General features: G+C 49.6%; 56 protein-coding genes and 1 pseudogene (2 of these 57 cut by a window edge). 26 read left to right on the top strand and 31 right to left on the bottom strand.

Annotated elements, in window-relative coordinates:
* Positions 1-1,952, bottom strand: the 5' portion of a protein-coding gene (locus WN16_RS15295) for a chromate transporter (protein ID WP_000467150.1). Its footprint begins 1,162 nt before the window's first position; the window shows 1,952 of its 3,114 coding nt (coding positions 1-1,952); its start codon is at positions 1,950-1,952; the stop codon falls past the left edge of the window.
* An 800-nt stretch (positions 1,953-2,752) separates the two neighbouring features.
* Between WN16_RS15295 and WN16_RS15290 the strand changes: the two genes are divergently transcribed.
* The 6 genes and pseudogenes from WN16_RS15290 (at position 2,753) to WN16_RS15265 (ending at position 9,033) form a co-directional block, all read left to right on the top strand.
* Positions 2,753-3,484 (top strand): hypothetical protein, encoded by a 732-nt coding sequence (locus WN16_RS15290; protein WP_000417618.1) that lies wholly within the window; start codon positions 2,753-2,755, stop codon positions 3,482-3,484.
* A gap of 167 nt (positions 3,485-3,651) precedes the next feature.
* Positions 3,652-4,134: pseudogene (locus tag WN16_RS15285) on the top strand (restriction endonuclease); the annotation flags it as partial.
* A gap of 220 nt (positions 4,135-4,354) precedes the next feature.
* Positions 4,355-5,530: an SAVED domain-containing protein gene (locus WN16_RS15280; protein WP_000992191.1), complete on the top strand. Its 1,176-nt coding sequence runs from the start codon at positions 4,355-4,357 to the stop codon at positions 5,528-5,530.
* Positions 5,527-6,774: a nucleotidyltransferase gene (locus tag WN16_RS15275; protein WP_000064266.1), complete on the top strand. Its 1,248-nt coding sequence runs from the start codon at positions 5,527-5,529 to the stop codon at positions 6,772-6,774. The genes WN16_RS15280 and WN16_RS15275 overlap by 4 nt, the downstream gene beginning before the upstream one ends.
* A gap of 1 nt (position 6,775) precedes the next feature.
* Positions 6,776-8,539, top strand: a complete 1,764-nt coding sequence (locus tag WN16_RS15270) for a ThiF family adenylyltransferase (protein ID WP_014640894.1) — start codon at positions 6,776-6,778, stop codon at positions 8,537-8,539.
* A complete protein-coding gene (locus tag WN16_RS15265) occupies positions 8,536-9,033 on the top strand; it encodes a Mov34/MPN/PAD-1 family protein (protein WP_063159055.1) in 498 nt (165 codons plus the stop codon). The genes WN16_RS15270 and WN16_RS15265 overlap by 4 nt, the downstream gene beginning before the upstream one ends.
* A 13-nt stretch (positions 9,034-9,046) precedes the next feature.
* On the opposite strand, the gene WN16_RS15260 is transcribed toward WN16_RS15265, so the two are convergent.
* From WN16_RS15260 to WN16_RS15250, 3 genes are all read right to left on the bottom strand, one after another.
* Positions 9,047-9,589, bottom strand: a complete 543-nt coding sequence (locus WN16_RS15260; RefSeq protein WP_000994210.1) for a 3'-5' exonuclease — start codon at positions 9,587-9,589, stop codon at positions 9,047-9,049.
* Positions 9,590-9,877: 288 nt separating this feature from the next.
* Entirely contained in the window at positions 9,878-10,174 is a 297-nt protein-coding gene (locus WN16_RS15255; protein WP_000379665.1) for a helix-turn-helix transcriptional regulator, read from the bottom strand.
* 305 nt (positions 10,175-10,479) lie between these two features.
* Positions 10,480-11,040, bottom strand: coding sequence for a hypothetical protein (locus tag WN16_RS15250; protein WP_001088742.1), 561 nt, complete (start codon positions 11,038-11,040; stop codon positions 10,480-10,482).
* Between the two features lie 97 nt (positions 11,041-11,137).
* Here WN16_RS15250 and WN16_RS15245 point away from each other — a divergent pair, with 97 nt between their 5' ends.
* Entirely contained in the window at positions 11,138-11,470 is a 333-nt protein-coding gene (locus WN16_RS15245) for a helix-turn-helix transcriptional regulator (protein ID WP_001446018.1), read from the top strand.
* 202 nt (positions 11,471-11,672) lie between these two features.
* Here the strand turns inward: WN16_RS15245 and WN16_RS15235 are convergent, their stop codons facing one another.
* From WN16_RS15235 to WN16_RS15210, 5 genes are all read right to left on the bottom strand, one after another.
* On the bottom strand, positions 11,673-12,107 hold the full coding sequence (locus WN16_RS15235; protein WP_001214166.1) for a hypothetical protein: 435 nt from the start codon (positions 12,105-12,107) through the stop codon (positions 11,673-11,675).
* The gene (locus WN16_RS15230; protein WP_103790817.1) at positions 12,107-14,473 is read right to left on the bottom strand and encodes a hypothetical protein; all 2,367 of its coding nucleotides are present in this window, start codon (positions 14,471-14,473) and stop codon (positions 12,107-12,109) included. Before WN16_RS15230 ends, WN16_RS15235 begins: the two co-directional genes overlap by 1 nt.
* Complete coding sequence (locus WN16_RS15225) at positions 14,470-16,020, bottom strand: site-specific integrase (protein WP_103790816.1); 1,551 nt, start codon at positions 16,018-16,020, stop codon at positions 14,470-14,472. The genes WN16_RS15230 and WN16_RS15225 overlap by 4 nt, the downstream gene beginning before the upstream one ends.
* A complete protein-coding gene (locus WN16_RS24445; RefSeq protein ID WP_242670819.1) occupies positions 16,004-17,404 on the bottom strand; it encodes a site-specific integrase in 1,401 nt (466 codons plus the stop codon). Before WN16_RS24445 ends, WN16_RS15225 begins: the two co-directional genes overlap by 17 nt.
* Positions 17,405-17,638: 234 nt before the next feature.
* Positions 17,639-18,172: a GNAT family N-acetyltransferase gene (locus WN16_RS15210; protein ID WP_088169100.1), complete on the bottom strand. Its 534-nt coding sequence runs from the start codon at positions 18,170-18,172 to the stop codon at positions 17,639-17,641.
* A 110-nt stretch (positions 18,173-18,282) separates the two neighbouring features.
* On the opposite strand from WN16_RS15210, the gene tam reads away from it, so the two are divergent.
* Positions 18,283-19,041, top strand: coding sequence for a trans-aconitate 2-methyltransferase (gene tam / locus WN16_RS15205; protein WP_044699814.1), 759 nt, complete (start codon positions 18,283-18,285; stop codon positions 19,039-19,041).
* Positions 19,042-19,173: 132 nt separating this feature from the next.
* Complete coding sequence (locus tag WN16_RS15200; protein ID WP_003032441.1) at positions 19,174-19,551, top strand: GFA family protein; 378 nt, start codon at positions 19,174-19,176, stop codon at positions 19,549-19,551.
* Here the strand turns inward: WN16_RS15200 and WN16_RS15195 are convergent.
* From WN16_RS15195 to sad, 7 genes are all read right to left on the bottom strand, one after another.
* Entirely contained in the window at positions 19,548-20,462 is a 915-nt protein-coding gene (locus WN16_RS15195) for a bestrophin family protein (RefSeq protein WP_044699817.1), read from the bottom strand. The two genes, WN16_RS15200 and WN16_RS15195, sit on opposite strands and share 4 nt — an antisense overlap.
* Positions 20,463-20,677: 215 nt before the next feature.
* Positions 20,678-22,129 carry a tagaturonate reductase gene (locus tag WN16_RS15190; RefSeq protein ID WP_044699819.1) on the bottom strand — a complete coding sequence of 484 codons (1,452 nt, stop codon included), beginning with the start codon at positions 22,127-22,129 and terminating at the stop codon, positions 20,678-20,680.
* 106 nt (positions 22,130-22,235) lie between these two features.
* On the bottom strand, positions 22,236-22,763 hold the full coding sequence (locus WN16_RS15185; protein WP_044699821.1) for a GNAT family N-acetyltransferase: 528 nt from the start codon (positions 22,761-22,763) through the stop codon (positions 22,236-22,238).
* Between the two features lie 81 nt (positions 22,764-22,844).
* Positions 22,845-23,204 (bottom strand): DUF4186 domain-containing protein, encoded by a 360-nt coding sequence (locus WN16_RS15180; protein WP_003836300.1) that lies wholly within the window; start codon positions 23,202-23,204, stop codon positions 22,845-22,847.
* Positions 23,204-24,130, bottom strand: a complete 927-nt coding sequence (gene glsB / locus WN16_RS15175; protein WP_003032436.1) for a glutaminase B — start codon at positions 24,128-24,130, stop codon at positions 23,204-23,206. Before glsB ends, WN16_RS15180 begins: the two co-directional genes overlap by 1 nt.
* A 62-nt stretch (positions 24,131-24,192) precedes the next feature.
* Positions 24,193-25,770 carry a methyl-accepting chemotaxis protein gene (locus WN16_RS15170; RefSeq protein ID WP_044699822.1) on the bottom strand — a complete coding sequence of 526 codons (1,578 nt, stop codon included), beginning with the start codon at positions 25,768-25,770 and terminating at the stop codon, positions 24,193-24,195.
* A 103-nt stretch (positions 25,771-25,873) separates the two neighbouring features.
* Positions 25,874-27,262: a succinate-semialdehyde dehydrogenase gene (sad, locus tag WN16_RS15165; protein ID WP_044699824.1), complete on the bottom strand. Its 1,389-nt coding sequence runs from the start codon at positions 27,260-27,262 to the stop codon at positions 25,874-25,876.
* Between the two features lie 103 nt (positions 27,263-27,365).
* Here sad and WN16_RS15160 point away from each other — a divergent pair, with 103 nt between their 5' ends.
* The gene (locus tag WN16_RS15160) at positions 27,366-28,241 is read left to right on the top strand and encodes a LysR family transcriptional regulator (protein ID WP_044699825.1); all 876 of its coding nucleotides are present in this window, start codon (positions 27,366-27,368) and stop codon (positions 28,239-28,241) included.
* Positions 28,242-28,463: 222 nt separating this feature from the next.
* A complete protein-coding gene (locus WN16_RS15155) occupies positions 28,464-29,660 on the top strand; it encodes a sugar transporter (protein ID WP_003032430.1) in 1,197 nt (398 codons plus the stop codon).
* 36 nt (positions 29,661-29,696) lie between these two features.
* Here the strand turns inward: WN16_RS15155 and WN16_RS15150 are convergent, their stop codons facing one another.
* The gene (locus tag WN16_RS15150; RefSeq protein WP_003032428.1) at positions 29,697-30,362 is read right to left on the bottom strand and encodes a MarC family NAAT transporter; all 666 of its coding nucleotides are present in this window, start codon (positions 30,360-30,362) and stop codon (positions 29,697-29,699) included.
* Between the two features lie 257 nt (positions 30,363-30,619).
* Here WN16_RS15150 and marR point away from each other — a divergent pair, with 257 nt between their 5' ends.
* The 3 genes from marR to marB are packed head-to-tail and all read left to right on the top strand — an operon-like array spanning position 30,620 to position 31,705.
* Positions 30,620-31,054: a multiple antibiotic resistance transcriptional regulator MarR gene (marR, locus tag WN16_RS15145; protein WP_003032426.1), complete on the top strand. Its 435-nt coding sequence runs from the start codon at positions 30,620-30,622 to the stop codon at positions 31,052-31,054.
* Positions 31,055-31,072: 18 nt separating this feature from the next.
* Complete coding sequence (gene marA, locus WN16_RS15140) at positions 31,073-31,456, top strand: MDR efflux pump AcrAB transcriptional activator MarA (protein WP_003032424.1); 384 nt, start codon at positions 31,073-31,075, stop codon at positions 31,454-31,456.
* Positions 31,457-31,486: 30 nt separating this feature from the next.
* Positions 31,487-31,705 (top strand): multiple antibiotic resistance protein MarB, encoded by a 219-nt coding sequence (marB, locus tag WN16_RS15135; protein WP_003032422.1) that lies wholly within the window; start codon positions 31,487-31,489, stop codon positions 31,703-31,705.
* A 30-nt stretch (positions 31,706-31,735) separates the two neighbouring features.
* Here marB and eamA read toward each other — a convergent pair whose 3' ends face one another.
* Positions 31,736-32,635, bottom strand: a complete 900-nt coding sequence (gene eamA, locus WN16_RS15130; protein ID WP_003032420.1) for an O-acetylserine/cysteine exporter — start codon at positions 32,633-32,635, stop codon at positions 31,736-31,738.
* Between the two features lie 198 nt (positions 32,636-32,833).
* On the opposite strand from eamA, the gene ydeE reads away from it, so the two are divergent.
* Entirely contained in the window at positions 32,834-34,021 is a 1,188-nt protein-coding gene (gene ydeE / locus WN16_RS15125; protein ID WP_044699830.1) for an efflux MFS transporter YdeE, read from the top strand.
* 43 nt (positions 34,022-34,064) lie between these two features.
* On the opposite strand, the gene urtE is transcribed toward ydeE, so the two are convergent.
* From urtE to urtA, 5 genes are read right to left on the bottom strand one after another with little or no spacing between them, the layout of a single operon-like run.
* Positions 34,065-34,763 (bottom strand): urea ABC transporter ATP-binding subunit UrtE, encoded by a 699-nt coding sequence (urtE, locus tag WN16_RS15120; protein WP_003032416.1) that lies wholly within the window; start codon positions 34,761-34,763, stop codon positions 34,065-34,067.
* Positions 34,764-34,772: 9 nt separating this feature from the next.
* Positions 34,773-35,570: an urea ABC transporter ATP-binding protein UrtD gene (gene urtD / locus WN16_RS15115; protein WP_032935768.1), complete on the bottom strand. Its 798-nt coding sequence runs from the start codon at positions 35,568-35,570 to the stop codon at positions 34,773-34,775.
* Positions 35,570-36,643, bottom strand: a complete 1,074-nt coding sequence (urtC, locus tag WN16_RS15110; RefSeq protein WP_044699833.1) for an urea ABC transporter permease subunit UrtC — start codon at positions 36,641-36,643, stop codon at positions 35,570-35,572. Before urtC ends, urtD begins: the two co-directional genes overlap by 1 nt.
* Positions 36,643-38,217, bottom strand: a complete 1,575-nt coding sequence (urtB, locus tag WN16_RS15105) for an urea ABC transporter permease subunit UrtB (protein WP_044699835.1) — start codon at positions 38,215-38,217, stop codon at positions 36,643-36,645. The genes urtC and urtB overlap by 1 nt, the downstream gene beginning before the upstream one ends.
* Positions 38,218-38,260: 43 nt before the next feature.
* Positions 38,261-39,532 (bottom strand): urea ABC transporter substrate-binding protein, encoded by a 1,272-nt coding sequence (urtA, locus tag WN16_RS15100; protein ID WP_003032408.1) that lies wholly within the window; start codon positions 39,530-39,532, stop codon positions 38,261-38,263.
* A 486-nt stretch (positions 39,533-40,018) separates the two neighbouring features.
* Here urtA and mgtS point away from each other — a divergent pair, with 486 nt between their 5' ends.
* The gene (mgtS, locus tag WN16_RS15095) at positions 40,019-40,114 is read left to right on the top strand and encodes a protein MgtS (protein WP_003032406.1); all 96 of its coding nucleotides are present in this window, start codon (positions 40,019-40,021) and stop codon (positions 40,112-40,114) included.
* A 283-nt stretch (positions 40,115-40,397) separates the two neighbouring features.
* Here the strand turns inward: mgtS and WN16_RS15085 are convergent, their stop codons facing one another.
* The 3 genes from WN16_RS15085 to dcp all read right to left on the bottom strand — a co-directional run bounded on the left by WN16_RS15085 (position 40,398) and on the right by dcp (position 44,071).
* Positions 40,398-41,324: a diguanylate cyclase gene (locus tag WN16_RS15085; protein ID WP_044699837.1), complete on the bottom strand. Its 927-nt coding sequence runs from the start codon at positions 41,322-41,324 to the stop codon at positions 40,398-40,400.
* A gap of 197 nt (positions 41,325-41,521) precedes the next feature.
* Complete coding sequence (locus tag WN16_RS15080) at positions 41,522-41,740, bottom strand: hypothetical protein (RefSeq protein WP_003836310.1); 219 nt, start codon at positions 41,738-41,740, stop codon at positions 41,522-41,524.
* Between the two features lie 288 nt (positions 41,741-42,028).
* Positions 42,029-44,071, bottom strand: a complete 2,043-nt coding sequence (dcp, locus tag WN16_RS15075; RefSeq protein WP_087878859.1) for a peptidyl-dipeptidase Dcp — start codon at positions 44,069-44,071, stop codon at positions 42,029-42,031.
* A gap of 140 nt (positions 44,072-44,211) precedes the next feature.
* Here dcp and ydfG point away from each other — a divergent pair, with 140 nt between their 5' ends.
* From ydfG to ydfZ, 3 genes are all read left to right on the top strand, one after another.
* Positions 44,212-44,958 carry a bifunctional NADP-dependent 3-hydroxy acid dehydrogenase/3-hydroxypropionate dehydrogenase YdfG gene (ydfG, locus tag WN16_RS15070; protein ID WP_003032398.1) on the top strand — a complete coding sequence of 249 codons (747 nt, stop codon included), beginning with the start codon at positions 44,212-44,214 and terminating at the stop codon, positions 44,956-44,958.
* 86 nt (positions 44,959-45,044) lie between these two features.
* Positions 45,045-45,731, top strand: a complete 687-nt coding sequence (locus tag WN16_RS15065) for a GntR family transcriptional regulator (RefSeq protein ID WP_003032396.1) — start codon at positions 45,045-45,047, stop codon at positions 45,729-45,731.
* A gap of 191 nt (positions 45,732-45,922) precedes the next feature.
* Positions 45,923-46,126 (top strand): putative selenium delivery protein YdfZ, encoded by a 204-nt coding sequence (gene ydfZ, locus WN16_RS15060; RefSeq protein ID WP_003032393.1) that lies wholly within the window; start codon positions 45,923-45,925, stop codon positions 46,124-46,126.
* A gap of 75 nt (positions 46,127-46,201) precedes the next feature.
* On the opposite strand, the gene WN16_RS15055 is transcribed toward ydfZ, so the two are convergent.
* The 4 genes from WN16_RS15055 to WN16_RS15040 form a co-directional block, all read right to left on the bottom strand.
* Entirely contained in the window at positions 46,202-47,668 is a 1,467-nt protein-coding gene (locus tag WN16_RS15055) for a mannitol dehydrogenase family protein (RefSeq protein ID WP_044699842.1), read from the bottom strand.
* Positions 47,669-47,831: 163 nt separating this feature from the next.
* Positions 47,832-49,166, bottom strand: coding sequence for an MFS transporter (locus tag WN16_RS15050; RefSeq protein ID WP_044699843.1), 1,335 nt, complete (start codon positions 49,164-49,166; stop codon positions 47,832-47,834).
* A 60-nt stretch (positions 49,167-49,226) separates the two neighbouring features.
* Positions 49,227-50,441 carry a starvation-sensing protein RspA gene (gene rspA, locus WN16_RS15045; protein WP_003032386.1) on the bottom strand — a complete coding sequence of 405 codons (1,215 nt, stop codon included), beginning with the start codon at positions 50,439-50,441 and terminating at the stop codon, positions 49,227-49,229.
* Positions 50,442-50,549: 108 nt separating this feature from the next.
* On the bottom strand, positions 50,550-50,876 hold the full coding sequence (locus WN16_RS15040) for a YnfA family protein (protein ID WP_044699845.1): 327 nt from the start codon (positions 50,874-50,876) through the stop codon (positions 50,550-50,552).
* Positions 50,877-51,029: 153 nt separating this feature from the next.
* Here WN16_RS15040 and WN16_RS15035 point away from each other — a divergent pair, with 153 nt between their 5' ends.
* On the top strand, positions 51,030-51,371 hold the full coding sequence (locus WN16_RS15035; protein ID WP_003032382.1) for a DUF1283 family protein: 342 nt from the start codon (positions 51,030-51,032) through the stop codon (positions 51,369-51,371).
* A 35-nt stretch (positions 51,372-51,406) separates the two neighbouring features.
* Positions 51,407-51,967, top strand: a complete 561-nt coding sequence (gene speG, locus WN16_RS15030; protein WP_003032379.1) for a spermidine N1-acetyltransferase — start codon at positions 51,407-51,409, stop codon at positions 51,965-51,967.
* Between the two features lie 7 nt (positions 51,968-51,974).
* Here speG and WN16_RS15025 read toward each other — a convergent pair whose 3' ends face one another.
* Positions 51,975-52,685 (bottom strand): YnfC family lipoprotein, encoded by a 711-nt coding sequence (locus WN16_RS15025; protein WP_080942005.1) that lies wholly within the window; start codon positions 52,683-52,685, stop codon positions 51,975-51,977.
* A gap of 102 nt (positions 52,686-52,787) precedes the next feature.
* Between WN16_RS15025 and WN16_RS15020 the strand changes: the two genes are divergently transcribed.
* The 5 genes from WN16_RS15020 to dmsD all read left to right on the top strand — a co-directional run.
* Positions 52,788-53,096, top strand: a complete 309-nt coding sequence (locus tag WN16_RS15020; protein ID WP_086538958.1) for a DUF1161 domain-containing protein — start codon at positions 52,788-52,790, stop codon at positions 53,094-53,096.
* 148 nt (positions 53,097-53,244) lie between these two features.
* Entirely contained in the window at positions 53,245-55,683 is a 2,439-nt protein-coding gene (gene ynfE / locus WN16_RS15015) for a selenate/tellurate reductase subunit YnfE (protein ID WP_088169098.1), read from the top strand.
* Between the two features lie 10 nt (positions 55,684-55,693).
* Positions 55,694-56,311 carry a DMSO/selenate family reductase complex B subunit gene (locus WN16_RS15010; RefSeq protein ID WP_044699855.1) on the top strand — a complete coding sequence of 206 codons (618 nt, stop codon included), beginning with the start codon at positions 55,694-55,696 and terminating at the stop codon, positions 56,309-56,311.
* A 1-nt stretch (position 56,312) separates the two neighbouring features.
* Positions 56,313-57,167, top strand: a complete 855-nt coding sequence (locus tag WN16_RS15005; RefSeq protein WP_044699858.1) for a dimethyl sulfoxide reductase anchor subunit family protein — start codon at positions 56,313-56,315, stop codon at positions 57,165-57,167.
* Positions 57,168-57,209: 42 nt separating this feature from the next.
* Positions 57,210-57,671: the 5' portion of a Tat proofreading chaperone DmsD gene (dmsD, locus tag WN16_RS15000; protein ID WP_003028918.1), read on the top strand. 153 nt of this gene lie beyond the right edge of the window; 462 of the gene's 615 nt are visible here — the first part of the coding sequence; the start codon lies at positions 57,210-57,212; its stop codon lies off the right edge, out of view.

Raw genomic sequence — 57,671 nt, 5'->3', positions numbered from 1 at the left:
GTTTTGAAAGCGGGCGTGGCGGCGTCATTGTCATCCCTTTCTTCAAATAATGACGACAATCCCAGACGGTTAACCAGGTCAGCGAGATCAATATTCCCCTGGGGCTCTAGGTTGGCAACGATATACCCTGATATCAACAGCCGCATATCGCATAAGGCATTACTGAAAATGATGGCTGATGCTGCCTTTTCATTATACGTACCGCCCCTGAGCATCGTGGTCCATTGCGGGCCCGAAGGTTCCAGATTAATATAATCAGGATTGAGGAAGAAGCTGTGCCATCGAAATTCTTCCTCCCAGTACCGGGAGAAGCGACTTTTCTCATTCCATAGACACAGCACATCATGCGCATGTCTTGCAGACGACACATTGTCGGCCACTACCGGAGGAATAATTAGTCTTACGGTGTAGTGCAGATGGAATAAAAGGCGGCTGGCATAATCCCCGGCGTCAGGTTTACCGATGACGTCCCCCATACTCCAGCCTTCCCACAGACTGATGAAACTGCGGATCAGATCCTGGTGTGTCTGCTCCTGGCTGACGGATAGGGTACCGCCGTTTCCTGCTTTCCATTCAGTAAGGGTGTGCCATACGCTAAAGAGCGACTGTATAAACTGTCTGAAATCCGTGAAACTGGTGCTGTCAGATTCCCTGTAGACGTGTAAGGGGACATACATCGCTTCACTGAAGTAGGCACCCGTCGTCTCAGTTGATTTTACCGTTTCCCTTATAAACTGCCTTAACTCAAAATGAAACGACTGGCTTAAAGAATAGCTCAGGCCTGAGGCGTCCTGTTCGTCCAGAAAATTACCGTCAGCATAACAAAAGCTCCTTTTGACAGACGTGTAGGTTCCCGTAAGTCTTTTTACAGCCATTTTAAAAATGCCAATGTTTTTATCATTCAGGGCATCATAGGCCTCACCAAAAAAATCATAGGGGATGTCATTATAATCTTTCTTTTGCCGAGGTATGCCCGTCGGAATACAACGTCTGTACAGCCAGTTCCACAGCTGGGAGGTAATGACTCCTTTTGCCGACAAAAGGGTTAAGTTGCCGTTTTCTCTGCCGGACGAAGGTAGAATCACAATCTCAGCCTCCTGATCCGAAACGGGCCGTAATCGTCTCAGAAGGAAAAGTAGTGGCCTCAGGTAAATATCCTTTACGATTTCATTTTTCTTAACGGGGCAGGTAAGCGTGTTCATCCCGTCGTTCATGGCGTCTGCGTAGGGCAGTATTTTTATCGTTTTCAGATACTGGTTGCCAATATAATGACCCGGATACTGCAACCAGGATCTTATCATGGATTGCTGTATATACTGGCTCACCATCTGTGATTGATAGTATTTTTTCATCAGACGGTCCCGTTTGTCATCATCTAGGACATTGAGACTGGTGACAAAGAACCAGATGGACAGAAAGATATTGAACAGCATCCAGATAAAGGCGGTAACCGCTATCGCAGTATTGAGATAGTTATCCCCGAGTGACGACGCTATCCCCGCCATCAGAATAAAGCCCGCCAGGGAAAGGGCGCTTAATCCTGCAAACATATACCCGGAATTCAGCTGATAGGCAGACTGGATATGAATCCGGGATGATTTTTTCTGAAAAAGAACACTGATCAGACCGACAACCAGCGGGAACACAATACCGATGAGGGTCACCTGGCTTCCCAGCAGGCTGGACATCCACCCGGGCAAGGCGGTAATACCTTTAAAATGTTGACGGGCAAACGGATCAAAGACAGGGCGGGCATAGTGAGCCACCGCCACCGCGCCGGCTGCCACTCCCCAGAGTATCAGCATGGCCCGAATGTAATGCGTGGAGCAATAAACCTGCAGCCTTTCCGCCAGATTCCAGCTGAGATTTTTATGATCCCGGTTGGCTTTGAGTTTGCGGCGGAGGTCAGCTCTGACCTGCCAGGTCACGCTGTTAAGGAGCTTTCCAAACATAGATATCCTGAATTCCCTATATGCTAAGTGCAGAAATAATAAGCGTTAACCCACTTTTTATCGCGGGGAAATTCACGATTAATTTTCAGTGTATTGCTTAGGCTCGGCTGGAATGCGAAGAGCAACGATATAACCATTCTCGGGCACGCCAGCGCGACAGGGAGACAAAGAAGGTCGGAGACACTGAGGGGAGCGGGTCTGCATCTACTGAAATAGTGATTTTTATCCTGACAGGGGAGAATACTCAGTAAATGGTAGTCATTTTTACCAGAGATCGCTGTCGTGGATGAAAACGCACTTTACGCTGATAGGAAATGCGCCTCTTATGAATATATCCTGACAGCTTACTTTGCTTCAGTTCATGGACCTTTTCCTAACGTAACAAAAGGTTGTAGAATGCGTTTTAGCATCACCGTGGTAGGGTGTATTAACACAAGCGGGCGGGCGCGATAAGGTGAGAGGGTAAGGTTACTACCCAACCTCAAGGGGGTCAGACGACTCCAAGTCCATTACATGGCACTTTTATGTGTCGGGACTTTGCCTACTTGAGGAAACACTATGAACACATCATCTTCTCTCGCGTCCCAGACCGTCGACCGTAAACTTGCTCGCACGGCATCGGTCGCATTAAATCAAGCTGAGGTGACAATGGACTTCTCTCGTCCAAGCGCAGACTGGATAGCACATGGCTTACCTCGCCCTGGACTGTGCGCAGAGCGGAGTGAATGAGCATGAGTTCGAATAGTCTTGCGCCTCAGTATATAAAATATGAAATCAGACGGGGAGTGGAGCCTAGCCACATGGAGAAGTACACGTTTATTGATCGATATTTTCACAGCCAGCGCGAGCTGTTGGACATCAGGCATTCTGAAGAGCGGGACATCAACACGCTGTTTACCTACCTGAATAACCTCCACTCTACGGCTGATAAGCTGCTTGAGCTATTCAACTGCTGCATTAAAACTGCTCCAGAATTCAAAGTCCTTCGGCTTATCAGAAATTATTTTCATCATGTCGGGGACGTCGACGAAATTCGTCTCCATGTCAAAATCGAGGAAAATGTTCTCGTTAGCCATTCGCAACACCTTCTAATACCACTAGAAGTGTTTGCAAAAAGCGTGAAATCATTTATCGATAACACGATACCTGACGAAAAAAACAAAAATTACAAATCCAAATTGCGATTCGTACAGAGCGAAATGAGTAATATCGCTGAGATCTTCGACTACACCGCAAATCTCATGAAAGACCTCGAGATGTTCTGTCAAAAGCCTAGTCTAAGGCTTGACGGAAGGGTATACGAACTCGGATTTGATATGTACAAATTTGTTTTCAACATCACGAATATTATTGCAGACAAATGCCGAGAAATCCCAGAGCTATGCGAAAAGAAGGTAATCCGGGACCTCGATTGGTCATATCGTGCTGAAAATAACATTGGCAAACACGACGTTTTTTGCAGCCCGTCCAACGTACCAATCACCACCACCGAAGGCTTCGTATACGCTAAGAGTATTGATCTGGTTCGTTAACTTGCTTGTGCTGTGAACCGCCTGCGTTTGCAGCCCGAGTAAGCAAACAGACAAGGAGCGGCACATTGTCTGTTTAAAACCAACTCTTTCATGGGTGGATAAAAGTAAATTAATACTTCAGAAATACGTAAGCGTCCAGCGAGAACCGTATTGACGGGGATGGGTTGAACGAGATGAAATCTCTGCCGCCACAACTACGTGGTTTTCGGTTTGAAGCTTGGCTTGCTGAACTGTTCAGTATCTTTAAGCTTGCTCCCCGTTCGTCTTTCCGAAATACAGGCGAACAGATTGACGGAAGTTTCCGACTGAATGATGAATTTTACCTGATGGAGGCAAAATGGCATCAGAAAAGAACGTCGGCTGCCGATCTCCATGTATTTGAAGGAAAGCTCAGTACCAAGGCAACCTGGACACGCGGCGTATTTATCAGTTGGATGGGATTTACGCCTGAAGGTCTGACGGCTTTTGGTAAAGGGAAGCGGGTTATCTGTGTCAGTGGTTATGATCTTTACCACTCACTGAGTCATGGGATCCCTTTGCCCGACCTTCTGGACGCTAAAACCCGGCACGCCGCTGAAACGGGAGAGCCCTATGCTGAGTTCGACCGACTATATGCACTGAAGAACAAACAGTTCGGCACGCTGAAATAACGGGTTGGGAAGCGGTGACCCGCTCCCCCGTTTCACACAGAATGCTGTTAGTAATGTCCGCATATCGCTCAATGAAGACCTGGCAGCGCTATAGGCGGTTCGCTCCGTATTTTGTTTCGCGAGTTATGTTTTTCGCGGTTGCGTATTGAAAAAAAGATGAACAGTACCTATTTCAGTATTTCCCGTGCTAATGGCTTTTCCTTTTCAGGAGTATCCTTACGTGAATGCGAAAAAAAAGGCGGATGATTCGAGTGGGCGTTTTAACACTAGCCCTGAAGTGAGAACTCTGGTCTGGATCCGTGCTGCGGGTCATTGTGAACTCTGCGGAACCGATCTGACACATGATTTTCGTATCGGTACGACGATGAAATGGGGAGAAGTGGCCCATATTCTTCCTGCCAGCCCGAAAGGCCCCAGGGGAAATGCCACACACAGCGTAGAAGAGGCATTGGCACGGACGAATGACAGCGAGAATCTTATGCTGCTGTGTCCGGGATGCCATGACCGGGTTGATCGTGACGGCGACAATTATCCCGAAGACGATCTTAGCGGACTTCACTCTGCCTGCCTGACCAGAATTCGCCTGGCGGCTTCCACGCCCGGGGAGGAACGCGCCATACCGGTTATCGTTCAAAGCCAGCATCATCAGACACTGGTTGCAATTCCGGCGCAGGCCCTTCTTACCGCCATGTCTGCAGAAGGGCTGACGGCACAGTGCCATCCGGTTACGGTTGTGTTCCCTGAGCCCAGTTCACGGGGAAGGGATGCGGGTTACTGGCAGGCGATTAAGGATTTAATCACTGAAAAACTCGAGGCCGGGCTTGCCCGCCGCGGGGGGCAATTTGGCGACAAGCCGGCTCTGGCCATGGTTGGGCTTGCGGATATTCCGGCGTTGTTTTTCCTCGGCCAGACCATTGGCGACCGCTATAAACGCTTTCAGTATTCATTTAACAGAGAACATATATTGCGCTGGCCGGATACAGATGCCCTGCCGCCGGCGTTTATCTCTTCTGAACTTCCGCAAGGTGAGGGGCCAGTTGCTCTGGTGCTGTCTCTTTCCGCAGCGGTACCGCGAGGCGATGTTACCGCCGCACTGCCGGGTGCCCGGATTGTAGAATTCACTGTCCCTGAACCCAGCTACGCCATGGTGACAAACCGCAGGGTCATCCATGCGTTCAGGGATGAGCTGCAGAAGCTGCTCAGTCAGTTAGAAGCCACCACGACCCAGGCCATTCATGTTTTTGCCGCGGTGCCTGCTGCGCTGGCCATTGAATTTGGGGCTTTGCTGACGACCCAGCATCAGCATCCCTACATCATCTTTGACCGTGACAAAAATAACGCAAACCAGTTTCGCCCCATGCTTAGCATCGGATGTACAGAGGAGCAACGTCCATGAGTAACGAACAGACTAAACACAGCAGCTGGGAGTATTTTCTTCTCCGTGCAGCCCGAAAAATTTCGTTATCAGCAGCTCAGTACAGCGTCATTGATGCTCGCTACTCTCAGCTGGAAAAAATTCTTTCTGCTGCCGATGATCCCCTGCTGGCGGATGCCCATATTTTTCCCCAGGGTTCTATGCGTCTTCAGACAACGATTAATCCGGTGCCTGGGGCGCCAGCAGATCTCGGGACAATTGATGCAGATGCGATTGTCTGGTTACCCCATGCCAGAGGGATCGATGCCCGGACTGTATTAGAGGTTATTGAACGTCGTTTCCAGGAAGGCAGTAGGGTTCAGGAGGATATTCAGCGACTTCGTCGCGGTGTCAGGATTGTTTACGCCGATGAAAATCCGGGTTTCCACATTGATGTCACACCTGCACGTCCCTGCCATCACAATGAGCAAAGCGACGGACTGGGCATGCTCGAAGTACCCGACAGGGAGCACGGCTGGAAGGCAAGCAGTCCCATTCCTTATGCAGACTGGCTGCATGATGCGTCAAAGCAGGACATCATGCTTGAACATGTTGTTGAGTTTAATAAAAGTCATGCAGCAATGGACTCTGCGACCCAGGCCCCGCTGCCTGAATATAAAGAATATCAAAAAGATGATCCGCTGCGTGCGAGCATTAAATTGATGAAAAGGCACAGGGATGAATGGGCGATCAGGACGAAAAATGAAGGATATCGGCCTATTTCGGCAGTTATCACCACGCTTGCGACTCACGCTTATCTGGATGTTGTCGCGCAGTCAGTATATACCGCCTTCACCCCGCTTCAGGCTATCCTGGCAATCGTTAACAGGATGCCTGACCATATTCACCGTTACGGTAATGAGTATTACGTCTGCAATCCTGAAGATAACGGCGAGAATTTTGCGGAAAAATGGAATCGTCCGGATGAAGGTTATAAATACGTTGATGCCTTTAATAAATGGCATGCGAGTGCCCGTTCGGCGCTGACGCTGGGGCTCGACAGCCACGCGTCGACAGAAACCTTTGCGAAGGCGGTCCAGGAGCAGTTCGGTATTGGTCCGACATTCGTTCGCGAAGTTAACGAGAGCATTCCGGCAAACTGGACGATGCCCGGGCGGCAAGACGGTGTGACACGAAACTCTGTCGCAATGGGGTCTCTGTTCGGGAGTTCAGTCAGCAGTACCCAGTCTCAAGCAAATGTTGCACCTGTCGGGCGACTCGGCTGATATGAAGGATGAGATGATACAACGGGGCATTTCCGCCCTTAAAGACTATCTGGGCGCGGACAATGCTTCGGCTCTTCTCAGGCCCGCTGAACTGCGGGTCGGTGAGGCGGTCGCCTTTTATTTTCCTTTACCCGTTGATTACACCGGCCTTGAGCGGAGACTACGGATTGGTTTTCCCAACGATTTCCCGTCTGAATCCCCTAGCCTTCAGGTTGAACCTTCACCGTGGTTAGTCTGGCCCCATGCCATGACGTCCGGGTTGTGTCTCCATGGATTCAGGGAAAAGCCCGTTACGGGCTCACCTGAGAAAATTGTTCAGGACAGCTTATCCCGTTTTGCGAGCATTGTGTCTTTTTCTCTGGAAAACGCAGATCCTGCACGGCGGGAGACGGAGTTTCAGAATGAAATTTCCACTTACTGGCTCTGGCAGCTTAAACGGTCGGCACGTAACCTGATTCTTTTGGGGGAGCCTGAATCGGGTTCAGTTTTGTATGTTGTAAGCGATCCGAGGTATACCGGTCATACTGGCCTCAACCCGGTATGGGTTTCGTCTGACAAGAACGCTATCCGCCAGCATTTCAGACGTGCCACTGGCCGTTCGGTTGTGATAAGAAGCCCCCATGAAGCAGGTTTCTTTGTCAAACTGACGTCTTTCCCTGGCATTAAGGTGCCTGAACCTCACGCGTTTCTCGAATGGCTTGCTCCCCATATTTCTGAAGAATCCCTGTCCGCGATGTCTAAATGGTCAGAAAAGAGTAGTACTTTGCTTTCCCGATGGGTTGTCATGGCATTACCGGGTGGGGACGGGGCGGCAAGATTTACTGTTAACCTGTGCACCAGAAAGAAGGAAACAGACCGTACACATTTTTACGGCCTGAGATCCTCACGCCGTCAGTCCGGGTTAAAGAAAGAAGGACCTCCGGCCAGTATTCTGTCATCGCGTGTGAACGTTATTGATCGTGGGGCATTTTTTTCACGGGATCGAAGCAACACAGCAAAAACACTTGAGAACTCGCATGTTGTCTTTGTCGGTGTAGGGTCGCTGGGATCTGCTGTGAGTATTCAACTCGCCAGGGCCGGTCTGGGCAGGCTGACCCTTATTGATCCTGACAGACTGGAGTCACCCAATCTGGGGCGGCATATGCTGGGTGCTGAGGATTTAGGCAAATTTAAGTCTCAGGCCATGCGCCATCGTCTGCTTCAGGATCTGCCTGTGCTTGATGTCACCGCGCTGGATACATACATCGAATGGGTTATGGGTCAAAAACCCGATATTTTCGAGGATGTTGATCTGGTTATTATCACGACAGCGGACTGGGAATCAGAGTCTGCCCTCTGGGAAAAGAAAGCCTCCGGAGCGAAATGGGGGCTGATACAGGCCTGGAGTGAGCCGCATACACTTGTCGGGCATGCACTGATCGCACCTGAAGGCCGCTTTGATGCAAGATATCTTTTTAGCGACAGAGGTGACTTCAGGCACCGGTTTACCGACTGGCCGGATGGGGGCGTTGTGCCTCTTCCTGCCTGTGGTGAAAGTTTTATACCGGGAGGCTCGGCGGGAATGAATGGTGTTGCAACAATGGTCACTCAGGCCGCAATACGTTACCTGACTACTGTAGGGGATGTCACTCAATGGCATTCCAGTGTGTATCGCCCTGATGAGGCCGGAGTGTTGGGGGGACGCTATACGGGACCTGTACTTCCTGAAGGAGTTGTCCATAGTGTTTTTGAACGTAACTGGCCGAAACCCGGGCAAAACGCATGAATGAAATAGCATGGTGCTGGGCCTGGCCGGATATGAATGCGGAGCTGCAGGTTGGGCGGCAGGTCTCTGAGATGTTCGGTCACTACCGGCAGTCACAGGGAGAAAATGAGCGAGGCGGGCAGCTGTTTGTCGATCCCGCCAATCCCGGCGGTATTGTACTGTGTCATGCTTCAGCGCCACATCCTGCGGACCGCGCTGGCAGAACGTGGCTCGAACTGAACAACGATCGCTGCCGCACTGAAATCGAGAACGCAAACAGGAAGGGATTGCGCCTGGTTGGATACTGGCATACGCATCCGCAGGCAGTTCCTCACATCTCAGGGACTGACATTGCCAGTTTTGCGCGATTCGCGAGGCAAAATGCACGTGATCTTCCCCATCCCGTGGCGGTGATTGTCGGCACGTCACCATCGACCACAGGCATTAAAGCCTGGATATTTCGGGAGGGCAGGTATCAGGAGGCAGTGTATACAGTATCCTTGTCGCGGCCTTAACGGACCCAATTCATCAAGACCCTTTATTTTGCATCAACGCAAAAAGCTCTGCCTGAAATAATGCATCATCCAGAGCATTATGGCTGGGTCTTCCTTTGGCAGATAAACGCTGTGTCATCATTGATGATTTGGTCTCAGACCACGTACAGCCTGTTGCCCCCATAAAGTAAGCTTTAATATCTAATGCACTGAAGCCAAATGGGTTGTTCCCCGTATATTTATGGAAGTAGTAATTGATGAATGACCAGTCAAAGGGGGCATTCAGTCCCGTAAAGACCGGCTTCTGGCTCGGTTGAAGGTGGGATGTGAGCCAGGTGGATAACTGAAGCATGGCGTCCGCGGGGGCTATGCCGGTGGTAGCCAGTGCCTGAAGGTTAAATCCCGTCACTGCCAGCGCCTCAGGATCAAAGCCAGTGCAGTCAGGCTTCAACTCGGCATAAAAACGCACGTCGGGCGCATGCACCAGACAGGCCCCAATGGAAAGCAGACTAAATAATCCCGGGACCGGGCCGGATGTTTCAATATCGACTGAAACGAAAATCTCGCTAGCATTCATAATCACTCCTGCGATTGAGGGCACTGCTATTCGGCTTGTAAAAGAAAACGATACGCTATTACGGGTGGTAAGTATCTACCACATCACCCTTTAAGTAATGCCTTTATCAGGCTAAAACCATATGCGAACTTCCGCTGTTCGCTCACAGCGGACATTCAAGTTGGTCAATTTATCCGCACCGAGCCAGAATCGGGCGTTGCTAAACAGTCTGAGTTGATCAATGGGGAACAGATCAAATGCTTAAAGGCGATGGCTGACGTCCAGGCCTATCAAATAGGCTTGCTTCTATCACCATTTCTCACGCCTTGCCGGTGAATCAGCCTCCTTTTCTACAAAATTTGCAGGCTTTGTATAAGTTGAAAGCGGTGCAGAACTGAGCGAAATCTCCACCCCTAAAATATTTAACACTTTGTATAGACGCTCAAAACTTGCTTTTGAAGGATTTGCCTCAAGGCGAGCATAAGTCTGCTGAGTTACACCCAACATGGCAGATAATTCTCTTTGAGTTAATCCTTTTGATTTACGAAAACCAATTAAAAGTGGACGTAACTGGCTAAGAAGTCTAACGGGAAAAATAGTATCCATAAGTAGGTGGCCATGTCGATTACTTCATAATAAATTCACTCCTCGTAAAAAACAGCCTGTAAGATGTTTTATTACTTTACAGCTTACAAGGTGTAAGGATGAACTCATTGTTTAACTAGTACTGCTCAAATTTTAAAGGTTGCATCTCGCGCTGGCTGGGATTATATTTATTAAGGACTAGCATATAGTGGTGTACGCTGTTAACCTCATTGTAATGAGGCTTATCAGGGGATGAAGAGAGAGGGCGGACTCTGCTTTGCCCTCTCTCTTTCATGGACTTATTTAACTTTAAATGTTTTTAAAAGTCATTGCCTTATTGCAATAGTTTTATTAAAAATTCCAATTAATGTGTTTATTTTTTCATTTATCTTAATTTGCTTTTTCTCTTGCTCGAGAGAAAGCTTCCTGAATTCATTTTCCCTGCTCGGCACGGCAATTATCAATTCTTCATAAATCTCCTTTGCTCCTGATACTTTTTCCAACTCGCTGCTGTATTTTTCAATAAGAGTTCTTATTTGAATATTTACATTTCTGTATTCATGGCTGGTAGCACTTAAAACAAGTTGACAGGAATTTTTTTTGGGTACCTCAATTAACTCTACGCTTTCCTTTACGACATTGAATTCAGATGTGACTGAGTATACATATTGATACGCGCCTGATTTTCTGACTTTACTCAATAATCCTTTTCTAACTAAACACTGAATTTGGTTATAAGCAAAAGCTTTTGCCTTAAAATAACTTTTCGGAAGTGAAAATCGCTCGATAAGAATTTGAGCCACATCGTTACTGGTGAAGTTATCTTTACCAATATAGATTATTGCAGAAAATATGTACGACTCAGGGTTGGATACTCGACTATTCATATGACTAAAACAAGGCAGTTAACTTAGGATTGCTAAGTATACAACAATGGCAGATACTTAGACAATCTAAGCATTCGAGGCCAATGAAGATGAATCAGTGTCTGAAAAAAATCCGATACCAGAAAGACTTAAGGAAGCGAGATGCAGGGCGGGTTTATCACAGCGCTCATTGGGCCTCCTTGTTGGGTTTGATCCCGCTTCGGCTAGCAGTCGTATGAATCATTATGAGAAAGGGCGCCATGTCCCCGATATTGATACGCTTCGACGGATGGCGGCAGAGTTAAACGTGCCGTTGAACTACTTTTTTTGTGATGATCAGACCACAGCTGAACTTGCATTACTCATATCCCGGATGACAGAGGAAGAGCGAAGTAATCTTATCGAAGCACTCAAAAGGCATCCAGGCGAAAAGCATGCTGACAAAAAATGATATTACATATAAAGCGACTGAACTTTTTGAAGGTAACGAAAGTGTAGCATTACCCTGATGCAATGAACCAAGCAGGGCATTACAGTGGGAGACGCCCTCTCAGATAACAAACTCAAATGAGGGAGCCCAATATATGTTTATCAATACAACCAGCATTCCGCCGACAACCGGGAAGCTGTCGGCTAAATCTTCCATGTCAGAATTATGACGACTTATGTAGTTCCCGAATCACATGGTTGGCCAACAGACTTTCCACCGGTATAATCGAATTGATTTTTACCGCTTTGACAATTTCTATCAACGAAAGGGTATTTTGCGCTAATTGGTCTCGCAATTCACTTACTTCAGCCTGCAACTGCTGGTTTCTGGCCAGTAAGGCCTGACGGGTTTTACGGTTAACGTATTGCTGTTTTTCTTTTGGCCGTAAATTCAATGGACTAAGTTGCTGATCAATATAGGCAGCAATTAGGCGTTTTCGCTCCAGGCTGCTCAGCGTGCTTAAACCACCATTAACGATACCTTTTGCCCTGAGCCGAATATGCAAGGCTTTGGCAGAAATAGGGGACTTGTCAAAGCCTTCAACCAGCATTAGTTGTAATTCGTGTTCGAGTAGTGTGTCCAGTTCCTTGCCGCGCATCAGTCGTTCTCCTTCATCAATTGTTGGTATTCAAGTGCAAAAAGCTGGGCTAGTGTACGGACTTTGCCCTCGGTAATTACTTCACCAGACAGCACATTCTCCGTAGCAACTAGTTGTTGAGTTTTAGCTCGACGCTGCCATTGTGCTTGTATTGCCTTGAGTTGATGTAACCGTTTTTCGATGTCGGCCAGTCTGGTCTGGTAGTCAGGCTGACGTTGTGTAAGTTGTGTTAACTTAGAATATGCTTTCTGTAACGCCTGTTTTTTGGCGATCAGATTGGGTAGCTCATCCATCCGGCCTGTCAGCGTGAAATGTTCACAAAAGGCAGCACTTTGGCATTTCAGTCGATAAGGACATCCCCAGAGGTTAACTTCCCGCATACAAGAGCCAAATTTCAGCGGATACAGCACGGCATGCCTTGCCACCATAGCAGAGGCTTGCTCTGGTCCTTCTGCGGTGCGGATTTCTTCAAAGGCGGCAGCAACATCTTCAAATAGACCCTCAGCAAATGACGCCTCGATGAATCTGGCTACATCATCCCGATCGTCAAAAGTATGCAGGTTGGCTTTGATGGTATTATCCATTGCCATGTGTTCCGTGGCCGCCAGTTGGCCGGTCTGTTTGACGATATCCAGTGGCGTAGCAACGGAGGACGAATAGGGCGTGGCAGTTAGTGCTGTCGATATCGGCTGCAAGGGCATCAACGAGGCTGCTTTTCGCCGTCCTGCAAGCGCCAGATGTTGATAGTGCTGATTCTGCGTGATGTCCACTCGCCCCATCAGCATTGCCTGTAAGTGGTCAGAGATTTCCGCAATGGCAAGAAAGGTATTGATGTTGTGCCGGGGAATGTGGGTACGCATCCGCGTGGAGGTACCATCCTCCTCCAGTAATTGATATTTGCTGAATACTGATCCATCAGGCTCAACGTTGCCTAAAAATTTATTCATAAGTGTGTTAGTGAAGGGTATCGGTGTAGCCAGCAAAGCCAATGTGCGCTTTAATGCCAGCGAACCCTTCTCGTGTAGAAATAGCAGGTCCTCGTAGTTAACTTGGTAGCGTTTGCCATTTTCCATCCAGGCGTGTGTACAGGGTTCGTTGGCATTCGTCAGGCCAAATTCGGTCTTGATGTAATGATTAAGATCAATCTTGGAATAATAGATAGCTTTGCTGTTTTTCGGCCCTGGTATTTCTTGAGCGGGCAGCACACCTCTTTTGCTAAGGGCTTTGGATGTTTTGTCCCGTTGTCCTGCCCGGCCCCGAAAACTTGAGGTAGTTTGGGTGATGTACTTCACCACATCATCCAGTTCGACTTGTTCACCGGGCATGTTGCTGATGGCCTGTGGCAGGTAATCAGCAAAAGATTTTGCCCGTAGATAGGTAAGATGGCTGCGTATTGGTGCGGTCAACATTTTAACGGTACTGAATATACTCTCGACCAGCGGTACTGCCAGCGGTTCTACCCAATGCGTTCGCTCCCCAGCACCTTTGACACCAACATAACGGATACCAAGAAAATAATCGGGTAATCCCTTGTCCTGAAACCGTTTGCAGAGTGCCGGATCATCAATCTGGCGTTTAAACAGGGCATCCTGTCTGAGATTAAACGCTTCAATGGAGCGAAAGCCGGTAATAACCAATAACAACAGGCAATTTAACGCGATTTTCTCAGCATCACTTTCCACCCGCTGGATTAATGCAACTATGTTCAGAAATCCGCGAATGGTAATCAACGCATCTTCACCATCGGTAGTGGTATCAGACAGCTTGGCCTGCTGTTTCAGCGCCATGGTTTCCCGGGCTTTACGAGTGAGGTTTGTTTGATTGGTATATTGCCCATCGGATACATATTGCAATGTCACCAGTGTGAATGACTGGTGATTAACCAGTTTTTGCAGACTGACACAGCGTCCTTTGTAATTGGCGGTATTGGGGTCCCCTAGAGATGAAGCTGCGCTGAGGTTATCCATCGATCGTTGAATTACCCCTGTGGTTAGATACACTGGGTGGGTTTGCCCGGTCACCTCAAATAGTGAGTGGTACCAGCGCTTTAAAATCATGAGTGTTGCCACAGCCACCGCTGGGGATATACTACGATTTCGCCTCCGATACACCAGTACCAGCAGGGCTTTCATAAACCGGGCATAGTCTTCTGCCACGGCATGACGCCCCTCAATACCTTTGGTACGGCCGATTTCATCAAAGCGTAATTTATTTTTGCCATTGCCACGTAACCAACCACTTCCATTGCTACCGCAGACCCAAACAGGATCATCCCATGACTGCTCGAAGTCTGCTGCCAGATGCTGTTCAAACCAGCTTTGTTGCTCGGTGATAAAGGCGTAAAACTGCGCAAAGTGTTTTTTCATCGCACACCGCCTTTTTCCTGATGAAAGCGGCAACGAGCAATCACGGATTGAATTTCAAATTGTGTGGTTTCATGGATTGAAATAAGTGGATTGCGGGCGTTACCAACACTGTCTGAAATGGAAATCAATTCATCGACTTCTTTAACTACACTCTCCAGCACCGCCTGATGGTCACCATCAGTAAAGGGGCGGAAATACAGGCAACCGTAGCAGCAGCGTACTTCACTGAATGGGCATTTGCCATCATCTCTGGAGCAACCGCCAATCCCATCATGCAACTCATCACCGATTATGCCGACCACGCGCTGGTCTTGCCATTTCGTTGAAGAGGTCAGTTCACCAGTCAACATCATAGCCACCATGTTTTGCCATACCGGATTGATACCCAATGCTTTGGCTCGAATCAGTGCCAGTGCAGGCGTCGCCAGAATGTAATACTTGGCAACAGTAAGGGAGCTATGTCCCAGAATATGCGCAATTTCCTCGGCGCTGACCCCTTGCATAGCCAGTGAATGCCCCACGTTGTGGCGCAAGTCGGTCGGGGTAATGGTTGGCAAAGCCGCTTCGCCACGCTTTACGGCTGCCTGATAATCTGGCGGACTGAAACAGAGGAAGGCCTTGTTAATCGCTCTGGACACATTAAACGGTGCAGAGTTACTAAATTCAAATAGCTTGCCATCAGGTTTTAGTTGCGCTCGCTCGATATAGTGCCTAATCAACGCGCCGATTTCAGCTGGAATCGCCAAAAACAGACGTTCAGTCGTTACGTGCCGCTGTTTGGCGTAAGGAAGGAGTAAGCTATATCGTATTAATCCGGTTTCGGAGTTTCGGGTATCAATACGTAAATCTTTTACCGCCAGCTTGGCCAGTTGTACCGGTCGGGCACCGGTGACATACGTCAGTCCCAGAATTACTGCATCTCGCATGGTGTTCAGACTGTAGTTTTCGCCATACCGAATCGCCACAGCCATTTCAAACAAGCCTTTACTGATCATGTTTTTTTCGAGGGGATCCAGAACATGATCAATTTCCTGATAGATTCCCCAGTCATGGGAGAGCGGGCGAGGGATGAATTCGAGGTCTTCATAATCTTCGAGGGTAAAACCAGGGAATGCTTCGGTACAGAGGATTTTTAGGCCGAAAATGATAAAGTAGAAATATTGAGGTTTAATTTCCTGAGTTTCGAGGTAATCTTTCAACACCGTAAAAGTGAAAGCAGATTTGCTTATGCAATGATCAGTTGCCAAAGACCACGCATGGAGTACCCCAGGAACCTGAGCTGGACACTTGGCAGATGCATAATGGAAGCAAATATATTTGATTAATTGGTTGCTGATTTTATCCTGACGAAAGTGGGCATAGCAGCGGCTTCCTGAATAATCGAATACCCAACTGTCACTTGTTGAGCTGATATATTTGTCATCAAAATGATCTGCCGATTTAAGATAAATACTAACTGGTATATTAACCTTTAAAATACTCTCAACAAATACAGGTGTGTAAATGTTGCTGTTCGACGCATTTAACTGTTTATTGATTCGACTCATATGCACTCCATTCATCGCATACATGGGAAAAGGTTGATTTCAGGGCTTCGTTATCAATCACAATTCGCTGAAGATTGGCCGTATTAGCCTGCTGAGATAGAAATCTTTTAGCGTAAAGATCAGGCATATGGCTATTGTGACTCCAACCGCCAAGTAGCCGTAATTCATCCTTGGCTTCATCCATCAATCCAACGATAGAAAAGTCTATGGCTGCCAAGTGTGAGTTGGCCTTAATTTTTTGAAGTTTATCACGATAAATACGTTGAAGTGTTAAATAAGCCCAAGTATGCCGCGTTATATGAGGCGAGATGCTTTCAATGGCATCATAATATTCATCTTTTTTATATTCAGGATACTGCACACTCATAATGTCATCAATACGGGTAAAGATATCATAGACTGCATGGTATGACAGTGGCGGATGTAGTCTTTGGGTGGAAGTGAACAGAAAACTATGGGAGGCTTGAGGGCGGATTTTATGGATATATATATTTAGAAAATGAAAGTCCAGTTTATCTAATGCCAGCACCCGGTTTGCATAAACATTTTTTAATGAAGGCAATCTTTTTCGTTGATCCGAAACGTCGTCATCTACTGTGGTCACAATCAGGCTGAACTGATCCCCTCGGAGATTTGGTTTGATCGAATGACACTCCAAAAGCAGTAATTCACTGACACGCAATCCGTAATTTAAAAGCAATCTGCAAATCAGAAAATTACGTAGCTGGATTTCACCAGCGGGGAAGGGATTGAGTGGGTTTTTCTTTGAAATTGAACCGGGTGTAATGATTAGGTAAAAAGCCATGACCATCTCAGCAGTCAGACTTCGAAAGCGTTTATGGGTCGTGCCATTGTTCATCTGACGAGAATGGGTAAGAGTACGGAATTCTGCCTTATGTATCGATAAACGTCCCGTTAACTGCGTGGCAAGTCGTGTAAGCTCTTTAGGCGTGCCATCTATATATCTCGGCGAGATATACGTGTTAATCAAATATCTGATAAAACGAATAACCGAATGTACATGCCTGATATTTGTACAACGTTGAGGCGTGGTCTGCGTAGTAGACCTTATGGTTAACGCTGGTACATATAAATTCGTATTTTCCAGATAATGAAAAAAGGCTGTAAGTTCATCAATGGCAATCAATGGATTGTGGTTCGAGGAATAGAAACTGAAGCAAAAAGTCACACCATGTTTCTGGTGCCAGAATTCATAGAAAAACTTGAGCGCTTGAAGTGAAGCGGATTGCGTGGCTGATGAACGCAAAGCAAGATGGTCGATAAGATATATTAACGGATATAAAAGCGGCTGGCGCGTGTGAGTATCCATCAGTGCCCATAAACGCTGCCGTTGGTTGATATTGAGTTGTGTAAGTATGAACACGCGGCACTTAACCTTATCAATGGTGTGGATATGAACAAAGTAACCGACAAACATAACGTCCTGCAAGAAGAAGATAGAGGGGTAGGTAAGTGTATGATTAATCGTATCCTGTGGCCGGTTATGAACTAAATGACCGACGGACTAAATTTAACATAATATACATTATGCGCACTAAGATGGAGTAAGAAAGAACCTGAGTTTTTTTGGTCGTCCTTGTGCAGCTGAAACATAGTGTTAAACGGCGCTGCTGCGTATCAGACGATACAGGACATGTTGTGCTAATCGATGATCTGGCGGCAACGCGGGATGCACAAACTCTTCTGCTTTACTCATGCCAAGGCGTATCATCAGGTTCTCAGACGGTTTGTTCAGCACCGAAGTAAAAGAAACCACCTCAGTTAACGCCAGTTCCTCGAAAGCAAAAGTCAGGCAGGCTTCGGCAGCTTCCAATGCTAACCCCTGATGCCAGAATGATTTCGCAAGACGCCAGCCTATTTCAGTACAGGGTGAAAAATGAAACTTATCAGGTTGTGGATGTAAACCTACGCAGCCCACAAACTGGTGTGTTTCTTGTAGTTCAACGGCCCAAAATCCCCAGCCGCGCTCTGTAATGCCTTCCTGGAGTCTTGCGGCAAGATTGTCGCTTTCCGTCCGTAGCAATGGAGCCGGAAAAAAACGCATCACATCGGAATCGGTATTTAACGCGGCGAATGGAGCTCTGTCTTTCGCTTCCCACTGACGGAGAATCAGTCTCGATGTTTCCAGCATAAATCTGCCCTTATCATTCATTTTCATATAATCTTCTAAAAGAAGCTGCTCATCGGCAAGGACTAATGAACCCCCTTTCCGCCTTTTCTTCTTATACTGGAGATTCATACATGGCCGACTGGAACCCTTCGCTTTATCTGCAATATGAAACTGAACGTTCAAGACCCGCAGCGGAATTACTCAGCCGTGTGGCGTTAGAAAATGTCCGCTCAGTTGTTGATCTTGGTTGTGGCCCTGGAAACAGTACGGCATTGCTGCATCAGCGCTGGCCCACGGCAAAGACAACAGGAGTCGATTCCTCTCCTGCTATGCTGAATGAAGCGCGCAACACGTTACCTGACTGTCATTTTATCGAAGCGGATATTAGCCTGTTTCACCCCGAGCACCCCGTGGATCTGCTTTATGCCAATGCATCGTTACAGTGGGTACCCGATCACTATGAATTATTCCCGCACCTGGTCTCACAACTGAGTCACAATGGCGTTCTGGCCGCGCAAATGCCGGATAACTGGCTGGAGCCAACGCATGTATTGATGCGCGAAGTGGCTTATGAACAAGATTACCCAGACCGTGGCCGTGCTCCGCTTCCTGGTGTTCACGCCTACTATGATATTTTGACCGAAGCGGGTTGTGATGTAGATATCTGGCGTACAACGTATTATCACATTATGGATTCGCATCAGGCAATTATCGACTGGGTAAGCTCGACGGGCCTGCGCCCCTGGTTGCAGGATTTGAGCGAAAGCGAGCAACGTCATTACCTGGCGCGCTACCATGAACTGCTCCAGGAACAATATCCGTTGCAGGAGAACGGCAAAATTTTACTGGCATTTCCACGATTATTTATTGTTGCCAGACGCAATAGTTAAGCGTTTATCATCTGGCAGATCACAGGAATAAACTATCAGCCATGCGTACCCTCGCCTTTTTATCATTAGGATCTAGTGGCTATGTCTGGCTTCTGCTAGTGTCTTGCAACATGTTTCTGACGGGGGGTTGTTATGTCTAAAGTCTACATTGGTGGGTGTCTGTGTGGCTCGATCCGTTTCACAGCCAGCAGTCCTAATAATTCCCATACCTGCTCCTGCGATATATGCCGGAAACATACGGGCGCCCCTACCGTCGTCTGGATTGAGTTTGATGCAGAAAATGTAGAATGGACGGGAAAAGCCGGAAAACCGACAACCTGGCGCTCATCAGAAACGACCAGTCGGGCCTTTTGTCCTCAGTGCGGCAGTTCCGTGGGCGCTATCGATGACGCCCCGGTCATTGCGCTTTTAGCCGGTGCTTTTGACGATCCTAACGATGAAGACCTTGCACCGGAGTTTCATTCGTTTTCCGATATGCAGCCCGCGTGGTGGCAAAACGAACGTCGCTAAGTGAGTTGATAGTGCTTATCCGGCATATGTTTTGCTGGCACATTTGTTTCATCATTCATTTGCAGTAAATCGATTTCGATTGCATTGCAAATCGCATCCAGCGGCAGGTCATTGTTCTCAGTACCAAACGGATCTTCAAGCTCTTCTGCAAGCGTGTCGAGCGAAATAAAAGTATAGGAAATAAGCACTGAAATAAACGGTGTCATGTAGTGCAGATCGACCACCAATGCAAATGGCAACATGATACAAAACAGGTACACAGTACGATGAAGGATCAAGGTATAAGCAAACGGCACCGGGGTATTAGCAATCCGCTCACAACCGGCCAGTACTGCAGACATATCATTTAACCTATTGTTTAAACTGTGAAATAATATGTCAGACAGTTGACCATTACGTCTGCGTACGGCCAACCACTCGCCCATCAGCAACAAGATGCGGTTTGCCGGTGATTGTGAGGCAAATACCGTCTGCATATCTTTCTCGTTCAGGTACTTCGCTAACGGCTCTGCCTGAGGCTGTCGGCGTAAAGTCATGCGTAAACAGTGGGCAAATGCGATTTGCAGATGAACAAAATACCTCAGATCAGCGTCGTCCGGTAAGGTGGTTTTAACCTCTCGCAGTAATGAGCGGGAAGTTATCATCAACTGCCCCCACAGGTGTCGGGCTTCAACGTAACGTGAGTAGCAGGCGTTATTGCGAAAACCTAAAAAGATCGCTATCGCCACGCCGAGAATGCTGAACGGCGCAAGGGTAAACTTAATGCCCAGCATCGTATACCAGGGCAACATGATAATAACGGCGATGGAAAGCAGGAAGTTCAGCAGCAGACGTGAAAAAATCTTGGATAATACGGAACCGTGCCAGACGAATATCAGGCGCATCCAGTGTTGTTGGGGACGAACGATCATGGTTATCTTCGGGAAAATGTGAAATCCGTCACATTAGACGCGATAGCGATCAATGTTGCAAGTTAATCGCAACATTATCCAAACAACTTTTGCCCTGCTCAAAACGAAGCCGCACGGAAGTCACAGACTGGGTTTATGACATAAATAACACAGTATGTTGTAACTAACTTATATCCAGAAAAAACCCGGCCTGAGCCGGGTTGTCGGTAGTCGTCTTAGCACAGTGGCTTAACGGCTTCCCGCATACCTTTTGCCAGAATGGTATCCAGATCGGTAGAAACCTGTACCACCAGTCCAGAAACTTGTGTCAGGTCTTGCTCCCAGTGTTCTTTAACACCCAGTACAGATTTGACCAACGCTTCGGTGCTTATCTGGCGATCGCGATGTTGGCTCCACAGTTGTTGGAAACGTTCAATCCAGTGCGCATCATCCTGGACCGGATAAGACTCACCGTTACGCTCCCCGCGGTAGAACGCAATCAACGCCGCCAGCGCAAACGTCAGACGTGCGGGCAATTGACCGCTGGCCTGTTGCCCGGCCAGCAGTTGCGGCAATATGCGGGTACGGAATTTAGTCATGCCGTTCAGGGCAATCGACAACAACTGATGCTTGATGTACGGGTTGCAGAAACGCCCCGTCACCGCACTGGCAAAGGACGCCAGCTCATCGCGCGGTAAATCCAGTACCGGAATGATTTCTTCATAAATAGCTTTTTCAACGAAGGCGCAAATTTCTGCGTCATTCATCGCCTCGCCCACGGTGTCCAACCCTGCCTGCCAGGCAACAGGAACCAGCGCAGTGTGAGCACCGTTGAGAATCGCCACTTTGCGCTCTTTGTACGGTTTGATGTCATCCACAATCAGGACATTCAGCGGATACTTATCCAGACGTAGTTCTGCGGCTAATGACTTCGGTCCCTGAATAACAAACAGATAGAAGTGTTCTGCCGTGTCGAGGAAAGCATCATGATAGCCCAGTTCAGCTTCGAGCTTAGCTACCTCATCACGCGGATAGCCGGTAACAATACGGTCCACCAGCGTAGAGCAAAATGCATTGGCCTGATCCAGCCACTGAATAAACGATTCCGGCAGCATCCATTCCTGAGCGTAGCGCAGAACCAGTTCACGCAGCGCATCACCGTTATAATCAATCAGTTCGCAAGGGATGATAATCCAGCCTTTATCCAATGCGCCGTTAAAATAGCTGAAGCGTTCGAACAGCAGACGCGTCAGTTTAGCCGGATAACTTACCGCTGGCGCGTCGTCAAACTTATCGCCCGCGTGGTAACTGATGCCTGCTTCCGTGGTGTTAGAGAACACAAAACGCATGTCAGGATTATGTGCCAGCTTCAGGAACTCATCGTATTCGCTATAAACGCTGATTTCACGGTTAACTGAACGAATTAGACGAGCATCGCTGACAGCCTCGCCCTTCTCATTCAAACCACGAATGATAGTAGTATAGAGGCCATCCTGCGTACTCAGCGATGGCGGGAAGGTACTTTCGATAGGACGAACAATGACCACACCAGCGTTCAGATCGGTATGTTCGTTCAGCAGATCAACCTGCCAGTCTACAAAGGCGCGCAGGAAGTTTCCTTCACCAAACTGAATAATGCGTTCAGGATACTGAGCACCGGGGAAATCGCGACGATTTAGTGTTTGCACAATGGGTTCCCTTTATGATTAGTCATACAACCTGATTGAATTGGTCCAATAGGTTAGCAAACTTTAATACATTGAAACCCTGTTTTGATCAATCCCCGGCGACAAATTAGAGCGTTTTATAGAAAAGTGTGGTCCCGGTCAGCGTCCCATCGGGCATTTGGGCATAGTCAGGTATCACCCCTACCTTTTTCCACCCGCAATTGTGGTAGAACAACTCCGCGCCACTGCCCGTCGCCGTATCAAGTACCAGCAGTGTTTTACCTTGTTGACGCGCGTAACTTTCCAGTTCGGTCATCAATTCACGAGCCAGGCCACCGCGTCGCGCTGAGGGGTGAACCAGCAGTTTGGCAACATCAGCACGATGAGGTTGATTTTCAGGTTGATCGATAATGAGTTGGACGGTACCGACAAGCCTCCCCTGCGCGTTCTGCGTACCAAGAACGATCCGTTCTCCGCGAGAAACACTTTGCGCGACGTTCATCCAGAAAGGCTCTGATTTTTCGCGATTAAAGGGCAGAATAAAACTGATGGAGGCGCCGTCATTGACGCACCGTTCAAGAACATCGCTGAGCTCGTCGATTCGCGACAGAATCTGTGCCGCGCTCAGCACAAAGCAGGGTTTACCGGAAGCCATGGTTTCTCCTTAGATTGACCCCCTTCATACTACTTTTAACAATTACACAACACTAGGGGTCATATCATAGGATAATGTTATCTATGGCTTGTTCATCTGAAGCACTAACCAGTGATAAATAACCGTGACAACGTAACGTTTTTGTTCATCGTTTAGCGCTACGCCCTGAGGTATATCATGCCATTTCGCCAGACACCCTCGACAGCACGTTGCCGTAGCATGTTGAGCGATAAATACCGGGTGACCACGCATGGGAGTCTGTTTACCATCATTGGCGGGAAACGCAGGTGCCAGTCGTTTAGCAATAAAATCCGCAGCATGTTGTTCGATAACCGGCGCCCCTTTATCCAGACAATACTGCCTTTCTTTCTGACCAAGACGAAACCGCGAGCGAAACGTTGATTTCGCCAGCCGGGCAAAAAGAGGATCGAGCGTATTCATCAGTAAACCGAGCGCCCCAGCTGTTGTGTTAATTGCTCCAGCACGGCGATACCGGCCAGTGAATTTCCCGCCGGGTCCAGTTCCGGACTCCAGACAGCAATCGCCATCTCGTGAGGCACGATCGCCACGATGCCGCCACCCACACCAGATTTCGCCGGAAGCCCGACCCGCCAGGCAAACTCCCCTGCGTTCTGATACATGCCGCTGGTCGCCATTAGCGCATTGATCTGCCTGGCCTGCATCGGCGTCACCACGGGTTCCGCAAGATGAAAGGCATGCCCTTGATTTGCCAAAAAGACAAAAGTTCGCGCCAACTCCACACAGCTCATTTTCAGCGCGCAGTAGTGAAAGTAATTTTGCAAAACGGTGGTCACGTCATGGTGAAAATTGCCGAAGGATTTCATCAGCCAGGCAATTGCGGCATTACGCGCCGAGTGTTCAAACTCTGATCGCGCGACCGTCGCATCATAAGCGATATCCGAAACACCGCTTAACGCCCGTACCACTTCCAGCATCCGTTGACGCGGTGCGCTTAGACGCCCTTGCAACATATCGCAAACCACCAGCGCCCCGGCGTTAATAAAGGGATTGCGAGGAATACCCTGCTCCATTTCCAGCTGCACCAGGGAGTTAAAAGGATGCCCAGAAGGATCTTTACCGACACGCTGCCAAATCTCCTCTTCCTGATAGTGACGCATTGCCACGACCAGGCTGAGCACCTTTGAAATCGACTGAATAGAAAAACGTTCCTGCGCATCTCCCGCCTGATAGTGCTGTCCATCAACGGTACAGATAGCAATACCTAGTTTTGAACCGTCGACAGAAGCTAATGCCGGAATATAATCAGCGACTTTACCCTGACCAATCAGCGGACGAACCTGCTGCACAATGGTCTCTAAAATTGAATTGTCCATGGCCCTGGCCACAACATGCTCCTTGCTCGCAGGTATGAAAGGCCTGCGAGTATAACAGAGCTGAATACGCAGCGTCAGGCCGGAAGGCGGAATCTGGCCACGGCCTGCATAAGCTGGCGGGATTCATGGTGTAGCTGCAAGGAAGAGTCAGATGCAGCATTCACCAGATCGCTGGTTTGCCGGGCTTCGCCGTTCAGGACATGCAGCTTTCGAGTCAACTGGTGAATATTGTTCCCTTGATTTAACGTTGCAGTCGAAATGTCGTTCAGCAACGCGCCAAGATTCTCAACCAGTGCGATAACCTGCTGCAAATTCTTATCCAGTCCGTTAACCGCGTGAAAGCCCTCTTCAATGCCCTGTAACGAATGTTTAATCAGTGTCTGAATGTTTTGCGTAGACTGACCGCTTTTTCGCGCCAGCAGCCCAACTTCTTTCGCAACCACGGCAAACCCGCGCCCTTGCTCCCCGGCATGTGCTGCCTCGATTGCCGCGTTAAGAGCCAGGATATTTGTCTGAAATGCAATATTATCGATAAGCGTTGTAATACCTCGCATTTCAGACGAACGTGTCACAATCGCCTGCATTGACGTATTTACCGTCGCCATCATTCGGTCCCCGCCTGCCGCAACATCTCGCGCCTGCACAGCGCGTTGATTCGCCAGTTCAGCAAAGCCACTGTTATCCTCGACATGCATTTCCAGCAACGAAATATGCGATGTCACGCTGCTTAATTCTTCACTTTGTTTCGCCGACTGCTGATATAGCTGTTTATTGTTCTGCGCAAGTTCGTTGATATTTCCTACCATTGCAGTGGTGGCATCGTTCACCTGCTGCACCAGCGCGCAGAGACCTTGCTGCATTGCAGCAATACGCGAACTTAATTGCGTCACTTCCCGATTAAACTGACTCACCTGCGGGGCCGGGCGAGACAGGTCACCCGCTGCTAAAATATCGATATGATCGATCAGCCGTCGCAGTGGCATAATCACCCAACGGGACATACTGCGCCAGACCAGAAAGGCAATAACCACCAGCACGAGAGGAATAAACAAAAATAGATTCTGTAAACGCTCAAGACTGGTCAACAGCTGCTGACGCCCAGCTTCCGCATGTCGCCCACTGTTCTGCTGAAAGCGCGCGTAATTAGCGTTAAAGTCCGTCTGAAAGGCCTGCACGGGTACGGCAAAAAACGCATCAATGGAACCTGACTGCATCAGCCCATCCGCCTGCTCCTGAATACCGCTATAAAAACGCTGATAGCTCTCCGTTAGATCCGGATCCGGCTGCGGTTTCATATCCCGCCAGGCATCCCATGCACTTTTTGACTGCGCCAGCGCCCGGTATGCCTCTTCCATTAACGGACGCCAACTCCCGTCCGAACCGGTGGCGGCATCCTGCATAAAATAAACTCCCGCACGGTTAAGTAAATCGCTGGCAGATAATAACGCCACCCGCGCTTCATCAACCTTCGCCTGCTGTATAAGCGCGAGTTGATTACGTTCTTCATTATGCTGTGCGCCGCTGACTGAGGCCGAAAGCATTAAGGAGGACGCGACCTGCAAAATAGAGAACAGCGCAATAATGCAAAAAATGCCGGTTAACAGACCAAACTGACGGGGTATAAGACGACGGAAAATTTGCGTTATGTTCATATTACTCATCTGTATCAAAGCGTTAGACGCGAGTGTACGGAGAGTAAATGACAGAAAAATTGCAGAAATAAGACAGGTGCCCCCAGCGGAGGCACCTACACCATCAAAGGCGGTTTTTCCAGACGGTCTGCACGTTACAAAACTCATGCAAACCAAAGTGCGAAAGCTCTCGGCCAAAACCACTTTTCTTCACACCGCCAAACGCAACGCGGGCATCGCTGGCACTGTAACCATTGATGAATACGCCACCACACTCCAGGCGTGACGCCATCTTCTGCGCCAGCACTTCATCCGCAGTAAACACCGTGGCAGATAAGCCGAAATCACTGTCATTCGCCAGCGCTAAGGCATGTTCCGCATTCTTCGCCACAGTAATTGCCGCAACTGGACCAAACAGTTCCTGGCGGAACGCCGTCATCTCTGGAGTAACATCGCCCAGTACCGTCACGGCATAGTAATTACCATGACCCGCAATTTTTTCCCCGCCGAGAAGTAACCGCGCCCCTTCGGCAAGGGTGGCTTCAACCTGCTGGTGCAACTCATCACGCAGATCAAATCGCGCCATCGGCCCCAGATCGTTTTCTTCGTTCAGCGGATCGCCCATTTTGAGCGCGCTCGCAGCGGCCACAAAGCGTGAAGTAAATTCTGCCGCTATCCCTTCTTCGATAATAAAGCGTTTGGCTGCCGCACAAACCTGCCCGGTATTCTGATAACGCCCGGCGACCGCCGCCTTAACGGCCAGATCGAGGTCTGCATCATTAAGGACAATAAACGGATCGGAGCCCCCCAGTTCAAGAACGCATTTTTTCAACGCGGCCCCCGCCTGGGCGCCAATCGCCGCACCAGCACGAACACTACCCGTTACCGTTACCGCCGTGATACGCGGGTCATTGATCATCTGACTGACCCCTGCGTTATCGGCATTCACCCAACCGTAAACCCCCACGGGTACACCCGCATCAGCGAAAACCTGCGCAATAATTGCAGCACAGCCGGTTACGTTAGGCGCATGCTTTAACAGGTAACCATTTCCGGCCAACAGAATCGGGACGGCACCTCGCATTACCTGCCAGAGTGGGAAGTTCCACGGCATGATCGCCAGAATAGTTCCTACCGGACGATACTCAATCACCGCCTGGTTATTCTCCACCAGCGTGGGTTCCGGACTGAGCATCACCGGTCCATGCTCGGCGTACCAGTCACACAACGCAGCTGACTTAGCGACTTCAGCCCGCGCCTGCTTAATGGGTTTACCCATTTCACGTGAGATACACTGCGCCATCTCTTCCGCACGATGGCGCAGAGCTTGCCCAATATGGCGCAGCATTTGCGCACGGTGCTCAACGGAAGTGTGTTTCCATTCGCTATAGCCATTCGCTGCAAGGTTCAGCGCATGATCAATCTCTTCCACGCTGGCCCACGGCGTCGCCGTCAGTCTTTCACCGCTGGTAGGGTCAATGGAAATCGCATGTGTTGCTGCTGTGATAGTCATTAAGTGCCTCTCTTTATCGCAGGGTATGGTTATATCATGAGCATATTTACTCTTTCTGAAAAATGAATAATATTAACCATACCATTCACGAATAGAGAAAATTATGGATCTGACGCAGCTGGAAATGTTTAATGCCGTCGCGGAAACTGGCAGTATTACGCAGGCCGCTGCGAAGGTTCATCGCGTGCCATCTAATCTCACCACCCGTATACGTCAGCTTGAAGCCGACCTGGGTGTTGATCTGTTTATTCGTGAAAACCAGCGTCTGCGGCTTTCCCCATCCGGGCACAACTTTTTGCGCTACAGCCAGCGGATCCTCGCGCTGGTTGAGGAAGCCAGGATGGTCGTCGCCGGGGATGAGCCGCAAGGACTCTTCTCTCTCGGCTCGCTTGAAAGTACGGCAGCAGTACGCATCCCCGCCACGCTGGCTGAATATAACCAGCGTTACCCCAAAATTCAGTTCGCGTTAGCGACAGGTCCTTCTGGCACAATGCTGGACGGCGTGCTCGACGGTACATTGAACGCTGCCTTTGTCGATGGCCCAATTACCCATCCAGGCCTTGAAGGAATGCCGGTCTACCGTGAAGAGATGATGATTGTCACTCCTAACGGTCATCCCCCCATTCAGCGGGCCAGCGACGTCAACGGTTGCAGTATTTACGCCTTTCGCGCCAACTGTTCCTATCGCCGCCATTTTGAAAGCTGGTTTCATGCCGATCGCGCCATGCCCGGCACCATTCACGAAATGGAGTCATATCACGGTATGCTGGCCTGCGTCATTGCCGGAGCGGGTATCGCACTGATCCCGCATTCGATGCTGGAGAGCATGCCAGGGCATCATCAGGTCAACGCCTGGCCGCTAAGCGAGAACTGGCGCTGGCTGAATACATGGCTGGTCTGGCGCAGAGGCGCAATGACGCGGCAGCTGGAAGCGTTTATAGAGGTGTTGAACCCTCAGTTATCACAGAGCCCGGAGTAGCTGGCTATCCTCAAAGAACATGAATAACTGTATATCCGGGTGAAGTCATACCCCCAGAATTTCATTATTATTGAAATACTTAAAAATATGAGGAATGTTCGGCAGCAAATTATAGCGCCCTGCCAATGAAATGAGATCCGCATCACAAAATGATTGTATTTTCGCCAGCAAACGTTTTAAGATCGTGGCCTTACCTTTTCGCAGCTAATCCTCTTATTTGATATGACAACAGACACTGTTTCCCGCAAGGTCGCGTGGCTACGGGTAGTTACGCTTGCCATTGCCGGTTTTATTTTCAATACCACAGAGTTTGTCCCTGTCGGTTTGCTTTCCGACATCGCACAAAGCTTTAATATGCAGACCGCTCAGGTCGGGATCATGCTGACGATCTACGCCTGGGTTGTTGCCCTGATGTCGCTCCCCTTCATGTTACTTACCAGTCAGGTAGAGCGCCGAAAACTTCTGATCTGTCTGTTTGTTGTGTTTATCGCCAGCCATGTGCTCTCTTTCCTGGCATGGAATTTTACCGTGTTGGTAATTAGCCGTATTGGTATTGCCTTTGCGCACGCTATTTTCTGGTCGATCACCGCATCGCTGGCAATTCGCCTGGCTCCTGCCGGGAAACGTGCACAGGCTCTCAGCCTGATTGCCACTGGCACTGCGCTGGCGATGGTATTGGGGCTGCCCATCGGGCGTATCGTCGGTCAGTATTTTGGCTGGCGCACAACCTTCTTCGCCATCGGTATGGGGGCGTTAGTTACCCTGCTTTGCCTGATTAAGCTCCTGCCCAAACTACCCAGTGAGCACTCCGGCTCTTTAAAAAGCCTGCCCGTGTTATTCCATCGCCCGGCATTGATGAGTCTGTATCTACTGACGGTGATTGTGGTCACCGCGCATTATACGGCCTACAGCTATATCGAGCCGTTCGTGCAGACCGTCGCGGGCCTGAGCGCAAATTTTGCTACTGTCTTATTGCTGGTTCTGGGTGGTGCGGGAATTGTCGGTAGCGTCATTTTCGGTAAGCTGGGTAATCTGCATGCGTCCGTACTGATTAGCAGTGCCATTGCCCTGTTGACGATATGCCTGGTACTGTTACTTCCCGCCGCTGACAGCGAAATGCACCTTGCCATCTTGAGTATTTTCTGGGGCGTCGCCATCATGCTGATAGGTCTGGGTATGCAGGTGAAAGTGCTGGCGCTTGCTCCGGATGCGACTGACGTCGCAATGGCGCTGTTCTCAGGAATCTTTAATATCGGTATTGGCGCTGGCGCGCTGGTAGGCAATCAGGTGAGTTTGCACTGGTCGATGTCTACGATTGGTTACGTCGGCGCAGTGCCTGCCGTTGCCGCGTTGATATGGTCGGTGATTATCTTTCGTAAATGGCCGGTATCACTGGAAGAACAGCCTCAGCATTCATAAAAAATATGCCCGGTAAATATTACCGGGCATAGTGTTTTAAGCGTAGGTTTTGATAATTTCCAGCACGCCGTTAATAATAAACTGCACGCCCATACACACCAGCAGGAAGCCCATCAAACGAGAAATCGCTTCGATACCACCTTTACCGACCAGCCGCATGATCCCCCCGGAACTGCGCAAACAGCCCCACAGGATAATCCCGACAACCGCAAAAATAATCGGCGGCGCGATCATTATCACCCAGTCCGGAAATTCGGAGCCATGACGCACGGTTGACGCGGAGCTGATGATCATCGCAATCGTCCCCGGACCGGCAGTGCTTGGCATAGCCAGCGGTACAAAAGCGATATTGGCCGTCGGTTCGTCTTCCAGCTCTTCAGACTTGCTTCTCGCTTCCGGAGAATCATGCGCCTTCTGCTGTGGAAACAGCATCCGGAAGCCGATAAACGCAACGATTAACCCACCCGCAATACGTAACCCGGGAATCGAAATCCCGAACGTATTCATTACCACCTGCCCGGCGTAGTACGCCACCATCATAATGGCAAATACATAGACAGATGCCATGAGTGACTGACGGTTACGCTCTGCGCTGTTCATATTGCCGGCTAGGCCAAGGAACAACGCCACGGTGGTTAACGGGTTTGCCAACGGTAACAGGACTACCAGCCCCAGTCCTATTGCTTTAAACAAGTCCATCATAATGTCATCTTTCCTGTGCGTTAATCGTCAGCGGCAAGTATACGGTGAAATCCGCGAGATAAGCCATTTTCGTGATGTAAGGATTCATTTTTCATCCGCACGTATAAACCATAATTATCAAACCGTTAAAATTCCACTTGCCAGGTATTGAGTCTGATGATTTAGCAAAACGTGGCATTTGCGGATCCATTCGTTTGACTTATATTTGCCTAAGCAATAATATCAGCCGTGACTAACTACTTGCCAGGGCAACCATTGTGAAAAACACCAGTGATCTGTTTAACGAAATCATCCCACTGGGTCGTTTGATCTATATGGTTAATCAGAAAAAAGATCGTTTGCTAAACGACTATCTGTCACCGCTGGATATCACGGCATCGCAGTTCAAGGTGCTCTGCTCCATCCGTTGCGCGGTGTGCATCACCCCTGTCGAATTGAAAAAAGTGCTGTCTGTCGACCTTGGCGCCCTGACGCGGATGCTGGACAGACTGGCCTGTAAAGGCTGGATAGAAAGGCTTCCGAATCCACATGATAAGCGTGGCGTGCTGGTGAAACTCACCGATCATGGCGCAGCAATTTGCGAGCAGTGTCATCAATTAGTAGGGCAAGACCTGCACCAGGAACTAACAAAAAACTTAACGGCGGATGAAGTAGCCACACTTGAGCACTTGCTTAAGAGAATCCTGCCGTAAACAGAAAGAGGTATGACGATGTCCAGACGCAATACTGACACAATCACTATTCATAGCATTTTGGACTGGATCGAAAATAACCTTGAATCGCCGCTCTCGCTGGAAAAAGTGTCTGAGCGTTCAGGTTACTCCAAATGGCACCTGCAACGGATGTTTAAAAAAGAAACCGGTCATTCACTGGGTCAATACATTCGCAGCCGTAAAATGACTGAAATAGCGCAAAAATTAAAAGAGAGTAACGAGCCCATTCTTTATCTGGCAGAGCGTTACGGTTTTGAGTCTCAGCAGACGCTGACCCGGACATTCAAAAACTATTTTGATGTTCCGCCGCACAAATACCGTATGACGAATATGCATGGCGAATCGCGCTATTTGCTTCCACTCAATCAATGTAATTGCTAATCGCCAGTTAACGACGTAACCGAGGAAATCATGAAACTTCTGTCTTATGCGATGCTGGCCCTGCTGTTTGTTGTTTCGGGTCAGAGCATGGCGGAACAGACCGCGCAACCTGCCACACAGAACAGTCGCGACGCGATGATTATGCCCCCTGCGCACGATCAGTCCCCGTTCGATTTTAATCATATGGGTGCAGGCAGCGACAAGTCCGACGAATTAGGTGTGCCTTATTACAATCTGCGCAACCTGTAATTATATTGCCCCGCAACCGCGGGGCTTTTTTTAGCCCCTCACCGACGCAATTTTACGCAACCGAAAACCAAACACATTGATATACAGCCCAGCCATGATCAGTAGCGCGCCAAGTAGCTGTAATCCGCTAAGCGTTTCGTCCAGCAGTACGGCCGCACTCGCCAGACCGACAACCGGCACCAACAGCGATAGCGGCGCTACCCGCCAGGTCTCATAGCGTCCGAGTAACGAACCCCAGATGCCATAACCCACAATGGTCGCCACAAACGCCAGATACACCAGTGACAGAATGGTCGTCAAATCTATCGCCACCAGACTTTGGGTAATTTGCGCTGGACCATCGAGAAGTAATGAGGCCAGGAAGAACGGAACAATGGGGATTAACGCGCTCCATACCACCAACGACATAACGGCCGGACGCGATGTATGCTGCATGATTTTTTTGTTAAAGATATTGCCGCAGGCCCAGCTTAGCGCCGCCGCCAGCGTCAGCATAAAACCGAGCATGCCAACATGCTGACCGTTCAGACTGGCTTCAATCAGTACCAGCACACCAAATACCGCCAGCGCAATTCCTACCAGCTGTTTACCCTGCAGACGTTCACCAAAGGCGAATGCCCCCAGAATGATGGTGAAAAACGCCTGAGCCTGTAATACCAGAGAAGCTAACCCGGCAGGCATACCAAATTTGATGGCGCTGAAGAGAAACGCGAACTGTCCAAAACTAATTGTCAGGCCGTAGCCGAGTAAAAGCGAAAGCGGAATTTTCGGGCGGGCAACAAAAAAAATCGCCGGGAACGCCACCAACAAAAAGCGTAACCCTGCCAACATCAACGGCGGCATATTGTGCAAACCCACTTTAATGACAACAAAGTTCAGTCCCCAAACCACAACGACCAGTAACGCCAATAACCCGTCTTTACGCGACATACTACCGCCCCTGCAAATATTAAATTTTTGTAAACAAGTTAAAGTAACGGAAATCGTTGTACCGTAACAGATCATTAATTCAGGTAGGCCACACAGGGCATTTTCGGACAACTTATTGGGTGTACATCACACTTTTAGCATGCTATTTGTTTCTGATATCTAAAAAAAACATAACAACATGCATTGTCGGGCAGGAAAATGAATATCTCTCTGAGAAGGTCCACTCTCGCGTTACTTGCGTCATCTTTGTTATTAACCATTGGTCGTGGCGCCACGCTGCCATTTATGACGATTTACCTCAGTCGACAGTATCAACTGAGCGTCGACCTGATCGGTTATGCGATGACGGTTGCACTGACCATAGGCGTCGTCTTCAGCCTTGGCTTTGGTATTCTGGCCGACAAGTTCGATAAAAAACGCTATATGTTGCTGGCTATCTGCGGCTTTGCCTCCGGCTTTATTGCTATTCCGGTGGTGCATAACGTCGTGATAGTGGTTTTGCTCTTTGCCCTGATCAACTGCGCCTACTCCGTCTTCGCCACGGTGCTGAAAGCCTGGTTTGCCGATAACTTGTCTGCGACCAACAAAACGAAAATTTTCTCACTTAACTATACCGTGCTGAACATCGGCTGGACCGTTGGCCCGCCGCTGGGTACGCTGCTGGTTATGCAAAGCATTAACCTGCCGTTCTGGCTGGCTGCCGCCTGTTCTGCGCTACCTCTGGTGTTTATCCAGACGTGGGTAAAACGTTCACCGGCAACCGCAGAAGGTGTAAATGCCGCTGTTTGGTCCCCTTCAGTACTGCTGCGCGACAGAGCATTATTCTGGTTTACGCTGTCAGCATTTTTGGCATCATTCGTTGGCGGCGCCTTTGCATCCTGTATTTCGCAATACGTTATGGTGGTCGCCGATGGCGATTTTGCCGAGAAAGTCGTCGCGGTGGTCCTGCCCGTTAACGCCGCCATCGTAGTATCACTGCAGTACGCACTTGGTCGCAGGCTCACCGCCACGAATATCCGCCCGTTAATGACATTGGGTACAGTCTTCTTTGTCGTTGGCCTGGTCGGTTTCGCTTTCTCCGGCAACAGTCTGTTGTTATGGGGAATTTCTGCTGCCTTTTTCACTATCGGCGAAGTCATTTACGCACCGGGTGAATACATGCTTATCGACAACATCGCACCAGCAGGTATGAAAGCCAGCTATTTTTCCGCCCAGTCGTTAGGCTGGCTTGGCGCAGCGGTTAACCCATTAGTCAGCGGCGTCATTTTAACCACATTGCCACCATGGTCGCTGTTTGTGGCGCTGATAGTGGCGATCGTTCTTGCCTGGGCGCTAATGATAAAAGGCATGCGCGCCAAACCCTGGGGCCAGACGGCGGTCTGCTAGTTATTATGTTCGCGACAGAGCCACAGTCGCTCTGTCGCATACCTCAGATAGCAACCAGTCCCCGAACGCCCTCGGCCTCCATATTTTTACCGTCGCCGCTTTGAATAATGCTGCCCCGCGACATCAACAGGTATTTGTCGGCGAGCTGCTCGGCAAAATCATAGAACTGCTCCACCAGCAAAATGGCCATATCGCCGCGATGCGCCAGTTGGGAAATCACCTGACCAATCTCTTTAATCACCGACGGCTGGATCCCCTCGGTAGGCTCATCAAGGATCAACAATTGTGGGCGACTTGCCAGTGCTCGTCCAATCGCCAGTTGCTGCTGCTGCCCGCCGGACAAATCTCCGCCCCGCCGATGCTTCATTTCCTGTAAAACCGGAAAGAGCGCGTAAATATCATCCGGCACATGTCGTGCCTCCGGTGCTGAAAAACGGGAAAGGCCGAGCAGCAGATTCTCTTCTACCGTCAAACGCGGAAAAATATCACGCCCCTGCGGGACATACGCCACACCGGCCCTGACCCGCTGATGCGGCTTCCAGTGAGTGACATTTTTCTCCTGCCAGAGCACACTTCCGCTGCGGGCCGGAATAAGCCCCATCAGACACTTAAGTAGCGTTGTTTTCCCCACGCCGTTACGCCCCAGCAGACATGTCACCTCACCGATACGCGCTTCAAAGTTCACCCCGCGTAGAATATGGCTGCCACCATAATATTGATTGAGTTCTTTCACCTGCAGCATCTGCACTCCTTAACGCCCGAGATAAACTTCAATAACCTGCTCGTTGGCCTGCACTTCACGCAGACTCCCCTGAGCCAGGACACGTCCTTGATGTAATACTGTGACGCGATCGGCAATGGTTTCGACAAATCCCATATCGTGCTCAACAACCATCAGAGAGTGCTTACCGGCAAGCTGGCGAAACAGCTCCGCCGTGTATTCCGTTTCCGCATCCGTCATCCCCGCCGCGGGTTCATCCAGTAGCAGTAAATGCGGCTCCTGTACCAGCAGCATGCCAATTTCGAGAAACTGTTTTTGCCCATGCGAAAGCAGACCAGCGCGGCGGGCCCGCTCATTACCCAGCCGCAACAGCGCAAGTACTTCATCAATACGATCCCGCTGTTCGCCTGAGAGTCGTGCCCGTAGAGAACCCCAGACAGATTTATCATTTTTCAGCGCCAGCTCCAGGTTCTCTTCCACCGTTAATGCTTCAAATACCGTGGGCTTTTGAAATTTCCGTCCAATCCCCTGACGTGCAATGGCAATGGGATCCAGCGTCGTTAAGTCGGTCGACTGATCGTATATCGCACGACCACTTTGCGGCCTGGTTTTGCCGGTAATGACATCCATTAACGTTGTTTTTCCGGCGCCGTTGGGCCCGATGATGCAACGCAGTTCCCCAACCCCAATATTGAGCGTGAGATCGGTTAGCGCCTGAAAGCCATCGAAGTTAACGTTAATTTTTTCCAGCTGTAGCACCGGATCAGTCTGGTTGCGAAACCGATCCCCCGGCATCTGGCGAGTAAATAGCCCTTCATCTGGCTGCATTATTTGTCTCCCTTGCGAAACAGACCAATTACACCTCGGGGTAAAAACAGCGTAACGCCAATAAAGATCAGGCCAAGAAACAGCTGCCAGTATTCCGGCATGATGACGGTAAACAGGCTTTTCGCGCCATTCACCAACACGGCGCCGAATACCGGGCCGATCAGGGTTCCACGTCCGCCGAGGGCAACCCAAATCGCCGCTTCAATCGAGTTGGTCGGCGACATTTCGCTAGGGTTAATGATCCCCACCTGCGGAACATACAGCGCTCCTGCCAGGCCGCACAGTACAGCGGAAAGCGTCCACACCAGTAACTTGAAACCTTTCGGATCGTAACCACAGAACATCAGACGGTTCTCTGCATCGCGCACGGCAGTCAGAATACGGCCGAACTTACTGCGGGCCAGCGCCTGTCCCAGCCATAATGCCAGCACCAGCAGCATGACCGTCGCCAGAAACAGCGCGATACGGGTTGAGGTGGCGGTTACCGGGAATCCCAGAATGGTGGTAAAGCCGGTAAAACCGTTATTTCCCCCAAAACCCGTTTCGTTGCGAAAAAACAGCAGCATTCCTGCGAAAGTCAGGGCCTGGGTCATGATAGAGAAATAGACCCCTTTGATTTTTGACCGAAAGGCAAACCAACCGAATACCAGCGCCAGCAGGCCAGGAACCAGAACGACCAGCAGGAGCGCCCAGATAAAATGTTGCGTCCCCCACCAAAACCACGGCAACTCGCTCCACGACAGGAATGACATGAAGGCCGGTAATCCTTCGCCAGAGGCCTGGCGCATCAGGTACATTCCCATCGCATACCCTCCCAGCGCAAAGAAAATACCGTGTCCCAGCGAGAGCATGCCGGCATAGCCCCACACCAGATCCAGCGCGACCGCGACAATGGCATAACAGAGAATTTTCCCGGCCAGCGTTAGCGTCCACACCGATATAGCCAGCGGATGGTCCGCAGGTAACAGCGCAAGAAACGGCAGAGTAATCAACGCCAGCAATAACCCCAGCCCCAGGATGCGCGTCGCGCGTGGCGCTTTACGCGCCAGCGTTAATGTCATTGGCATCGTCATCAGTCAATAACCCTCCCTTTTAGCGCGAACAACCCCTGCGGACGTTTCTGAATAAACAGAATAATCAGCACCAGAATCATGATTTTGCCTAGAACCGCCCCCACCTGAGGCTCCAGAATTTTATTGAAGATCCCCAGTCCAAACGCCGCGGCCACGCTCCCGGCGAGTTGTCCCACGCCGCCCAGCACCACAACCAGAAACGAATCGATAATGTAGCTTTGCCCCAATTCCGGTCCTACGTTGCCCAACTGCGAGAGCGCTACGCCCCCCAGCCCGGCAATGCCTGAACCAAGGCCAAAGGCCAGCATATCGACGCGTCCGGTAGGTACGCCGCAGCAGGCCGCCATATTGCGATTTTGCGTCACGGCACGTACGCGCAGCCCCAGACGCGTTTTATTCAACAACAGCCAGGTGAAAAACAGCACCAGAATGGCAAAGCCAAGCACCACAATTCGGTTCCACGGTAAAATCAGATTGGCATAAACCTGAATCCCCCCTGAAAGCCATGCCGGATTGGCGACTTCCAGGTTTTGCGCGCCGAAGGACATACGCACCAACTGGATGAGCATCAGGCTGATCCCCCAGGTCGCCAGCAGCGTTTCGAGAGGACGCCCGTATAAATGGCGGATCACCCCGCGCTCAAGCAGCATTCCCACCGCCGCGGTAAGTAAAAAGGCAACCGGCAGCGCAATAACCGGATACCAGGCTAGCCATTGCGGGAAAAACTGGCTCATCAGCTGTTGTACCATCCAGGTACAGTAAGCCCCGAGCATTAACATCTCGCCATGCGCCATATTAATGACGCCGAGTAATCCATAGGTTATAGCCAGACCCAATGCCGCCAGCAGCAAAATAGAACCCAGCGATAGCCCCATAAAGGCCTGTCCAAGAAGATCGCCAACCTTCATACGATGTGCGATGGAATTCAGGCTTTCGCCAGCGGCAGCACGCACGCGGGTATCGGGTTCATGTTCAGCCCGGGTGAATGGTTGCAGGCGCGCCTGAGTTTCAGGATCATTTGACGCCCCTAATAGTTCGATTGCCTGACGCCTGACCTCCGGCGAGGAACTGTTCAGCTGCAGATTTGCCAGTGCAATAGCCAGCGCGGATTTCACATCACCATTTGACTCCTGAGCCAGTCGTTGCTGTAAAAACGGCAGCATACCCGGCTGTGCATCACGCTGTAATGTACGAGCTGCCTCTAACCTTAATGTGACACTGTCACTTAAAAGCTGATGAACGGCCTGCGTTCCTGCCACCAGATTACGCAGGCGGTTAGTCAGGCGAATTTTTTTTAGCTCGCCGTTTGGGGTTGTCGCTGTTCCTAACGGTTGTGCGTGCGAGCCGTTCATGATGAAGGTATTTTTCGCGTTATCAGTCAGCAGATTCTCATCTCGCAACGCGCTGAGCAGCGGGATGCGCTGAACATCGGGATTCACCGCCCATTGTTCAAGCAAGGCGGCCTGCTGAGTTCGATTTGCGGCTGTAAAGGTATCGGCATCTGATGCCTGTGCTATCCATGGCAAAAACCACGTCAGCAACAACACACCACGAATAAAGCGCATAGCTTTCATGAGCGTTCTCCAAAGCGGTACCCTCCCGCAGGAGGGCACACGATCAGTTGCTGGCGGTTTTCACAGGCTGTTCAGATTTTTTATCATTACCAGCGATGTACGGACTCCATGGCTGGGCGCGGACCGGCTCATCGGTTTGCCATACCACGTTAAACTGGCCATTGCCCTCAATCTCGCCAATCATGACGGGTTTATGCAGGTGATGGTTGGTCGCATCCATGGTCAGGGTAAAGCCTGATGGCGCAGCGAAGGATTGCCCCGCCATTGCAGCGCGAACTTTATCCACATCGGTCGTTCCGGCTTTTTCTACCGCCTGCGCCCACATATGGAGGCCAACATACGTAGCTTCCATGGGGTCGTTTGTCACCACCGATTCAGCATTTGGTAATTTGTGCGCTTTGGCATACGCCCGGTAATCCGCGACAAACTTCTTGTTGGCAGCGTTATCGACGGACTCAAAGTAGTTCCAGGCTGCGAGGTTGCCCACCAGCGGTTTGGTATCAATACCGCGTAACTCCTCCTCACCCACGGAGAATGCCACCACAGGAACATCGGTAGCTTTCAGGCCCTGGTTGGCCAACTCTTTATAGAATGGAACGTTAGAATCGCCGTTGATGGTTGATACCACCGCCGTTTTTCCCCCTGCAGCGAATTTTTTAATACTGGCGACAATGGTCTGGTAATCGCTGTGTCCGAAAGGGGTGTACACCTCTTCGATGTCTTTATCGGCAACTCCTTTTGAGTGCAAAAAGGCGCGTAAAATTTTGTTGGTCGTACGCGGATAAACATAATCCGTGCCCAGCAGGAAGAAGCGTTTCGCGCTGCCGCCGTCCTCACTCATCAGATACTCAACCGCAGGGATCGCCTGCTGGTTGGGGGCTGCGCCGGTATAGAAGACGTTAGGCGACATCTCCTCACCTTCATATTGCACTGGGTAAAACAGCAGACCGTTCAATTCTTCAAATACTGGTAGAACCGATTTACGCGAAACCGATGTCCAGCAGCCAAAAACTGCCGCTACCTTATCCTGACTCAGCAACTGCCTTGCTTTTTCAGCAAATAAGGGCCAGTTCGAGGCTGGGTCAACCACCACCGGTTCCAGCTTTTTACCCAACACACCGCCCTGAGCATTAATTTCATCGATGGTCATCAACGCCACATCTTTTAGCGGCGTTTCGGATATGGCCATCGTGCCGGATAAAGAATGCATGATGCCAACTTTGATGGTGTCGGCTGCCTGAACGCTAAAACTCACGCCCATTGCTACAACAGAGGCAGAAAGTGCAAAAGCTTTTAAAAATGTACGACGCTGCATAGTTTCACTCCTGAAATTAAACTTGCTGAAAGCTCCGGTGCAGCCGGGCAGACAAAACGGTGCAAATTAAAGGTGTTCAGAAGTGATAAGGCAAAAACGATGCCAGATATTAAAACATCATATAAAATCAACAGATTAGCATCTCGCGCACAAAAATCAGTATTACATTTTCCCGCCAAACGGGTTAATCAAACAAAAAATTGAACCACCATGAGACAACTCTGCATTATAAACGTGCAACAATCTGTGTCAGCAGCACACTGTCATAGCAGCGTCTCAGGGTTTAAAAACAGGATTATTTGTGCGCAGATAAATGTGTCTCGTCACTATTATTTATTTTATTCGACGTGCTCATGTCAAAAATTTACTTTTCAGCCGAAATAATCACACAGTTCAGCCTTTGTTTAAGATTGAATTGCTACTATAGTCATAAGCGAGGTGAACTTAAGGTAAGAGAGGAAACTCACAGATAAAGGAGCATTTACTATGCTGGGTAATATGAATATTTTTATGGCTGTTCTGGGAATTATTTTATTTTCCGGTTTCCTGGCCGCGTATTTTAGCCACAGATGGGATGATTGATGAACGGAGATAGTCCTGCACCGACCCGGCCCCTTGTTGCGTAGCTGCACAAGGGGCCATTTTTTTGCCCAAATCGCGCTCGTGGTACCTTTTTCCTGATTTACAGATAAAAAAAACCGCCGGATAAACCAGCGGTAAATGCTTGCATGGATAGATTTGTGTTTTGCTTTTATACGCTATCTGGCAATTCCCTGCGAAGATAACGGATAGTCAGCTAACCTATCATCAACAACCCCAATGAAAGTTAAACGAAACGCAACTACCTCAAAGCGTTTTCGAAAACTCACGCACTGAGGGAATACGAGGTCCCGTCATTGGTGTCCACCAACGCGATCTGCTCATTTTCATCCATAAACATACAGCGATTTCTGCCGGTCTGTTTCCCCTGATACATCGCCCTGTCAGCCCGACCAAGCGCGGTATCCAGCGTTTCACCCGGTTGAACCCGGGTTATGCCAGCCGTTACCGTGATAGCGATCTCTCCATCAGAGTAGGGAATTTTTTTCTGACCAATCAAACGACAAAGTCTCAAACCCGCCTGGCATGCCTGCTCGTCCGTTTTTGTTCTGATGATGATAATGAACTCTTCTCCACCGTAGCGGTACGCCACCTCATCATATCGCGTCCATGACAATAAATTTGATGCCAGAGCCCGCAATACAACGTCACCAACCAAATGGCCGTAGGTATCGTTAACGTATTTAAAACGATCGATATCTAACAACAATATATAGAGATTAAGCGGTTCGGCATCGAGCAACTGCCGCTCAAAAGACTCATCGAGCATTCTTCTGCCAGGTAAACCTGTTAATACATCGATATTACTGCGGATATTCAATAAATATATTTTGTAGTCCATTACAGATGAGGTAAATGCCAGCAGCGCGTCCTGGAAACTGTCGAAATGCCATGAATGACTACGTTTCTCCACTATAGCCAATAGCAACTCCTTGCCTAATAAATGCATCTTTTCGTGGGTGGCATTTATCTTGCTTACGTAACTACAATCATCCTCATTGTACCGCGATTGATTATTAAGCCACTGTCCAAATCGACAAATACAATGCGAGTTTTCACCCACAATATCCGGCTGTGTAACATCTGAAGACACCACGCAGCGGAACATTGTCACTAACCATTTGTAGTGGGCATCAATGGACTTGTTCAACTCAATCAAAATTGCATCTATTTCCTTCGTATTTCTCATCATCACGTTCTCTCTCCCTGTTCGAGCGTTTCTGATGGAATTATCTTAACGATAAAAAAGAAAATTTATGTAAATTTTTTAATAGTAATTAATAAGCCGCGATTAACAATAGCATTGCGCTATGCCACTGGTCGCGGCATAGCGAGTATCGCCGACTCAGTTCATACCTGGCTCAAATTGGTCGCGGTTCATTGAGCCTTTTATTTTCGCGGATAGATAAAAACCGATAAGAAAGCTGATGTGTATGCCTTAAGCTTTTTATAGCTATGAATGTCCAGTGTCAGTGATGCTACCGTCAGAGTTGTTACGGTCAGGATAAAAATTACAATATCCTCTGCTGTCGCCAGTGGCCAATTCTCAAAGTAGGTTTGCAGACTGTTAAGGACGATTTTATCAACAAGTTCTGTACGTTCAGGCATGTTTAAGACCTCTATGAAGTTCAACGTTTTGGAACAATGATTGTCGCACAGAGTAAAAGTAACTTTTTCCGGTAAGGACGTTAAATTGCAGGGTTCTTTTCTTAGATAATTCAAATAAACGGGCATCACATCCGGTTGTTGATGCGCGAAGCGACAGTAAGCAGCAGGCCGGATGGCGCTTCGCTATCCGGCCTACTGCGTAATTCCCTTTTCATCACAATGATGAATTTATCGGCATCATTATGATTAACTAAGCTGAATTGAGGACTTTCCCCCTCTGAACAAACCTTACGCGCTCAAACCACGATGTTCCAGCATCGACTCCATTCGTGGTTCTCGTCCACTCCACTGGCGATAGAGTTCAGCTAAATCAGTGCTATTTCCGCGGGACAAAATCGCTTCACGGAATTTCTGCCCGTTTTCACGGGTTAATCCGCCCTGCTCTACAAACCATTGATAACCGTCATCGGCCAGCATTTGCGTCCACAGATAGGCGTAATAACCCGCGGCATAACCGCCGCCGAAGATATGGGCAAAATAACTGCTGCGATAACGTGGTGGCACGGCCTTGAGATCCAAACCTTCTGCTGCCAGCGCCTGCTGTTCAAATTGATCGACCGAAAGAGATAACGCGCTATTTTCCAGACCGTGCCAGCGCATATCCAGCAATGCAGCACTGAGCAGTTCGGTCATGTCGTAACCTTTGTTAAACAGGCTGGCCTGCTGCATTTTATCTCGCAACGCCTGCGGCATTTGCTCCCCGGTAACAACATGACGAGCAAAACGAGCGAAGACCTGCGGATGACTCGCCCAGTGTTCGTTAATCTGCGAAGGAAATTCAACAAAATCACGCGGAGTGTTGGTCCCTGAAAGCGTGGCGTAACGCTGAGTGGCGAACAGACCGTGCAACGTGTGCCCAAACTCATGAAATAACGTAATAACATCATCCCACAATAACAATGCAGGCTGACCTTTTGCCGGTTTTTGATAATTACACACGTTGTAAATAACCGGCCGGGTTTCATTGAGTTGCGATTGCTCAACAAAATTGCCCATCCAGGCACCACCGCTTTTCGATTCCCGGGCAAAGAAATCGCCGTAAAATAACGCCAGACCTACGCCATCGTGATCAAATATTTCCCATACCCTAACATCCGGGTGATAAACAGGAATATCGAACCGTTCTATAAATTTTATGCCAAAGAGTTGATTTGCCGTCCAGAAAACGCCTTCGTTCAGCACCGTATCAAGGGCAAAGTAAGGTTTGAGCTGCGCCTCATCCAGAGCATATTTCTCACGACGAACCTGCTCAGCATAAAATGCCCAGTCCCAGGCCTCGACGTTAAATTGCCCCTGTTCGTGATTGATAACATTCTGGATTTCGGCCTGTTCATCTAATGCCCGAGCTCGCGCAGCAGGAACAATCGCCCGCATGAAAGTCAGTGCAGCTTCCGGTGTTTTTGCCATCTGGTCGGCAATTTTCCATGCAGCGTAATTGGAAAAACCGAGTAGTTTCGCCTGCTGCATCCGGATCTCGACCAGTCGCTGAATAATAGCCCGAGTATCGTTAGCGTCATTGTTTTCTGCTCTCGTCCATCCGCGGGTGAACAGACTTTCACGGGTATGGCGATCGCGTAACGCCGCAAGCGCTGGTTGCTGAGTCGTGTTCAATAGCGGGATAACCCAACGCGCGTCGAGCCCTTTCTCTCTTGCAGCTTCAGCGGCAACGGCAATTTCCTCAGCGCTGAGTCCCTCCAGATAACGTGCATCATCCACCACCAGAGCACCGGACTTGTTCGCTGCCAGCAGCCGTTGGTTAAACTGGCTGGTCAGCGTGGCGGACTCTGTATTGAGCGCTTTAAGGTTCGCTTTATCAGTCTCATTCAGACATGCGCCGGCCAGTACAAAACGCTGGTGGATGACCTCCAGCAAGCGTAATGATTCGCTTTCCAGCCTCAGAGAACCTCTCCGTTGCCAGACAGCGTCAACGCGCGAGAAGAGTGATTCATTGAGATAGATATCATTGGCAAGGCTCGCCAGTTCCGCGGAAAACTCTTCGTCAAGGTGCTGTAGTTCATCGTTGGTGTGCGCCGCCGTCATCGCGAAGAAAACGCTGGTTACGCGTGTCAACAAAGCGCCGCTTTGTTCAAGCGCCAGCAACGTATTGGCAAAATCAGGGGCTAGCGGGTTTTGCACAATCGCCTCGATCTCTGCACGTTTTTGCCGCACGCCTTCATCGAACGCTGGGCGATAGTGCTGCACCTCTATCTGATCAAACTGCGGGGCCTGATACGGCAACGTGCTGTGACTTAAAAAAGGATTCGTTAACAACATCTTTCACTCCTGAAAACGATTTGTTTACCAGAGTAGACTTCCCTGGAATCAACCGCAATCGCGTTACGCAGGAATAGCTCTGAACGGAAATGACGTGCTATGGTAGTACTACATAAAAAGCGTTGAGGAACAGTGAGATGATCGTTTTAGTAACCGGAGCAACCGCAGGTTTTGGTGAGTGCATTACGCGTCGTTTTATTGAGAATGGGCATAAAGTTATTGCCACCGGACGCCGCCAGGAGCGCCTGCAGGAACTGAAAGAGGAATTGGGTGACCGCCTCTATACCGCGCAACTGGACGTACGTAATCGTGCATCAATTGAAGAGATGCTGGACGCCCTCCCTGCTGAATGGCGCAATATTGATGTTCTGGTCAACAACGCAGGTCTGGCGCTGGGCCTTGAGCCTGCCCATAAGGCCAGCGTTGAAGACTGGGAAAATATGATCGACACCAACAACAAGGGGCTGGTTTATATGACCCGTGCCGTTCTGCCAGGCATGGTTGAACGCAACCGCGGTCATATTATCAATATCGGTTCTACAGCGGGCAGTTGGCCATACGCTGGCGGTAACGTCTACGGTGCGACCAAAGCATTTGTTCGCCAGTTTAGCCTGAATTTACGTACTGATTTACACGGCACTGCCATTCGCGTTACCGACATCGAACCGGGTCTGGTTGGCGGTACGGAATTCTCTAATGTCCGTTTCAAAGGTGATGATGCCAAAGCTGAAAAAGCCTACGAAAATACCACGGCGCTGACCCCGCAAGATGTCACAGAAGCGGTATGGTGGGTGGCTTCTTTACCGGCTCATGTCAATATCAACACCCTTGAAATGATGCCTGTCACACAGTCTTTTGCCGGGCTGAGTATTCATCGGAGCTAATTTATCTGCCCGGCCTTGCGCCGGGTATAGATAGCCTGAAAGAAGTGATAAAATATCCGGGTTAACTCTCTAAAAAGTAAGAATGAATGACCGTAGAAACGCAGCTCAACCCTACACAGCCAGTAAATCAACAGATTTACCGTATTCTTCGCCGTGATATCGTGCATTGTCTGATAGCACCCGGTACACCGCTGTCTGAGAAAGAGGTTTCCGTACGCTTTAATGTGTCACGCCAGCCGGTACGAGAAGCATTCATCAAACTGGCAGAAAACGGTCTGATTCAGATCCGCCCACAGCGTGGCAGCTATGTGAACAAGATTTCGCTGTCGCAGGTGCAAAATGGTTGTTTTGTCCGCCAGGCGATTGAATGTGCCGTGGTACGCCGCGCCGCATCGCTGATCAACGACCAACAGTGCTATCAGCTTGAACAAAATTTGCATCAGCAGCGCATAGCAATTGACCGAAAACAGATCAATGATTTCTTCCAGCTTGATGATGAGTTTCATCAGAAACTGGCTTTAATCGCCGAGTGCCAACTCGCCTGGGATACCGTTGAGAATATAAAGGCTACAATTGACCGCGTTCGTTATATGAGCCTGGATCATATTTCCCCGCCTGAAATGCTGTTACGCCAGCATCACGATATCTTTGCCGCCCTTGAGAAACATGATGGCGATGCGGTCGAGCGCGCAATGATGCTCCATCTCCAGGAAATTGGTGAGTCCGTTCAGCTTATTCGTCAGGAAAATAGCGACTGGTTCAGCGAAGATTAATACTACGCTCGCCTCACACCGGGGTGAGTTTCTCCTGCGTTTTCCCCTCTCCTGCATAACTGCATAAAAAAAGCTGTGATTTTGATCGAAAACAAAAAAAATCCTTAACGAGAAGCGTATTTATATTGCGCCCGTTACGTGGGACTAAAAGCCCACGGGCTTTGACGGTAAGTTGGAAAGGAGAAAACACCATGAAAACATACGATCGTAACCGTAACGCAATCACCACTGGCAGCCGCGTCATGATCAGCGACACCGGGCTCACAGGCCGTATTACAGCGATAGATACCGATGGCCTGACCGCTGAGCAGATTCGCCGCGGAAAAACAGTGGAAATCGAAGGGTGTGAAGGCAAATATGCCCCCCTCGAGCTGATTCGTTTAGGCATGAACTAATTGGTGTGAATGCCAGAAAACACAGCGCCATCTGGCCCGTTGAAAGCCAGATGGCGACATAAAACATAATCTTCGTTACTTCAGTTTTGCTGCATACTTCGCAACCGTCGCCTTCGCCCCTTCAGCCAGTAAAGCAAGATATGCTTGTGTAACCTGGTTTTTGAACAATTCAACCTGCGGCAGTTCACGACCAAAGATAGCATCGATCGCCAGCAGCGCCTGAACGCGCTCTTCGCCCTCGTTACTGCTACGCACCGCATTCTGGATCACGGGCAACAGCGGATCGCTAATTTCAATCGCCTGGCCCTGCTCATCCACACCGCCGACGTAGCGCATCCAGCCCGCCACGCCCAGCGCCAGTAAATCAAAGTGACTGCCGTTTACAATGTGCCAACGAACGGAATCAAGCATACGCTGCGGCAATTTTTGGCTTCCGTCCATAGCGATCTGCCAGGTACGATGACGCAGTGCCGGGTTGCTGTAACGCTCAATTAACAGATCGGCATAACGTTGTAGATCAACACCTTTTACTTTCAGCGTGGGTGCTTGTTCCTGCAACATCAACGCACGAGCAGCAAGACGATAGTTTTCATCATCCATACAATCATTAATGTGTTGATAACCGGCCAGATAACCAAGATAAGCCAGGAAAGAGTGGCTGCCGTTGAGCATACGCAGTTTCATCTCTTCAAACGGAATGACATCTGCCACCAGCTCCGCACCTGCCTTCTCCCATTCAGGGCGACCGGCGACAAAGTTATCTTCGATAACCCACTGACGGAACGGCTCACATGCCACACCTGCCGGGTCGCGTACGCCAGTGATGTGTTCAATTTTGTCCAGTGTCTCTGGGGTAACTGCCGGGACAATTCGGTCAACCATGGTCGACGGGAACGTCACATGTTGTTCGATCCACGCAGCCAGTTCTTCATCCACCGCTCTGGCATACGCGGTGACAACACTACGCATTACATGACCGTTTTCAGGCATGTTGTCGCAGGACATCACAGTAAAGGCGGCTAAACCTGCCGCTTTGCGGCGTGCCAAAGCCTCAACCACTACGCCTGGCGCAGTTTTTGGCTGTTTTGGGTTTTGCAGATCGGCGGCAATCATTGGATTGTCTAACATCAGTTGACCGGTCGCCGGAGAATGGCAGTATCCTTTCTCCGTTATGGTCAGGGAAACGATCGCGACCTGTGGTTCACACATCGCTGCCAGTACGCTTTCCAGACCATCAACCTGCGCATGCAATGCATTTTTCACCACGCCCACGACTCTCGCAGTCCAGGCATCAGCAGACATCTCTGCAACGGTATACAGATTATCTTGCTGTTTCAGATCGAAAATCTGCTGCTCGCCGCCAATCAGATTCACTTCGCAGTAGCCCCAGTCACTGCCGTGATCTGCAGCCAAAATGTCAGCGTAAACCCCCTGATGTGCGCGGTGAAACGCGCCAAACCCAAGATGAACAATACGCGGAACCAGTTTTGTACGATCGTAGTCAGGAAGTGCAGCCTTTGCCGCTAAGAGCTTGTTTTGCATGGTATGGCCTACTTATAAATGAAATCAGGACTGTTCCAGAGTAACGCCTGTATGGTTGTATGTTTTGATTTGCATTAAGCTTTTTATGATTGGTATGACATCAACATCTAAGCTATATACCACCTGAAAGATGAATATGGCGGCACACTGCCGCCAAAGAAGATTAGTGTTTCTGCCACTGCTGGTATTCACGTTTTAGTCTCTGCGGCGCGGTTTCAGGCATCATTAGCAAACCAATGACTGAGATGACGCCTAGTACAATCACGTAGGTTGCCAGTCCATAATAATGCCCACCAGTAACCTGCAGAATCTTCACAGCCACCAGCCCCAGGATCCCACTACCTATCAGCGATCCTAACTGCCAAATTAATGCAATACCGCTACAGCGAATGTGCGTAGGGAAAAGCTCCGGGAAATAAGAGGCCTGAGGCGCATAGCACATACTATGTCCAAAACTCAGAACCAGAATCATCACAAGCTGTGTTAGCCAGAAATTATCCTGATTAATTGCCAGGAAGAATGGAATAATCATAACAACCTGAAGAAGCGCACCCATAATATAGACGGGTTTACGCCCAATTCTGTCACACAGCGATCCCATTAGAGGTATGGCAACAATTTCTATTATCACTGCGACAATCATTGTCTCCATCAAGATATTTGCATCAAGATTATTTGCTTTACCGTAAGCAAGGACAATCACAGTAAACATAGCAAATGTGCAAGCTTCAATAAGCTTAGCGCACACTCCCTTAACAACAATACCAGGGAAATCACGAATGACTTCGACTAATGGTCGCGATTCTTCTGCTTTTGTCTCCCTAATCTGAGCAAAGACTGGTGACTCATCAATTTTTAAGCGGATAAACAGCCCAACAATAACCAGTAGCAGGCTTAACAGGAACGGTATACGCCACCCATTATCCATCATTGCCTCTGGAGAAAGCGTGGCATTCAACAACGCAAAGAGTGCCAAAGGCAGAAGGAAGCCAACCGGAGCGCCGATTTGAACCCAACTGGAGAAAAAACCACGATGCTTGGGTTCAGAGTATTCAGCAGTCATCAGTACTGCACCGGCTTGTTCACCTCCAACACCAAAGCCTTGTAATACACGAATAAAAATAAGTAAAGCTGGGGCCCATACACCTATTTTTTCGTATGTAGGTAACAAGCCAATACAGAATGTCCCTAAGCCAACGATTAATATCGTAATCACCAGAGCTTTTTTGCGTCCAACTTTATCGCCAATATGTCCAAAGACAATTCCGCCTAATGGTCTTGCGAGGAAACCAACAGCATAGGTAGCAAAAGCCGCGAGTGTACTAATTAACGGATCATCACTTGGGAAAAATAAATGGCCAAAAAAGAGTACAGCTGCTGTGCCATATGCAAAAAAATCATAATACTCAGCAGCAGTACCAATTGCGGATGCTGAAGCCACTCGGCGAATAATGGGCTTATTATCTACGTTGTTTTTAATATCGACTGAACTAACCATAAGTTTAACCTTCTGTAGGGTATTGGGTTAATCAACATCTTTCGTACGTAAAATTTATATTTACCAGTTCCACAGCGTGCCATCTTCCAGGCGAGCAACAGGCAGATATGCAGGGTCATACGGATATTTCGCCGCCAGTTTTTCGTCAAACTCGATCCCAAGGCCGGGTTTGTCTCCTGGGTGCATATAGCCGTTATCAAAGGTCCAGTTATGTGGGAACACTTCCAGCATCTGCTCGGAATAGCCCATATATTCCTGTACGCCAAAGTTCGGCACCCACAGATCAAAATGCAGCGCGGCGGCCATGCACACAGGCGATAGATCGGAAGGTCCATGTGAACCGGTACGTACCTGATACAGCGACGCGAAATCAGCAATCCGGCGCATACCGGTGATACCACCCGCATGGGTGATGGTGGTGCGGATATAGTCGATCAATTGTTCTTCGATCAGCTGTTTGCAGTCCCAGATGCTATTGAACACTTCCCCTACCGCAATCGGCGTGACGGTATGCTGGCGGATCAGGCGGAAGCACTCCTGGTTTTCAGCTGGGGTTGGGTCTTCCATCCAGAACAGACGGTATTGCTCAATGCTTTTGCCAAAACGGGCCGCTTCAATTGGCGTCAGACGGTGATGCATGTCGTGCAGGAGATGTTCGTTGAAACCGAATTTATCGCGCACGGCTTCAAACAGTTTTGGCGTGAAATCGAGATATTTCTCCGTTGACCATAACTGTTCTTCCGGCCATTGCCCTTTAGTGGCAGGTTCATAGGCCAGTCCTTTGCCTTTAGACATACCGTAAGTGGTTTTCATGCCCGGTACGCCACACTGTACGCGAATCGCTTTAAAACCCATTTCTTTATGACGCGCATAATCTTCCAGTACGTCATCCACGGTATGGCCAGTGGTGTGGCAATAAACCATAACTCCTTCACGAGAAGCACCGCCGAGTAACTGGTACAACGGCATATTGGCTGCTTTCGCTTTGATGTCCCACAATGCCATATCCACTGCGGAAATCGCCGACATGGTGACCGGCCCACGACGCCAGTACGCGCCTTTGTAGAAAAACTGCCAGATATCCTCAATACGATGCGCATCACGACCAATAAGCTGCGGGCACACGTGATCTTTCAGATACGACGCCACGGACAGCTCGCGTCCATTTAACGTGGCATCTCCCAGCCCGGTGATCCCATCTTCTGTCGTAATTTTCAACGTCACAAAATTACGCCCAGGACAGGTAACAAAAACATCAGCCCCAACAATCTTCATTTCTTATTCCCTACATCTGTTCTTGTGATGCAGGAAATTTACTCAACTGAGCTACTACCATACAAGTATAAAGATCAAAAAAGCACTGCTTGATCACAAAAAAAGGCGCTATGCGCGCCCCCATCCAGCCACAATGATCAACATGCCGCACAACGCCACCAGCGCGCCAGACCAGTCATACAAACTGAGTTTTACACCATCGACAATGCGTAGCCATAACAGCGCGGTCACCACGTAAACACCGCCATAGGCTGCGTATACACGCCCGCTGGCTGCCGGATGCAGTGTCAGCAACCAGACGAATAAAGCCAGTGACACCCCCGCGGGTATCAGTAACCAGGCTGTAGCCCCTCGCTTAAGCCAAAGCCAGGGTAAAAAGCAGCCAATGATTTCGCATAACGCGGTGACGAAAAAAAGAAATGTGGTCTTAAGCATTGATGTTATTCAGTTACCTTCGGTTTAACTATGATACGACAGAATCTCGTTAGCGTATCCATATCCACCGGGTGGGTATGCCCGCAAACCGGAATAGTGTAGAATTTAACCCTGTTTTATCGTTTTTACCCTTTCCCATAAAAGGAATTCGCCATGAAAATTACACTGACCAAACGCCTGTGCCTGACGGCTATGCTGACGCTGGCTGCGGCTGTGTACACCTCTTCCGCATTTGCTGAAACCAGTAAACTGGTCATTGAATCCGGGGACAGTGCGCAAAGTCGTCAACAAGCAGCAATGGAAAAGGAACAATGGAACGATACGCGTCAGCTTCGCCAGAAAGTCAACAAACGTGCAGAGAAAGAGTGGGACAAAGCCGATACAGCCTTTGATAGCCGTGATAAATGCGAACAGAGCGCTAATATTAATGCGTACTGGGAACCTAACACATTGCGCTGCCTTGACCGCCGTACTGGCCGCACCGTTGCCCCATAATCATTGCACTTTGAAGGATATTGAAAGGATACGATATGACTAGCGCCCTCAGTGTTAAGTTGCGCCCGCTGGAGCGTGAAGATTTACGATTCGTCCATCAGCTTGATAATAACGCCAGCGTAATGCGTTACTGGTTTGAAGAACCTTACGAAGCGTTTGTTGAGCTGTCAGACCTGTATGACAAACACATTCACGACCAAAGCGAACGTCGCTTTGTGGTGGAATGCGACGGTGAAAAAGCCGGACTCGTGGAACTGGTTGAAATTAACCATGTGCACCGACGGGCGGAATTCCAGATCATTATTTCCCCTGATTATCAGGGCAAAGGTCTGGCTTCCCGGGCTGCTAAGCTGGCGATGGATTACGGCTTTACCGTACTCAATTTATATAAGCTGTATCTGATCGTTGATAAAGAGAACGAAAAAGCTATCCACATCTACCGTAAACTTGGCTTTATGGTCGAAGGCGAGCTGATTCATGAATTCTTTATCAACGGCCAATACCGCAACACTATACGTATGTGTATCTTCCAGCAGCAGTATCTGGCAGAACATAAAACGTCAGGTCCTAACCTGCTGCAACCTACCGCTCAATAAAGTCTGACTAATAGTACGCGATGGTGTTTTCAATTGAGTAATGGTGTTCAACTGCCGGCTTCACGCTCTCGTCAACGATAACGAGCTGGCAGTTGACCGGATTTGCGTATTTATCGTATTTGCACGTTTGTTTGACGTTGCCTACCGGATGATTGTTGAGCAGGCTCACCGCGGTGTAATCCAGCTTCTTCAACGGGTCGACCGACGGTTTGGCATCAACCTGTAAGGTATTGTCCTTATTAACGGTTGTTTTACCCAGCGGGTAGCCTTCCGCATCATATCTATATTGCACCTTCATCTCTTTCCCCGTGGCAGAAACGACAAAACCGTTATCGTCGGTATCCCACACCACTCCTGCCGCAGGCAGTTCCGCCAGTTGGCATTTGCCCTGTAAACGGATCCGTTTTTCCAGCGTTTCGGCATCCCGGTAGTAGTTTGCATCCAGGACCAGCGCCATACCGGTATTGTTTTCAATATCGTGCAGTTCAAGCGTATCGAAACACCCTTCCTGTGACAGCGTACCAACGACACGCTTAGTGACCTCACCTTTATCATTGAGCAGCGTCTGGCTGAAATCTTTCACCGGCCCACGCAGCGGGTCGAAATCAAATTCATTGGAAAAACTGGCCATTTCCGGCGTAAAGGAAACCAGCCCTTTGGCGTTATCACAGCCAACCAGCACGACGCACAGGAAACCTAACAGGGTCTGTTTCTTCACATTTTTCACCGGGATAAGAAGATAATTCTCAATCATATTAGCAAATACAGTTATTTACACCAGAAATGCTAATCTTAGTTTAAGTCGATCATAAAGGAGCTGATGATGAAATACATACCAGGAATTGCCGCGATCATGTTGGTAGTCGCTTCCCCGCAGGTTCTGGCGGCACCCGCGTCATGCGAACGCGTAAAAAGCGATATCGAACAACGCATCATCAATAATGGTGTAGCTGAATCCAGCTTCACGCTGAATATAGTCCCCAACGATCAGGCCGATCAACCTGACTCACAGGTAGTCGGACATTGTGCAAATGATACGCACAAAATTCTCTATACCCGGACCAACAGCGGCAACGCCCCCGCCAATAGCACATCTGCACAAGACGGACACGTCGTCGAACCGCAATAAATCTCACCCTCCGTGCGCGGAGGGTTACTCCAGTTTGATATGCATTAAGATGACATACTCATAAATGGGTAAACTCACTCCATTATTAGCATGCTATTAATTTCGCTGTAGAGATTAATATATAGCGATAACTATAATGGAGTGAGTTATGTCTGATACTGAGCAATATGGAGGCATCAGCCGCAGGACGTTAGTGAAATCCTCGGCTATCGGTTCGCTTGCGCTTGCCGCAGGCGGGCTGTCATTACCTTTTGGAATGCGCACCGCCGCCGCTGCGGTACAACAGGCGATACAACCGGCTGAAGAGAAAGTGGTTTGGGGCGCGTGTTCCGTAAACTGCGGCAGCCGTTGTGCCCTGCAACTCCACGTCAAAGATGACGAAGTCGTATGGGTGGAGTCCGATACGACCGGAGACGATCTTTATGGTCAGCACCAGGTTCGTGCCTGTCTGCGTGGGCGTTCAATCCGCCGACGGATCAATCATCCGGATCGCCTGAATTATCCGATGAAGCGCGTAGGCAAACGTGGTGAGGGAAAATTCGAACGTATAACCTGGCAGGAAGCGCAGGATACCATCAGTGACAGTTTAAAAAATACCGTGGAGAAATACGGTAATGAAGCCGTTTATATTAATTACACCTCAGGCATTGTAGGCGGCAACATTACGCGCTCCTCTCCTTATGCCTCGCTGGTCGCTCGCCTGATGAACTGCTATGGCGGTTTCCTGAGCCATTACGGCACTTACAGCACCGCACAAATCGCGGCAGCAATGCCCTATACCTACGGCTCAAATGACGGCAACAGCACATCCGACATCGAAAACACGAAACTGGTAGTAATGTTTGGCAATAATCCTGCCGAAACGCGCATGAGCGGCGGCGGAATAACGTACTTCCTTGAACAGGCCCGGGAGCGATCTAATGCCCGAATGATCGTCATTGATCCGCGCTATACCGATACCGCTGCGGGTCGTGAAGATGAGTGGATCCCTATCCGTCCGGGAACCGATGCCGCACTCGTGGCGGGACTTGCCTGGGTTATGATTAACGAAAATCTTGTCGACCAGGCGTTCCTCGACACATATTGCATCGGTTATGACGAGAAAACCCTACCCGCCGACGCCCCCGCTAACGGACATTACAAGGCCTATATACTTGGCAACGGCGATGACGGTATCGCTAAAACGCCCCAATGGGCCTCGCATGTCACCGGGATCCCCGCCGATCGCATTATCAAACTGGCTCGGGAAATCGGCAGCACAAAACCGGCATATATTTGTCAGGGCTGGGGGCCGCAACGTCAGGCTAACGGCGAACTGACCTCACGGGCGATCGCGATGTTGCCTATCCTGACCGGCAACGTTGGCATCAACGGCGGCAATAGCGGTGCACGAGAATCAACCTACACCATCACGATTGAACGCATGCCGCTGCCGGAGAATCCCATCAAGACCCAGATATCCTGCTTTAGCTGGACCGACGCCATCGCTCGTGGCCCGGAAATGACCGCAACCCGCGATGGCGTGCGCGGGAAAGATAAGCTCGATGTACCGATTAAATTTATCTGGAACTACGCGGGCAACACCATTACTAATCAGCACTCAGATATCAATAAAACGCATGAGATCCTTCAGGATGACACGAAATGCGAAATGATAGTAGTCATCGAAAACTTCATGACATCTTCGGCCAAATATGCCGATATTCTGCTGCCGGACTTAATGACCGTCGAACAGGAAGACATTATTCCTAACGACTATGCGGGCAACATGGGATACCTCATTTTTATTCAACCCGCGACGTCACCGAAGTTCGAGCGTAAACCGATCTACTGGATAATGAGCGAAGTCGCCAAACGCCTTGGCAATGATATTTATCAACGCTTTACGGAAGGCCGTACTCAGGAACAGTGGCTCCAGTATTTGTATGCAAAAATGCTGGCCAAAGACCCCGCGCTGCCTTCCTATGACGAGCTGAAAAAAATGGGGATCTATAAACGTAAAGACCCTAACGGGCATTTTGTCGCGTATAAAAAATTCCGCGACGATCCGCAGGCCAATCCGCTCAAAACACCGTCCGGAAAGATTGAAATTTATTCCAGTCGACTGGCGAAAATAGCCAATACCTGGGAGTTGCAAAAGGACGAAGTAATTAGTCCGCTTCCCGTCTACGCCTCTACGTTTGAAGGGTGGGATGATCCGAAACGCAGCGCATTTCCGCTGCAGTTGTTTGGCTTCCATTACAAATCCCGTACGCACTCCAGCTACGGCAATATCGATGTTCTGCAGGCGTCCTGCCGTCAGGAAGTGTGGATCAACCCTGTCGATGCCCAAAAGCGTGGTATTGCAAATGGCGATATGGTGCGGGTCTTTAACGACCGCGGTGAAGTACGTATTGCGGCCAAAGTGACGCCGCGGATCCTGCCTGGCGTCAGCGCAATGGGCCAGGGTGCATGGCACGATGCCGATATGACCGGCGACAAAATTGATCATGGCGCCTGCGTAAATACGCTGACAACACAGCGCCCTTCACCGCTGGCAAAAGGCAACCCACAGCACACTAATCTGGTCGAGATCGAGAAGGTTTAAGGACTAACCCATGACAACTCAGTATGGATTTTTTATTGATTCCAGTCGTTGCACCGGATGCAAAACCTGCGAACTGGCCTGCAAAGACTACAAGGATCTCACGCCCGACGTCAGTTTCCGCCGGATTTACGAATACGCCGGAGGTGACTGGCAGGAAGACAACGGCGTCTGGCGACAGAACGTTTTCGCCTACTACCTCTCCATTGCCTGTAACCACTGTGAAGATCCGGCCTGTACCAAGGTTTGCCCCAGCGGGGCTATGCATAAACGTGATGATGGTTTTGTGGTCGTTGATGAAGATGTGTGTATTGGCTGTCGTTACTGCCACATGGCCTGTCCGTACGGCGCACCGCAGTTCAATGCCGCCAAAGGGCATATGACCAAGTGCGATGGCTGTCATGACCGCGTGGCAGACGGCAAAAAGCCTGTCTGCGTCGAGTCCTGTCCGCTGCGTGCGTTGGACTTCGGTCCCATTGATGAGCTGCGCAAAAAACATGGTGATCTGGCAGCCGTCGCCCCGCTGCCGGGTGCGCACTTCACCAGACCGAGTATTGTGATCAAACCAAACGCCAATTGCCGCCCGACCGGGGATACCACGGGTTTTCTGGCTAATCCAAAGGAGGTGTAAAATGGGAAATGGATGGCATGAATGGCCGCTGGTACTGTTCACGGTGCTGGGCCAGTGCGTAGCCGGGGCGCTGATCGTAAGTGGCTACGGCTGGCTAACCACTAAAGACGATGCGGTAAAACAGCGTATTGTGCGCAGCATGTTTTTTCTGTGGCTGGTGATGGGCATCGCCTTTCTCGCCTCAGTCATGCATTTAGGTTCGCCGCTGCGCGCGTTTAACTCGCTGAACCGAATTGGCGCATCGGCGCTGAGTAACGAAATTGCCAGCGGTTCGCTGTTTTTCGCCGTCGGTGGCCTGTGGTGGCTGGTGGCGTTTCTCGGTAAAATGCCCGCAGCTATAGGTAAAATCTGGCTGCTGTTGAGCATGTTGCTGGGCCTGGTATTTGTCTATGCGATGACCAACGTCTACCAGATAGACACCGTCCCAACCTGGTATAATGGCTATACTACACTGGCGTTTTTCATGACGATGCTGCTCAGTGGACCGCTGTTTGCCGCCCTGCTGCTGCGGGCTGCGGGTGTTTCCTGCAGCCCTGCCAGATTCGCCGGTATCAGCGTGCTGGCCCTGCTGGTGACCGTGGCTGTTGTTGTGCTGCAGGGACTGTCGCTCGGCGAAATCCACAGTTCGGTACAAAACGCTGGCGCGCTGGTGCCCGACTACGCAAGCCTGCAGGTCTGGCGCATCCTCCTGCTGGTTGCGGGGCTGGGCTGCTGGATATGCCCGCTTGTCCGTCGCAAAGAACCGTCCGTCGGCGGACTGGCGCTGGGCTTAGTGTCCGTCCTCGCCGGTGAAATCATTGGCCGCGGCTTGTTTTACGGTTTACATATGACAGTCGGAATGGCTGTCGCAGGTTAATTTTCGGGTGCGGGGCAACCCGCACTGTTCAGGATTGTTTGCATGACCCATTTTTCACAACGTGACAACTTTTCCACCGCAGCGCGTGTGCTCGGCGCGCTGTTTTACTATGCCCCAGACAGTGCCGAAGCTTCGGCACTGGTCAGTGCGTTAAGCAACGATGGTTGGCAGGCGCAGTGGCCGCTTGAAAAGACAACGCTTTCGCCGTTAGTTGCACAGTTTCAGGCTGAGGCCGATGAGTCTCTCCCGCAAGCCTGGCAACGTCTGTTTGTTGGCCCTTATGCGCTCCCTTCTCCGCCCTGGGGATCCGTCTGGCTGGATCGTGAAAACGTGTTGTTTGGCGACTCCACGCTGGCTCTGCGTCAGTGGATGCGTGACAACGGTATCCAGTTTGCTATGCAGCAAAATGAGCCAGAAGATCACTTTGGTTCACTACTGTTGCTGACGGCCTGGCTTGCTGAGAACGAACGCCACACCGAGTGCGAACAGCTGCTGGCCTGGCAT

Origin of the sequence: Citrobacter sp. ABFQG (genome assembly GCF_004322975.1) — a bacterium.
Classification (GTDB): Bacteria; Pseudomonadota; Gammaproteobacteria; order Enterobacterales; family Enterobacteriaceae; genus Citrobacter; species Citrobacter freundii.
This window is presented reverse-complemented; position numbering and strand designations above follow the sequence as displayed.

Coding starts and splice junctions, on each gene's coding strand:
- urtE (WP_003032416.1), bottom strand. CDS start 34,763: ATGCTGCAGGTGAAAGAACTCAATCAATATTATGGTGGCAGCCATATT.
- WN16_RS15020 (WP_086538958.1), top strand. CDS start 52,788: ATGATGAAATACATACCAGGAATTGCCGCGATCATGTTGGTAGTCGCT.
- WN16_RS15035 (WP_003032382.1), top strand. CDS start 51,030: ATGAAAATTACACTGACCAAACGCCTGTGCCTGACGGCTATGCTGACG.
- WN16_RS15185 (WP_044699821.1), bottom strand. CDS start 22,763: ATGGCTTCCGGTAAACCCTGCTTTGTGCTGAGCGCGGCACAGATTCTG.
- urtC (WP_044699833.1), bottom strand. CDS start 36,643: ATGACGATGCCAATGACATTAACGCTGGCGCGTAAAGCGCCACGCGCG.
- sad (WP_044699824.1), bottom strand. CDS start 27,262: ATGACTATCACAGCAGCAACACATGCGATTTCCATTGACCCTACCAGC.
- WN16_RS15265 (WP_063159055.1), top strand. CDS start 8,536: ATGAATGAAATAGCATGGTGCTGGGCCTGGCCGGATATGAATGCGGAG.
- WN16_RS15290 (WP_000417618.1), top strand. CDS start 2,753: ATGGAGAAGTACACGTTTATTGATCGATATTTTCACAGCCAGCGCGAG.
- WN16_RS15085 (WP_044699837.1), bottom strand. CDS start 41,324: ATGATGAGAAATACGAAGGAAATAGATGCAATTTTGATTGAGTTGAAC.
- urtD (WP_032935768.1), bottom strand. CDS start 35,570: ATGCAGCCAGATGAAGGGCTATTTACTCGCCAGATGCCGGGGGATCGG.
- mgtS (WP_003032406.1), top strand. CDS start 40,019: ATGCTGGGTAATATGAATATTTTTATGGCTGTTCTGGGAATTATTTTA.
- WN16_RS15005 (WP_044699858.1), top strand. CDS start 56,313: ATGGGAAATGGATGGCATGAATGGCCGCTGGTACTGTTCACGGTGCTG.
- WN16_RS15150 (WP_003032428.1), bottom strand. CDS start 30,362: ATGATGGACTTGTTTAAAGCAATAGGACTGGGGCTGGTAGTCCTGTTA.
- WN16_RS15080 (WP_003836310.1), bottom strand. CDS start 41,740: ATGCCTGAACGTACAGAACTTGTTGATAAAATCGTCCTTAACAGTCTG.
- WN16_RS15275 (WP_000064266.1), top strand. CDS start 5,527: ATGAGTAACGAACAGACTAAACACAGCAGCTGGGAGTATTTTCTTCTC.
- marA (WP_003032424.1), top strand. CDS start 31,073: ATGTCCAGACGCAATACTGACACAATCACTATTCATAGCATTTTGGAC.
- WN16_RS15010 (WP_044699855.1), top strand. CDS start 55,694: ATGACAACTCAGTATGGATTTTTTATTGATTCCAGTCGTTGCACCGGA.
- WN16_RS15250 (WP_001088742.1), bottom strand. CDS start 11,040: ATGAATAGTCGAGTATCCAACCCTGAGTCGTACATATTTTCTGCAATA.
- WN16_RS15170 (WP_044699822.1), bottom strand. CDS start 25,770: ATGAACATAACGCAAATTTTCCGTCGTCTTATACCCCGTCAGTTTGGT.
- WN16_RS15155 (WP_003032430.1), top strand. CDS start 28,464: ATGACAACAGACACTGTTTCCCGCAAGGTCGCGTGGCTACGGGTAGTT.
- WN16_RS15200 (WP_003032441.1), top strand. CDS start 19,174: ATGTCTAAAGTCTACATTGGTGGGTGTCTGTGTGGCTCGATCCGTTTC.
- speG (WP_003032379.1), top strand. CDS start 51,407: ATGACTAGCGCCCTCAGTGTTAAGTTGCGCCCGCTGGAGCGTGAAGAT.
- urtB (WP_044699835.1), bottom strand. CDS start 38,217: ATGAAAGCTATGCGCTTTATTCGTGGTGTGTTGTTGCTGACGTGGTTT.
- ydeE (WP_044699830.1), top strand. CDS start 32,834: ATGAATATCTCTCTGAGAAGGTCCACTCTCGCGTTACTTGCGTCATCT.
- WN16_RS15255 (WP_000379665.1), bottom strand. CDS start 10,174: ATGGATACTATTTTTCCCGTTAGACTTCTTAGCCAGTTACGTCCACTT.
- eamA (WP_003032420.1), bottom strand. CDS start 32,635: ATGTCGCGTAAAGACGGGTTATTGGCGTTACTGGTCGTTGTGGTTTGG.
- WN16_RS15210 (WP_088169100.1), bottom strand. CDS start 18,172: ATGCTGGAAACATCGAGACTGATTCTCCGTCAGTGGGAAGCGAAAGAC.
- WN16_RS15160 (WP_044699825.1), top strand. CDS start 27,366: ATGGATCTGACGCAGCTGGAAATGTTTAATGCCGTCGCGGAAACTGGC.
- ydfG (WP_003032398.1), top strand. CDS start 44,212: ATGATCGTTTTAGTAACCGGAGCAACCGCAGGTTTTGGTGAGTGCATT.
- marB (WP_003032422.1), top strand. CDS start 31,487: ATGAAACTTCTGTCTTATGCGATGCTGGCCCTGCTGTTTGTTGTTTCG.
- WN16_RS15225 (WP_103790816.1), bottom strand. CDS start 16,020: ATGAGTCGAATCAATAAACAGTTAAATGCGTCGAACAGCAACATTTAC.
- WN16_RS15235 (WP_001214166.1), bottom strand. CDS start 12,107: ATGCGCGGCAAGGAACTGGACACACTACTCGAACACGAATTACAACTA.
- tam (WP_044699814.1), top strand. CDS start 18,283: ATGGCCGACTGGAACCCTTCGCTTTATCTGCAATATGAAACTGAACGT.
- urtA (WP_003032408.1), bottom strand. CDS start 39,532: ATGCAGCGTCGTACATTTTTAAAAGCTTTTGCACTTTCTGCCTCTGTT.
- ydfZ (WP_003032393.1), top strand. CDS start 45,923: ATGAAAACATACGATCGTAACCGTAACGCAATCACCACTGGCAGCCGC.
- WN16_RS15055 (WP_044699842.1), bottom strand. CDS start 47,668: ATGCAAAACAAGCTCTTAGCGGCAAAGGCTGCACTTCCTGACTACGAT.
- ynfE (WP_088169098.1), top strand. CDS start 53,245: ATGTCTGATACTGAGCAATATGGAGGCATCAGCCGCAGGACGTTAGTG.
- WN16_RS15230 (WP_103790817.1), bottom strand. CDS start 14,473: ATGAAAAAACACTTTGCGCAGTTTTACGCCTTTATCACCGAGCAACAA.
- WN16_RS15050 (WP_044699843.1), bottom strand. CDS start 49,166: ATGGTTAGTTCAGTCGATATTAAAAACAACGTAGATAATAAGCCCATT.
- rspA (WP_003032386.1), bottom strand. CDS start 50,441: ATGAAGATTGTTGGGGCTGATGTTTTTGTTACCTGTCCTGGGCGTAAT.
- WN16_RS15065 (WP_003032396.1), top strand. CDS start 45,045: ATGACCGTAGAAACGCAGCTCAACCCTACACAGCCAGTAAATCAACAG.
- WN16_RS15260 (WP_000994210.1), bottom strand. CDS start 9,589: ATGAATGCTAGCGAGATTTTCGTTTCAGTCGATATTGAAACATCCGGC.
- WN16_RS15040 (WP_044699845.1), bottom strand. CDS start 50,876: ATGCTTAAGACCACATTTCTTTTTTTCGTCACCGCGTTATGCGAAATC.
- WN16_RS15180 (WP_003836300.1), bottom strand. CDS start 23,204: ATGAATACGCTCGATCCTCTTTTTGCCCGGCTGGCGAAATCAACGTTT.
- WN16_RS15195 (WP_044699817.1), bottom strand. CDS start 20,462: ATGATCGTTCGTCCCCAACAACACTGGATGCGCCTGATATTCGTCTGG.
- WN16_RS15270 (WP_014640894.1), top strand. CDS start 6,776: ATGAAGGATGAGATGATACAACGGGGCATTTCCGCCCTTAAAGACTAT.